We start from the raw sequence: 53439 nt of genomic DNA, 5'->3' as shown, positions 1-53439 counted from the left end.
CGACAGCCCCCATGACGAGCTCGTACGCGACCTGCTGCTTGTCCAGCAACGTGAACTGCTCGCGTTCGCGAATCTCTTGGGAAGCTTAGGTCATGAGCTGCTTGCTAGGAGCGACTGCGCTTCGTAGGAGTCGGTCAGCGGCGTCGGCACCTGGCTTGTCGGACAGCCGCTCGCTCAGGTACCGGAGGAACTCGCCGCGCCGTTGCTTGGTGAACAGTCGGCTGCGCTGGTCCTGGACCTGCTCTGACAGGCCGTCGACGTCCAGGTCCATGGCGTTGTGCAGGTACGCGGCTCCATACACGACATTCGGCTTGCCGTTGAGCACGCCGAGGAAGTCGCACATGTACTCGCAGTACCGGCGTACCTGCTCGGCCGGGTGCAGCGTCTCGCCGCCCGGCATGCCTTCCACGATGACTAGATGCTCGCCCGACTCGGATGGCTCGGCACGGCTCCACTGCTTGAGCTCGACGACGACATAGGAGTCTTCGCCGGTACGTGGATGCACGCCGGCGAGGACCACGTCCACACGCCGGCTGGTCAGGGGGAGCTTGTACTCCACGAGCATCTCGACCCTGTGCAGCCCGGCGTCGGCAAGGTCCCGAGCGAGGACCGGCAAGCTGCGCTGCCAGGACCTGAACTCGGAGGAGGAAGGGCGGCGTCCCGTGGTCGCCCGCACGTGTTCAGCGATCGCTTCCGCCAGAACGGCCTCGTTCGGAGAGGTGAGCAGGTTGTCGACAGACAGCCGCAGAGCCGTCACGGATTGTCCCCCAGGCAGCACGAATGAACTCGTGCGGGTGGGGGCCTATCCGCTCCGACCGGAGTCGTACAACCGCGAAAGCCCGTCGGGCCGCAGCACATGGTCGCGAAAAGGGTAGCGGGGGCGGACCTGGCTGCGGAACCGTACGACAAGGAATCGCCAGAGGCATTCTCTTCGCCAGTGAGGCCGAGGCCGACGTACATCATTCGTCGAGGACCGGAACGCCGAGATCGATCAGCACCTGATTGGTGGCCGGGTCGGTCGCGTACAGAACGGCACCGCGCATGCCACGGGTGGCCAGAACCCGGTAGGTGTTGCGGATCACCATGCTGAAGTTGGGGGCTTGATTCTGGTCGCGGTCCACGTTGTGGTGGCGATCGCTCTGCCAGCCGTTCCGCCACACCAGGTCGGGGCCGATGATGACGCCGGCGTACGCGTATTCGAAGCCTTGGGCGCTGTAGATGCAGCCGATCTGGCCGAAGCCGGCCGGGTCGGTGGCCCATAGCGGAGACGGTGGGATGTTCCCCAGGTAGTCGGTGGCTTGCGAGTTCCATGAGCGGTGCCAGTCACCGATGCGCACATCGTTCGGGAGGGTGCCGTCGGCGTTCGGTTGACTCCACGGCCAACAGAAGCCTGCAGCGATCCGAGCAGTGTGCCCTTCCGCTACCCGGGCCTTGAGGTAGTTCTCCATCGCCAGGGGAGTGCGGGCGACATACAGCGTGAAGTTCTCCAGCGGCTGCCAGTCCGGTCGTTCGCCGGTGCGGCGGAGCATGAGCAGCCGTTCCACCCAGTCGACGTACTCGGGAGATCCGGCGCACCGGAACTGGTGGCGTAGGGCGATCTCGCGGATCCCGTAGCCGAGTTGTTCGGCCCTGTCGCGGATGAGGTCAAGAGAGCCGACCTCGCCCCGGCGTACCACCTGGTGCTCGTCCAGCAGGAACACGGGAACGCGCGCAGCGTGGATCAGTTCGTCGATCTGCAGTGGCGGCTCCCGTAGGTCGCTCTTGCGCCTTCGATCGTGCGACGTCTTCCGGAGCCGGTGCGCCTCGTCGGCGATGATCACGTCGAGGTCATTGGGAGTGGCGTCAGAGAAACTGTTGAAGTATGTGAAGAGTCCTCGCTGTTTGCCAGGCAGGCCGGAGTATTTCCACAGGGTGCGCGTGAACGATCGGCTGCCGGTCGCATGGACGGCATTGACCTTCTGACGGGCCAGCGTGCCGAGTAACTCAACTGCGATCACGCTCTTGCCGGTCCCGGGGCCACCGAGGATGGCCACGATCTCCTTGCGCGCACCCTGCTTGCTCGTGCTCACCAGGTGGCGGACGGAGTCATAGGCTTCACGCTGCTCGTCCAGCAGGGGGAAGACCGTGCGTTCTCGCACGCACTCTGCCACACGCGTCATCAGGCCTTGGCTGGGCTTGACCGGTGCTTCCAGCAACATCTCGGCCTGCTGCGCGGCGTTCTCGCCGGATAGTCGTCGCCGGAGCACATCCTTGAATTCCTCACGGTGAGCCTCCGCGCCGTACATCGCCACCCATTGCTGTACCAGCTTCTCCAAGCCCTGATCTTTCGGCCTTACGGCTTCGACCATGTGGGCGGGGGCGTTGTGCAGGTTGACGACGCCGCATAATTTCACGTCGCCCGTCATGGGCACGTAACCGCGTAACACTTGCAGATAGCCCCATAACTGGTTGGCCGGATGCAGTTGAGGTATTCCGTCACGACTGAGCCGCACCATCTCGCCGTCCGGCTCCAACCAGGACCACTGCTTGTTCTCCACGACCACGACCGACCCTTGAGCCGTCCCGGGGAAGGTGCCGACGAGAACCATGTCCATGCGTACGTCGGTGATGGGTGCCTTGAGCTCCAGCAGCACCTGTACCTCTGCGAGACCGATCTCAGTGAGCAGTCGGACGACGGTGGGGATGCTGTTGCTCCAGGAGCGAACTTCCCGCTCGTCCGGGTCCTGCCAATAGGCGTGTCGGAAGCGCTTTCTGAGGTCGTCGATGAAGCCGTCGCGAGCGATCGCTGACGCCAGTTCGCTGGCACTGCCCTGGTAGAGGCACTGCAACCCCATAGAAGCACTCCTTAGAGACGACGCCGTCGATGGTGGCGACACGGACAGGAACGAGGTGCGTGCCAGCGGTGTGGCAGCCGTGCTGCCGGCAGGTACCTCGGGGTCCGAGTTCCTAGATCACGGTCCTCAGTGCGCCGGCGCGCGACTCCCACCCTTCAGGCGAATCACCTTTGGGTGACTTGTTGGCTTAATGCCCGTTTAGGGGTCTTTCGCTGGTTTGGTTGCTTCGGTCCGCCTGGTCATGTCCGGAGTGCGCCTACCATCCCCCATGGCGCACTTCTAGCGCAATTGTCGGTCCTATGCGCAAAGATCGAGCCAAATGGCCATCGCTACCCATCTCGTGGGCGTTGCGGTGTCCTGCGTAGTACTCGCGACTTCCGGCTCGACTCTCCATGGACAGGAGCAAGCTCCGCATGACTCATGTCGTCATTCAGCCCTCGTATGGCAACAAGCAGGCACAGCAGCACTGGCGCGACACGCTCGATCAGGAGGTCGATTTCCGCGCGGACGCTCGCAGGAGGACTCTCACCAGGGAGCAGTTGGCAGCTCTGGAGAGCATGCATCCAAGTGGGAAGGCCCGCTTCTGGGGAGCGACGGGCAACCACGACAACCGGATGGACACCTTAGCCACAGGCGACATCGTCTTGTTCACCGGAGAGAAGATCGTTCGGGGGATCGGTGAGGTTGGCTCCAGCTTCCGGAACAGCGCCTTCGCTGACACCATGTGGGATCCTCACCCCGACCGGGGTTCGTGGCGGAACGTCTACAGCCTGCTCAGCTTCCAGCCCACTGAGATCCCTTACTCCGAGATTTGGGATCTCCCCGGCTTCAACCCAGGCGACAACTTCATGGGTATGCGCTTCCTTGATGAGGTGAAGGGGGCAGCCATCATCGATGGTCTTGGCATCGAGACCTTGACCTCCCTCACCCAAGCAGCCCGCCAAGAGCTCCAGGTCACGGCAAGCCTCACCACTTCCGGCACTCTGGTCATTGACCCGGAAGCCGTCAACGTGGCACACGTCAGCTACACCCGCTCAGGCGGGACCACGCTGGTCCACCGTGCCGAAGCTCTGCTGGTCCAGCGCTACCGGGCGACGTTGAACGGCGCGGAAGTCAGGCGTATCAGTACCCCTGCCGGCATCACCGATCTTTATGTCGTTGCCGGCGATGACGTTGAGATCATCGAAGCCAAGCGATCTGCTGGTCACACCTTCGTCCGCCAAGCTCTGGGGCAGCTCCTCGACTACGCGCCACACAGCCCGCGTCACGTGACTCGGCTCACGGCGCTGTTCCCAAGCCGTCCGGCCGACGCCGACATCCTGCTGCTGCACAGATACGGAATCGACTGCATCTACCAAGGCGACGGTAATGCGTTCATTCGTCTGTCAGCTCCAGTGTCTCGGCGTGACCACATGATGGTGACCTGGACGAGTGAGTGCCCAGCAGATGCCGGATGGTCGGCTACCTAAGCTGACAGGCGTCTGGACGAGGTAGGTGCGTGACGAGGCATCGCAGGAAGTCCTTGCCGAAGTTTAGAGAAGCGGCGGATGGTGCTGGAAGCGGACCGTCGCGTCGTTGAGAGCGCATGAGCTCGATGTCAACGCCAGCACCTTGGGCAGTTGGGTGAACAGCATCGGTCGTAAAGCAGTAGAAAGAGCCGCAGCCGGTCTGCGGGCCGGACCGGAAAGGGTCCGAAAACTGGAGAGGAACGAGTGAAGGCTTGAGTCACATGTAGAGCGCGCTGTCACAGATCGTATTGGCGCCTCAGCCGTAAGGCATCCTTTTCCGTCACCATGTCCGCGGTGCGCGTGATCTGTAAACGAAGATCATTCAGGATGGTTTCGCCGGCGTGCATGACACGGCCACTGTGCCGCTCAAGTTCGCCGTCGAATGCCTTGGCCACCGGGCCGGTCCAGATGCGGCCGGAGCGAAAATCCGTAGCGCGATTGGAGAGCGCTTGCTGCATGTCGTGGATCAGCGGCTCGATCGAGCGCAGGGTTTCCTGTAAGGCTGGAAGCAAGGGATTAGGGACCATCTCCGACATGGCTCAATCCTTCGTGACAGGAGGAGGGGTGCCGGTGCCCAAGATAAGTTTGGGGGCGATCAGCCTCATCAACGCCACCACGTCCGCCTCGTTGTCGCGGCCTTTGACACCACGGACGAGTTCGATGCCCAGTCGCACCTTGCCACGTACCAGCACCGAACCCACCCGGGTCTCTATATTGGCGTCCTTCACGTAGTAGCCAAACCCTTCGGGAACTATCGAAGGCAGGGGCTTCGAACCATCCCGGAGTTGTTCGTCGATCTGTCCGCGAGAGCCGGCGGTGTCGAGCATGATGCGGAGGAGCGCGTGCCTGTCGCCACTGCTCTCGAAGATGGAGCAGGCGCCGATGGCAGGTCGATCCTTGACCGCGAGGTTCAGGGAACCGGTTACCAGCGGGTCACGAACGCCGGTCATCTGCTCCACAGTGGCCTTGGGAACGTAGTCGCAGATGAAGGGAGGTGTGTACGCCGTCGAGAGTGGAGATCCGTCGACCGGCTTGGAAGGGTTGCCAGCACAGGCGCTCATCCCGATCGCTGCGCCAACGGCTACAATCGTTCGAAAAATTAAGCGCCTCATCATCACCCGTATCTCGATATTCCGGTATTGAAGCCTTCGTCCAGGCGGCTCTGGACTCCTAGGTCCAGCCATGGATTGTTCTGTGTCTGCCGATAGAGCCAGGTCTGATAGGCGTTCAGCCGTTTCCCGGTGCCTTCACTCATCTCAGCAGGTGTCATCAGCTGGCCGTTCTTGTCGAGGAAGTTGTTCGGGGCCTTGAGTGGGTCATCTCCAGGGCGGAGGTCGCTGAGCGAGGCCCACGGATGCGTTTTGGCGGGTGGGTTGGACGAGCCGAACAGATCATGGTTGAGCATGGCCTGGGCGCCGAGCTGATGGAGGAGGGCTCGGGTCTGCTCCACAGTGGTGTTCGCCTCGAACACGGCGGCCTTTTCCGCCGTGCCCTTCACGCTGTCCTCGATCATGCCAGTCCACGCGCCGAGGATCCCTGCCCCAATCGGCCAAGCGGCTTTTTGAGGGAAGGCGAGTCCGGTGTTGACGATCGCCAGGAACGCCTGCACGTTGCGCTGCTGCGTCTCGTCCATATCCTTCGCCAGATCGATTTTGGCGATGTTACCCGCGTCCATGATGAGGCCGAAGCCCGCGCCGGCTTCCTGGGCTGCGTTGCTAAGACTCCCGGTGCCGTGCTCTGCCGCCAGTACGCCGACACTGTGATCAAAGAGCCTGGATGCCCAGGCTGTTTGCGCTGCGGTGACCAGCGCGAGGGCCTTGTTATCGGCTTTGAACGCTTCCTCCATCACGGTCCGCAACTTTTCCTTGTCGAACTGGGCGCCCCACTCCTCCCGGCCGGGCAGGTTGGGATTGTCCTCCATGAACACGCCCGGCTTCTCGATGCCAGGCATCGCTACCACTCGGGCGACGTCGGTGATGTACGCCCCCAGGATGCGCCCCATGGAAAGGGGGGCCACCAGTGATTGTGCTGGTTGGCCGGCCTTGATACGCCCGTATTCGAAATCTATGAGATATGAGGCCAGTTTGGCCGACACATACCCCGACGAAGGGCGGCCCTCCGAACCGCTGTGGTCCCGGAAGATGATCGTGGCCGCTTCCAGCGCCGCGCCAACCGCCTTGCCGCCATCGCCCAGGTCGTGAACGGTCGTGTAGTACTTGAGAGTGTCGCCGCTGTTGAAGAAATCCTGTGCAGCCTGGGGATTCTGGCGTAGTGCCTCCATCACGTCCGCCATCGGGTGTGGGCGTCGTGCGCCGGAATTGACGGCAGATCGTTCAGCAGCATCCAGCTTTCTTGCCACTTCGACCAGGAACCGGCTGTTGTAGGCTCCATGGGTCAAGACGCGGGCGAGTCCGCGGTGTGGGCCCAACTTGAGGTTCGCGGTCAGCCGCTGTCGCCAGTCCGAGCTGAGTTGCGCGCTAGCTGCTCCCAACGCTGTACCGAGAGCGACCAAGAGCCGCTGTGCATCCTTGTCCGCCTCATCGAGTACAGCTGTAGCGGCAACTTCGTTGAACTTCTCCGGTCCCAACACGTTCAGGAGTTTGAGTGCGAACTGCGGATCCTTCGCACGTTTCTCCAGTTGGGCGAGAGCCTGCTCGTTCCCTTCGGAACTCTTCGCGGCCTCTCGAAGGAAGATCGCCGCTGCGTATGCATCAGGGTCATGGGAGACCTTCTTGTGTAACTCCTCGTCCAACCCGATCAGGCCACTCCCCGACGACAGATTCCAAGTGTCATTCATCGCCTTGATCGTGTCGTTGCGTTGCCGCAACTCGAGCTTCTTGCCGCGGATCCAGATCTCCGCCTCTCGCATCGCGCTCAGACCCGAGACATCCAACTCCAGCTTCTCCAGGGCCCGCCGCACGGCAGGCTCGCTGTGCCGCAGTAGATCACCAACCCGGGAGAACAGAACCTCGAACCGGTCCATCACGTCCGGGTCAATCCCGGAGTACTGGCCATCAAACGGCTTGGGCTGCAGCGGAAGGGGTGGCTCGGTCATCACCGGCCTCCGGCATCTTCAGGGGACATGCGCAGGCTATCTCGCATTCGGATCCGTTCGGCGGCTTCCTGCCTGACGGATATGGGAAGGCATTCGCCGATATGTACGCGTGTCGTCCTCTCACCGGTTCAATCGCTAGGTGGGCATTGTTCCGGGCTGTCGGACTGCGTGCTGGACCATGGGTATCTGCAGCTCAGTGGCGAAACGCAGCCATCTGCATGTTGGCCCGTCCTCATACCGCTGCCTCTGTGTGGCGATCGCTTCGCGCGGCATGGCGACCGAGCCATTGGAGTAGAACCGGCATCACGCCTTCTATCTCTACCTCAGGCCTTCGCGCCTCCGCACGCGCTCGTGATCGCAGCCTCCCCATCGTCACTTGACGCTGAGCACGCCTTGGATGCGCTCGCTCAAGCCTCTCTGTCCGCGAAACGCGTTCGGTCAGTTTGAGGTCGCCCTGGGAGGGGCGTCAGCAGGGCCTCATGCCAGGTAGAGACGGTCACGGAATCCGCCACGTTCCTCGCGTTTGGCGGCCGCAACCTTCTCTATTGCAGTCCAATCGTGTCCATGGACTGCTGCTAGTGCACGCAGCACTTCGTAGACGTCGGCGATCTCCTCCGCGACCTTGGCGGAGGGTGCTTCCTTGAGCTCGGTGGCCTCTTCGAACAGTTTCACCAGCAGAGCCTTGCGGTAGCCGGCCTCGTCGAGAGAGGTAATAACCGGTTCCCCGCCGTTCTGGCGAATAATTTCCGGAATATTGTCCCGTACGAGCTTGCCCATGCTCCATGCCTCCACTTGCCTAGAGCTCACTTGAAGCTCCTGAGCCTAGCGAGGCTGAGTGACACCCCCTGTGATCGCGAACTACCCTGAATCGGTCGAGATCACGATCAAGGCTGGCGTGTACGGATGACTGTGGACTTCTTTCGCGAAGAGCCGACGGCGCGCTCCTCGTGGCGGTTGGCGGTGCTCATGGGCGCCAACGTTCGAACCTACAAGTTCGCCCTAGGTGACGCGTTGCTCGGTGCCGCTGCCGAGGGGCGGACAGACATCCTCCTCAAGGACTTGGCCAAGCCGTACGCCTTGAGCCTGGTGGAGCATCTGGCCCAAGCGCCGCAGGCGTCAGCGAGGGTTGTTGCCGGCGGGTCGGATTTCCTGACCGTGGCGCAGGGGGAGGCTGCCGAGAGCGTACGGCTCGGCTCTCCGACCGAGAGGCTGCTTGCCGCCGCTATGAAGTCGATGCCCGCCATGGTGATGCAGAAGTTCCACAACCTGCGTGGTGATGGTGGTGCCGAGGTGCCTCACCGCTTTTACGAAGTGACCGGCACTGCTCGGGAACGGGTGGTCAAGCTGACCGACCATCTCCGCGCGCTCGCGCTGTCCGAGCAGAAGGCAAGTCTGCAGGTGGAACTGGAGGCGCGGTGGAGCATCGTCGAAACATCCTTCGCTGCCGGGATCGGCCGAAGCCTCGTCGAGGAGGGGATTGCGGTTGACCTAGAGGCCCTGGAAATCACTGACAGGCAGCGGCGACGCTCGGTCGCGGGAGTTACCGAGGCCGTCATTGGATTCCAGCATGGTCGGTGCATTATTTGTGCTGAACTACTCATCCCTGGCGTCGATGAGGTCGCTGTGGACCACGTGTTCCCGTACTCATTCAAACGGCTTCTGCCTGGCGCAGACGTCGACTTGGACGCGATCTGGAACCTCGCCCCAGCCCACAAGGACTGCAACGGGCGGAAGAGCAACCGCCCACCCACTGATGGACAGCTCAGTCGTCTGGCCCGAAGGAATGAAGCAATCATGCAATCACCTCATCCGCTGAGGCGGACCCTCCAGCTGATCTTGAAGCGTCACGGTTTCGCGGATGGACGCGTTGGGGAGTGGTGGAGCTTCATCCAGGGGGTGCGCCTTCAGATGGGGTAGACCTCGTGACAGGTCGAGGGCGCCTCTGACGGCACCTGGTGACGCGACCGCGGTGATGTTGAGGCGATCGGTATGGCCGCGCGGAGTCTAGTCCATAGCCCTGGCAGCGGTGAGGATTACGGAAGAGGGGGCGTTCGGTGCCTGACCTCGGCATATGGCATCAAGATCATCCCGTATATCTCCCGTGATCAAGGTCCTACGGCTGCATACGGGTGCTCTCGGTGACCTATCGCGGGTCTGGAAAGCAAAAGACCTGCGGCTGAGAAACCGCAGGTCAGAAGGCAAAACACCTGGTCGAGATGAGTGCCCCCGGCAGGATTCGAACCTGCGGCACCCGCTTTAGGAGAGCGGTGCTCTATCCCCTGAGCTACGGAGGCGGACTCTCGTAAGCCTAGCGAAAGTTGGGCAGTGCGTGGGCCGCCGGGCCGGGGTCAGTTTGGTGAGGTTGGTTATGGGTGCTCTGAGCTGCGGTAAAGGCATGGCAAGCGGTCGGATTCCGGTGCTTCGTGCGTGGCTAGCTTCTGCGTGTGACCAGGAGGCGATCCACGCAAGCTCGTAGGCGGCCCGTTGTGTTGTTCGGGGCGTTGCTGGCGCCGGCGATTCTTGCCGGCGGACTGTTGGCGGGGGAGATGCGGGGGTTCGAGGGGGTTGGTGCGCCGGTGGGGATGGAGGAGCGGAGGGCGGTGCGGTTGGCGTTCGAGCCCGTGTGGATGCCCGCGCCTGCGCATCCTGATCGGCGGTACGAAGGGGTGATTCCGGCGCCTGTGCGGAAGGTCGCCGAGGTGTCTGAGGCGTTGGAGGTGCGATCCTCGGTGCCCGCGCCTGCGCCGGAGCCGGATCCTGTGGTTGAGGAGGAGCCGTACGCGCCTGAGGCTTCGCGGTCCTCGCCTGGGTGTGCGGGGGAGTGGGAGGACACCTGGCTGTGGGACATGTGCCGGGAGCGGGAACAGGAGGCAGCCCAGAATGCCCGCTATGGCTGGTTGTCGGGTTTGTGAAGTTGACGAGGGGCGTTGGCTGAGGAGGGTGTGGTCGCGGGGTCCGGCGGCGCCCCAGGCCGCCGGCGGCCGGCGGCCGGCTAGGCCAGTGAACGTTCTCCCCGTGTTGCTGTTTCTCGGGGCGGTTAGGCGCGGGAGTGGCTTGGGGGTTGGTGTGGTTGCGGTTGGGGTTTCCCGATCAGAGGGCACTGCGCTGCTGGGGCAGGGGGCGTCGGCTCGGCGGGCACGCTGGAGGCCGTTGCGCATGGCCTGGTCACTCATGGTGGCGGGCCTGCGTGCGACTGCGTGGTTGGAGTGAAGGTTCTGAAGCCAAGGGTTGAGGCGAGGTCCGGAATTGCTCGGCGACGTTGCGCAGCGTGTGGAGGACTGTAGGTCAAGTGGCGCAGCTCTTGGGATGACCTCCCGTCGTGCCCAACAGGCCGCGACAGACTCGGAGGTCTGGAGACGCTGTCGGCGGTGATCTCAAGAGGGACTGGTCGCAAGGGTCTGGTGAGCACCGTTCCTGGAGGAGGACGAGCCGCCGAAGCTCAGAGGGTGGAGGAGTCCGCAAGGGGGCGTCGCGGATCCTTGTAAGGGGTCGCGGTCCTCGTGACAAGAGACGCCGAAGGCCTCGGAAAGGTGAGAAAGGGTGCTGTAGCGGACGGCGGAGACGAACCACCGCAAGAGAGCCCAGGTGGAGTCGCGGGGGCAATGCCGTGCCCGGGCGGCTGGAGGTCTGGGTGCGTGCGGGGCGGCGGTGCATGAGGGGCACAACCCTGCATGACAGGCAGGGGTGCGGTTGGTCCGGGGGCAGTGTGCGCGCTTTCGCAGCCGTCTTTCGGGGTTGCGCAGTGACAGCGCCTCACGGGCCGCCTGAACACCGACAGAGAGGCCAAGGCGCACTGTTGGGTGGCGAGCGTGGAGGTAGGGGATGCGATGTCGCTGGTGGGGAGGGGGAGCCGTACATAGTGCGCTTTTTGTCTCATAGCAGCTCTTCGGAGTTCGGTCCGGACACTCAGGGGGCTGTAGTAACGTGCGTGCCTGACCCGGGTAACGAGTGTGCAAACGGAGGAGTCGAACGTGCCATCCCCTCGATCAGCGGGTCTGATCGCGGTCGTCATGGCGATGGCTTCTCTCTTCGTGCCATCAGCGGTTCAGGCGCAGGCGCGGACCCAGATGGAGCGGCGGGATCCGAGCAATCTGGCGGAGCTGCGCAAGGAGGCCGAGAAGTCGGCCAAGGAGCTTGAGGACGCCACCAAGGCGCTGGAGAAGCGGCGTGCCACGATCGCGGCGTCCGAGAAGGAGCTCAAGACCAAGCTGAACGGGCTGCAGGATCTGGAGCGCAGGCTCGCGGTGATCCGACAGCCGGTCTCGCAGCTGGCGGAGCTGCTCTACGAGCAGCCCGTCGGGGCGGACGGCGTGGTGCCGTTCCTGTCGGGGGACGCCGGCGTCGGCACTCTGCGGGCGCTGTCGGACTCGACGGAGATGGTCCGGGTGCGGCAGCAGGCCGTGGAGCAGACCAGCACCCTGTACAAGGAGGCCGAGCGGCTGGCCGCCGAGGCTCAGGAGCTGAGGGCGGGCAACTTGCTGGCCGAGGCCCAGATGGCGGCCGAGATCGACACGCTCAGGCAGCGTTCGGACAAGATCGTCAAGTCGCTCACCGCGGCGCTGGTGAAGCTGGGCATCAAGATCGACAAGGTCGGACGGGCGGCGCTGGGCTGCAACCCCCTCCAGGCCGCCACGGCCAACAACTACCCCAACGGGCTCATCCCCAAGAGCATGCTCTGTCCGTTGCAGCAGAAGGGCTTCAGTCTGCGGGCGGACGCCACCATCGCCTTCGTCAGCCTGAACGAGGCCTACCGGAGGCGGTTCGGCAAGGCGATCTGCGTGACGGACGCCTACCGGAGCCTGGCCGAGCAGCAGTCCGTCTACTACCGGCGGCCGGGGTTCGCGGCCGTGCCGGGGCGGAGCAACCACGGTCTCGGGCTGGCTGTGGACCTGTGCGGCGGCGTGGAGCGGTTCCGGTCCACGGAGTTCGTGTGGATGGAGAAGAACTCCAAGAGGTACGGGTGGTTCCATCCCGCCTGGGCCTACAGCAGCCCGTTCGAGCCGTGGCACTGGGAGTACGACCCGAAGATCGACTCGCAGCTCTAAGCGGGCACGACCTCGGCGCTGCAGAAGGCGCAGCGGGAGGCGGCCTTCGGGATCTCCGACAGGCATTCGGGGCAGTCGCGGGTCTTGGCCTCGACCTGGGCCGCCGCGCGCTCCTTGAAATGCGTGTACGGCTTGACGACCAGGAAGTAGATCACCGCCGCGATCATCAGGAACGAGATCACCGCGTTGACGAACTTGCCGTACATGAAGTGGGACGCGCCGACGGTGACCTTCAGCGAGGAGAAGTCGGGCAGGCCGCCGAAGGCCGAGATCAGTGGGGTCAGCAGGTCGGCGACGAACGACTGCACGATCGAGTTGAAGGCCGCCCCGATGACCACCGCGACCGCCAGGTCGAGGACGTTGCCCTGCATGAGGAACTTCTTGAATCCGTTCATGGCCAAGAATCGTAGTCGAACGATTACTCTCAGCTAACTCTTGAAGGTGATGGAGAGGCGGCCCGATGTCTGGGCGCCCGCCAGCTGGGCCGCCTGGTACGGGGTCGCCGCCAGCACCACCAGCGCGCCGCCGGTACGGGAGTCGTCGGCGGGACGCGGGATGGTGATCACAGGGACGTCGTCGGCGATGAGCTGGGCCGGCTGACCGCCCTCCCCGGCGGCCAGGACGCCGACGGTCGAGCCGGGGGAGATGAGGGCGACGGCGTCGGGGTCGGCGATGCGGACCGGGGCTGCCACCGTGCCCGGCGGCAGCGGCACGGGGTGGAGCAGGCGGGCGTCGGTCAGCGGCTCGCCCCGGCGCATGGGCCCGGCGAGGTAGCGGCCCGCCGCGTACGACCGGATGGCCCCGTCGGGCGGACGGGCGAGCGGCGCCGGACGGAGGTCACCGGGACGCAGCGGGCCGGGGGTTAGGTCGCGGGCGGCGACGAGGATCTCAGGGCCCGCGGCGGGACGGAGAGCGACATAAGCCGACAGGACGCCCACCGCGGCCAGGACCGCCGCGATCAGACGACGCCGCCGGGCCCACGGCCGCAGCCAGGCCGGGTGCCTGCTCACGGCAGCTCGAAGGGCAGCTTGATGCCGTCGAGGGCCGAGCCGCAGGGACACGTGCGGTCGGTGGGCAGGGCCTGGACGGTCTCGGCGATCAGCGTGCGCATGCGGGTGACGTTGCGGGCGAAGAACTCCAGCACCTCGTCGTGGGTCACGCCCTGACCGGCCTCGACCCCGGCGTCGTGGTCGGTCACCAGGGAGAGCGAGGTGTAGCACAGGGCCAGCTCGCGGGCCAGCACCGACTCGGGATAGCCGGTCATGCCCACGATCGACCACCCGTTGGCGGCGAACCACTGGGACTCGGCCCGGCTGGAGAAGCGAGGGCCCTCGATGACCACCAGCGTGCCGCCGTCGACGACGTCGCCCCAGCCGGTGGAGCGGGCCGTGGCCACGGCCGCGGCTCTGCCGGACGGGCAGTAGGGGTCGGCGAAGGAGACGTGGACGGCCCCCGAGACGTCGTAGTACGTCTGCGGCCGGCCCGAGGTGCGGTCGACGATCTGGTCGGGCACGACGATGGCGCCGGGGCCGTACTCGGCCTTGAGTGAACCGACGGCGCTGGGGGCGAGCACCTGCGTCACGCCGAGCGAGCGCAGCGCCCACAGGTTGGCGCGGTAGGGGATGCGGTGGGGAGGGAAGCGGTGGTCCCGGCCGTGCCGGGGGATGAACGCGACCGAGCGCGAGCCGATGCGGCCGACGGTGACGACGTCGCTGGGGGGGCCGTAGGGGGTGGAGAGCTCGATCTCCTCCGCGTCGTCGAGCAGGGAGTAGAAGCCCGAGCCGCCGAGGACGCCGATGTCTGCGCGAGTGACCATGGCGCCGAGAGTAGCCGGACGGCCGAGGGCGGCGAGAACGCCGAACGCCGTTCTGTGGACAACCGCACGGGCGCGAGATCGCCCCCTGAACGCGGAGCGTACGCACACCAGTACGAAGAGTAGGATCGCCGCATGCGGCAAAAAGGGCTGGGCCTCATCATCCTCGCGCTGATGCTCGGCATGCTGCTGGCCTCCCTCGACCAGACCATAGTCTCCACGGCCCTGCCGACGATCGTGAGCGACCTGGGCGGGCTGGAGCAGCTCTCCTGGGTGGTGACGGGCTACATGCTCGCCTCGACCGTCTCCACGCCGTTGTGGGGCAAACTGGGCGACCAGTACGGCCGCAAAAAGCTCTTCATCGCCGCGATCATCATCTTCCTCCTCGGATCGGCCCTGTGCGGGCTGAGCCGGAACATGGGGGAGCTGATCGGGTTCCGGTCGATCCAGGGGCTGGGCGGCGGCGGGCTCATGGTGCTCGCGCAGGCGATCGTGGGCGACGTGGTCTCGGCCCGCGAACGAGGGCGCTACCAGGGCTTCTTCGGCGCCGTCTTCGCCGTCAGCAGCATCGTGGGGCCGCTGCTCGGCGGGCTGTTCGTCGACCATCTGTCCTGGCACTGGGTGTTCTACGTCAACCTTCCCCTGGGCGCGATCGCCCTGGGGGTGATCGCGGCGGCGCTGCCCGGCGACGACACGCGCACCAGCCATCGCATCGACTACGCCGGGGTGGTGCTGCTCGGCGGCGCGACCTCGTGCCTGGTGCTCATCACGACCTGGGGCGGCACGATCTATCCCTGGGCGAGCCCGGTCATCGCCGGCCTGGCGCTGGGGGCCGCGGTGCTGGTCGCGGCGTGGGTGGCCGTCGAGCGGCGGGCCGCCGAGCCGGTGCTGCCGCTGGGGCTGTTCCGGGTGCGGGCGTTCGCGATGTCGTCCGCGGTGGGGTTCGTGGTGGGGTTCGCGATGTTCGGGGCGCTCACGTACCTGCCGCTGTTCCTGCAGGTCGTGCATGGGGTGAGTCCCACCTTGTCCGGGGTGTACCTGCTGCCGATGATGGCCGGGATGCTCACGATGTCGATCGTCAGCGGGCTGGTGATCTCGAAGACCGGCAGATACCGCTTCCTGCCCATCGCGGGCACGGCCGTGGCGACGGCGGGGCTGTTCCTGCTGTCCGGGCTGAGCGAGCGCAGCAGCCTGCTGACGATGGGCGGCTACCTGCTGGTGCTCGGCGTCGGGCTCGGGATGACCATGCAGGTGCTGGTGATCGTCGTGCAGAACGCCGTCGACTTCAAGGACCTCGGCGTGGCCACCTCGGGGGCGACGTTCTTCCGGTCGATCGGCGGCTCCTTCGGGGTCGCCACGCTGGGGGCGGTCTTCACCGGCACTCTCAACGGCGACCTGCGGGAGGTGCTGGCCAGGGCCCGGTTGCCGGCGGGGTTCGACCCGTCCAGGATCCAGCGCGACCCGACCGTCATCCAGCGGCTGCCTCCCGCGCTGGCCGGTCAGTTCCTCCATGTGTACGCCGACGCCATCGCCACCGTCTTCCGGGTGGCCGCGCCGGTGATGTTCGGCGCGTTCGCGCTGAGCTGGTTCATCCCGCAGACGCGGCTCAGGGAGACCACCAAGGCGGCGGACCTGGGCGAGGGGCTGGGCGCCACGTCGGCCGAGCGGTCGTCGCTGGAGGAGGTCGAACGGGGGCTCATGCGGCTCGCCGACGCCGACCTGCGCAGGGGCTACTACGAAAGGCTCGGGGCGCTGGCCGGGCTGGGCGGCCTCGCGCCGCAAGGGGTGTGGGTGCTCGCCAGGCTCAACGGCAAGGGCTGGGTCGGCGCGGGCGAGCTTGCCGAGTGCGCCAAGGTGAGCAGGGCGCACGGACGGCCCCACGTCGACCGGCTGGTGGACGAGGGGCTGGTGGAACGTTCTGAGGACGGCGAGCGGCTGCGGCTCACGCCGAAGGGGGACCGGGCGGCCCTGGGGCTCGTGCGCTGCTCACGCGAGGGGCTGAGCAGGCTCGTGGCCGACTGGGGGCCCGATCCACAACTGACGCGGCTCGTCGATCGCGTCGCGCCGGAACTGCTCGGCGCGTACGCCGACCGGCCTCGATGAGGCCCCCGCCCGTGCGGGCGGGGTGACGCGCCTAGTTGGAAGCCGCGGCGGGCGCCGGCGCCGGGGTGGACGACGACGAGGACGACGCGGACGACGACTCGCTCGACTTGCTCTCGGCCGGCTTCGACGGGGTGGTCGAAGAGGCGGAGGACGTCGAGGACGAGCGGTTGTCGGTGCGGTAGAAGCCCGAACCCTTGAACACGATGCCGACGGCGGAGAACACCTTCCGCAGGTTGCCCTGACAGTTGGGGCACACCGTCAGCGCATCGTCGGTGAACTTCTGCACGACTTCGAGCTGCTCGCCGCAGTCGTTGCAGGCGTACTGGTAGGTCGGCACGCGCTCCTCCTTATACGTTCTGGCACTCGAGCGATGCGACTGCTAATGCTAACCGATTGGGCCAAACACCTATTCCAACCCCCGCTCCCCGTACCAACCGGCCAGCTTGCCGCTGCGGCTCACCGCGCGCAGGCGGCGTTCGACCTGGTCACGGCAGGCGGCCGTGGTGACCACCAGGAGCTGGTCGTCGGCCCGGACGCGGGTGCTGTTGTCCGGTACGAACGATTTGCCGTCGCGGACCACGAGCGTGACGGCCGCTCCGGCGGGCAGGCGCAGCTCGAAGACCTCCACGCCGTGCAGGCGCGACCCGACCGGCACCTTGACCTGGAGCAGGTCCGCCTTGAGCTCCTCCAGCGGCGCGGACTCCACCTCCAGGTCGTGCGCCTCGCCCGGCGCGCTCACCCCGAGCAGCCGGGCCGCGTACGGCAGTGTGGGCCCCTGCAGCAGCGTGAACACGATCACGATCACGAAGACCTGGTTGAAGATCTCCTTCGAGCCCTGCACGCCGGACGCCCACGGGATGGTCGCCAGCACGATGGGGATCGCGCCGCGCAGCCCCGCCCACGACAGGAACGCCTGGTCGCGCCAGCTCACCCGATCCAGCCGCAATGCCCGGGCCACGGTCGAGCTGACCAGCACCGACAGCGGGCGGGCCACCATCACCAGCACGGACCCGGCGATCACGCCCGGCACGATGGCCGACGGCAGCTCCTTGGGGGTGGCCAGGAGCCCGAGCATGACGAACAGCCCGATCTGCGCCAGCCACGCCGCGCCCTCGGCGAACCCTCTGGTCGCGGCGCGGTGGGGCAGGCGCGAATTGCCCAGGATGAGGGCCGTGAGGTAGACGGCCAGGAAGCCGGAGCCGTGCAGCAGCACCGCGCCGCCGTACGAGACGAAGGTGAGGGCGAGCACGGCGATCGGGTAGAGGCCGGAGGCGGGGAGGGCGACGCGGCGCAGCGCGTACGCGCCCGCCGGTCCGACCGCGAGGCCCACGGCCGCGCCGATGACCAGCTCGATGGCCGTCTCCAGCAGGAACGTTCCCACTGACGCCGGCCGCCGGGACGCCCCGCTGAGCAGGACGACGGCGATGACCGTGGGGGCGTCGTTGAATCCGGACTCCGCCTCCAGAACCCCCGCCAACCGGGTCGGGAGCGGCAACCTGCGCAGCACCGAGAAGACGGCGGCCGCGTCCGTCGAGGCCAGCACGGCGCCGAGGACCAGCGCCGCGGTCGGATCCATGCCGAGCAGCCCCTGGACGGCCAGCGCCACGACCACGATGCTCACCGTCACGCCGACGGTGGCCAGGATCAGGGCGAGGGGCACCGATTTGCGGACGTGCGACCAGGTCGTGGTCAGACCGCCCTCGGCCAGGATCACCGCCAGCGCGATCAGGCCGATCTGCTGGACGGCCTGCGGGCTCTCCAGCTTGGCGCCGAACCCCGAGGCCCCCAGAACCAGACCGAGGGCCAGGAAGAGGAGAAGACTGGGCAGACCGCTGCGATGTGTGATGCGTACGGACGCGATGGCCGCGATGACAATTCCGGCGCCGATCAGGAGCCAGACATCAAGCGTCATCCAGCCCCCTCTCGTCCCTTCGGTCACATAAGCCTAGTGAGTCCGCGCGGCGTCATCGCAAAACGGACCCGGTGGTCGTGCGGCTCGGCGGGCACGTCGTCGATCAGCTCGCCGTCGTGCAGCAGGGCCACCGTGGGGACGTTGGGCCCCACCCTGGCCAGCGCGCGGTCGTACGAACCGCCGCCGCGTCCGAGCCGCACCCCCGTGCGGCGGTCGACCGCGAGGGCGGGCACGATCACCAGCGCGGCCGTGCGGACGGCGTCGACGCCCCGGCGCGTGTCGACCGGTTCCATGATGCCGAAGCGGCCAGGGGCGAGCGTGTCCGGGCCGTCGTAGACCGCCCAATCCAGGTCATTGTCCTCTTTCAGCACCGGAAGGATCACCGTCGCGCCGTGTTTCCACAGAGCGAACACGAGACCGTGCGTCTCCGGCTCCGACCCCGCCGACCAGTAGCAGGCCACCAGACCGGCCATCTGGACCCACGGCTGTTCGAGCAGCGTCTCGCGGACCTTGGTGGCGTTTGCCCGCAGTTGTTCGGGGGGTAGAGCGGTACGCGCCGCGAGCAGTCGGCGACGCAGGTTCAGCTTGTCCACAGGTACCTCCACTAGGGTCTACTCATGGCTGACTTCGACCCTGTGACGAAAGCCGTCGTGCCCGCCGCGGGTCTGGGCACCCGGTTCCTCCCGGCGACCAAGGCGACACCCAAAGAGATGTTGCCCATCGTCGACAAGCCCGCGATCCAGTATGTCGTCGAGGAGGCGGCCTCCGCCGGGCTCCTCGACGTCCTCATGGTCACCGGCAAGAACAAGCGATCCATCGAAGACCACTTCGACCGCGCGTTCGAGCTGGAAGAGGCCCTGGAGGCCAAGGGCGACGAGCAACGGTTGTCCCAGGTCCGCGAGCCCGCCTCGCTCGCCACGCTGCACTACGTGCGGCAGGGCGAGCCGAAGGGGCTCGGGCACGCGGTGCTGTGCGCCAAGCAGCACGTCGGCGACCACCCGTTCGCCTGCCTGCTCGGTGACGACCTGATCGACTACCGCGACCAGCTGCTCAAGCGCATGATCGAGGTGCGTGACACATTCGGCGGCAGCGTGGTGGCGCTGATGGAGGTGCCGAGGGAGCAGGTCTCGCTCTACGGCGTGGCCACCATCGCAGGCACCGTCGAGGACGACGTCGTGCGCGTGACCGACCTGGTGGAGAAGCCGCCGGTGGACGAGGCGCCCTCCACGTGGGCGGTCATCGGGCGATACGTGCTCGATCCCGCCATTTTCGAGGTCCTGGAGAACACCCCGCCGGGGCGCGGCAACGAGATCCAGCTCACCGACGCGCTGCGCACGCTGGCCGGCCGCGGCTCCGAGCAGGGCGGGCCGGTGCACGGCGTGCTGTTCCGCGGGCGGCGGTACGACACCGGCGACAAGCTCGACTATCTGCGCACGGTGGTGAAGTTCGCCGCCGATCGCGAGGATCTGGCGCCGGAGTTCGTGCCGTGGCTGCGGGAGTTCCTCGATGAGATCGGTTGACGCGCATCTGGCCGAGATCCTGGCCACTGTGCGTCCGCTGGCGCCTCTGGAGCTTGAGCTGGAGCGGGCGCTAGGCACGACGCTGGCTGAGGACGTCTCCTCGCCGGTGCCGCTGCCGCCGTTCGACAACTCCGCGATGGACGGCTACGCGGTCAGGGCCGAGGACGTCCCCGGCACGCTGCCGGTGATCGACGACGTCGCCGCCGGCTCCGACGAGCTGCGGGCGGTGGGCCCCGGGCATGCCGTCCGCATCATGACCGGGGCGCCGATGCCGGCCGGGGCGGACTCCGTCGTACCGGTGGAGTGGACGGACGGCGGCACGGTCTCCGTCCGGATCAATCGGGATGTCCCGGTCGGTAACGCGATTCGCCGGGCGGGCGAGGACGTCCAGGCGGGCGAGGTGGTGCTCAAGGCCGGCACGGTGATCGGGCCGGCCCAGCTCGGGATCATCGCCGGTGTGGGCCGGCGGCGCGTGTGGGTGCGTCCGCAGCCGCGCGTCGTCGTCATCTCGACCGGCGCCGAGCTGGTCGAGCCGGGGGCGCCGCTGAACCGCGGGCAGATCTGGGACTCCAACAGCTTCACCCTGACGGCCGCGGTCCGCGAGGCGGGCGCCGAGGGGTTCCGCGCGGGGTCCGTCGGTGACGATCCCGCCGTGCTGCTCGACCAGCTCGACACCCATCTGGTGCGCGCCGACGCGATCATCACCAGCGGCGGGGTCTCCATGGGGGCCTACGAGCCCGTCAAGGAGGCGCTGTCGCCGCTCGGCACGGTCCGGTTCGAGAAGGTCGCGATGCAGCCCGGCATGCCGCAGGGCTTCGGCGTCCTGGGCGACGACCGGGTGCCGATCTTCGCCCTGCCGGGCAACCCGGTGTCCTCCTTCGTGTCGTTCATGCTGTTCGTCCGCCCCGCGCTCGACAAGATGCGCGGCCTGCCCACCGAAACGGCCCCGGTGACCGCCTACGTCACCGCGGCGCTGCGCTCGCCGTCGGGCCGGCGCTCGTACCTGCGCGGCGTGCTGTCCTCCGACGGCACGGTCGCGCCGGTCCACGGGCAGGGCTCCCACCAGCTCGCGGCCCTGGCCTCGGCGAACGCGCTGATCGTGGTGCCGGAGGACGTGACCGAGGTGCCCGGCGGGTCCGAGGTGGAGGTGATCCGGATTTGAGCGAGTTCACGCACCTCGACGAGACCGGCGCGGCGCGCATGGTCGACGTCTCGGCCAAGGACGTCTCCGCCCGTACCGCGACGGCGTCCGGGCGGGTGCTGCTGTCGTCCGAGGTGGTGGCGCTGCTGCGGTCGGGCGAGGTGCCCAAGGGCGACGCGCTGGGGGTGGCCAGGATCGCCGGGATCATGGGGGCGAAACGCACGCCCGACCTCGTCCCGCTCTGCCACCCGATCGCGTTGCACGGCGTCAAGGTCGTGCTCGACGTCGAGGACTGGGGCGTGGCGATCACTGCCCGGGTGCGGACGGCCGACCGCACCGGGGTGGAGATGGAGGCGCTGACCGCCGTCACGGTGGCCGCGCTGGCGCTGATCGACATGGTCAAGGCGGTCGATCCGGCCGCCGTGATCACCGATGTCCGGGTAGAGGAGAAGGTGGGCGGCAAGACCGGTCTGTGGACCAGGGAAGCCACGTGATCAGGGCGCTCGTGGTGACCGTGTCGAACCGCGCGTCCGCCGGGATTTATGCCGACAAGTCAGGGCCGTTGCTGGCCGAGCTGCTGGCGGACGCCGGCTGCGAGGTCTCGGGGCCCGTGGTCGTCCCCGACGGCGACGCGGTCGAGGCGGCGCTGCGGGACGGCGTCGCGCAGGGTTACGACGTGATCGTCACCACCGGCGGCACCGGGCTCACACCCCTCGACCTGACGCCGGAGATGACCGCCCGCGTGATCACCCGGGAAATTCCCGGTATAGCGGAGGCCATTCGCCTGGCGAATCGCGACAAGGTGCCCACGTCGGTCCTGTCCCGGGGGCTGGCCGGTCAGGCGGGTGACACGTTGATCGTGAATCTGCCCGGCTCGTCCGGGGGCGTCCGGGATGGGGTCGCGGTGCTCGCGCCCGTCCTGCGGCACGCCGTCGAGCAGATGAAGGGCGGCGACCACCCCCGCTGACCAGGTTTCGGTCTGCCGATCGATGATCCGTGGCGACATCGAGCCCGATGGGGGGATGATGAGAGGCGTGGATCGACTTCGTGGCTGGCCGGCGATTCTGAACGAGGGCCCGGTAGGCCTGCGGCCGCTGCGGCTGAGCGACGTACGCGTCTGGCGCGAGACCAGGTTGCGCAACGCCGACTGGCTGCGTCCCTGGGAACCGAGCAACCCCGAGACCCCGCTGTTCAGGACGGGGCTCGGCCCGTACATCTCCATGGTCGGCACCCTGCGCCGCGAGGCCCGGCAGGGGCTGGCGCTGCCCTGGGTGGTCACCTACGGCGGCCGCTTCGCCGGGCAGCTCACCGTGGGGGCCATCGTGTGGGGATCTGCCCGTTCCGCCCAGGTCGGTTACTGGGTGGACGGCGCGCTGGCCGGGCGGGCCATCATCCCCACCGCCCTGGCCCTGGCCGTCGATCATTGCTTTTTCACCACCGGATTGCATCGGCTAGAGGCGAACATCCGTCCTGAGAACCAGGCCAGCCGTAGGGTGGTGGAGAAGCTCGGGTTCAGGGAAGAAGGCATTCGGCGTCGCCAACTCCACATCGACGGGGCCTGGCGCGACCACATCTGCTACGCGCTGACCGTCGAGGACGTCCCCGGCGGCCTGCTCGTACAGTGGCGGCGCGCCCGTGAGGCGGCCGCTCACGGCGGTTCTCCGATCGAAGAGGTTTGACGATCTCGCGACACACCGCACCGAATGCTCGTCAATCAGTGACACACGGTCTTACGGTGCGTGACGTGAGCACAATGAAGGCGCGACGAGCACAGACGCGCTTTCGTGCTGCCCGGAGGTGGTCGTGAGCAGCGCCTTCCTCTATGTCGCCATTGTGGTGATGTGGCTGTGCGTCCTGATCCCGATGTGGTTGCGCCGGGACAAGACGAACCTCCAGGAGTTGGCCGAACTCGAAGAGCACTACACCGGCGAGCACGCCCTGCCCGACCTGGACAACCTCGACGCCACCCTCGGCGACGAGGACGCGCCGGAGGTCGAGAAGGTCGATGTCCGGCAGTTCCGGTTTCGGCGTAGGGCGATCATCGTAGCGCGCCGCCGGAGGTTGTTGTTCTTCACCGCGCTGCTCGTCCTCGCCTCGGTGGTCACGGCCGGGGTCGAGATGATCCCGTGGTGGGGTGTGGCGCCGTCCGTGGTCGTCATGCTGTCGTACATGGCCTTTCTGCGGATCGCCGTACAGGTGGATCGCGAACGCCGCGAGCGGGCCCTCCAGGCACGCTCTGAGCGGCTGCGACGGGCCCGCGAGCGGCGCCGGGCGGCGGCCGAGGTGGAGGCCGAGGTGATCGACCTGACCGCGCTGCACGCCGACGTCCTGTTCGACCAGTACGCCGAACCACCCAAACGGGCGGTGGGGGACTGAGAGGATGGCGCGAGGACCCTTGGGAGTTTGCTAATCTGGTCGAGTCCTTGGGGATGTAGCGCAGTCCGGTAGCGCACTTCGTTCGCATCGAAGGGGTCAGGGGTTCGAATCCCCTCATCTCCACCAGGGGCCGTTCTTGAAACGGCTGGACTGAGGTTGACGGGATCCCGTCTGATCATCGCGATCAGGCGGGATCTTGTCGTTTCAGGGGTTACCGAATCGGGTTCGTCCTGGTTCGGGGACCGCGGAGTCAGCTTCTGGGAAGGCCCGGGTGGTGTCAGGCCGCTGGTGGTGGGGTGAGATCCGGCCGTTGGGCATGGCGAAACCGACGGTGAGCGGGGCGCTGCGACAGGGTGACGGGTTCTGCGGCTTATGGGGCGGGTAGTGGCCTGCTCTGGCCTGCGGGTGGTGTGCCGTCGAAGGGCTGGGCTGGAGTCGGCGGAGTGTCGGCGAGTGTGACGGGCTGGTCTTGGGGCTAGTAAATGTGGCGCCACTGGTCAGAAAGCGGTCGTTGGCGACGGTGACGAGCAGTGCGACCAGGATGGTTTGGGCGACGCGGCCGTGCGCGGGCCGGTGCTTGGGATCGCCGAGGTCGAGGTCGTGTCCCTTGAGTCGGCCGTTGATGCCTTCGGTGTTGGCGCGGATGGACTCGTAGGTCCCGATCCAGGCAGAACTCAGGTAGACCAGGTCCTGGCGGAACTTGTCGAGGTGGCCGAGATCGTCCTTGCGGACGGTGATGGTGCTGGCTGCAGACTTCGGCAGTTGGGCGGCCTTCAAATCAGGCTGTGGTGGCAGGACGCGTGGTTTGGCTGCGGGGTGAGCGGCTCGCTGCCGGGCGTCGGTCAGGTCGACTGTGGCGGGGCGGCTGGGTCCGCGCTGGGGGAGGCGGTCGAAGCCGGGGCAAGTGACCGATGGGGAGGTGCCTGCTGCTGGGCACTGGAAGCGGACGGCGCCGTTCGCGTTCGCGCTCTGTTTGAGGCGCAGCAAGTACGGCTCTCGCGCGGCGATCAACGCGGCGAGCTCTTCCGACGGCGCGCGGATGGCGGCGTCGTCCAGGCCGCTGGTGGCGTGGGCGAGCCGGTCGGGCATCAGTGGACAGGCTGGGGGGCCGTCGATGAACAGGGTGCCGTGGACGCTGCCCTGCACTCCCCGCTGCCGGACCATGGTCATTCACGGCGGCCAGGTGCTGTCCACCTACACCCACGTCTCGGATCAGTGGTCGACGTACGGCACAAAGATCATCGTGCCGACGGCGCGGGAGGCACACCATGTCCTGGACGACTTTCTGGGCAACGCGACCGACCTACCGACACACGGAGCCATGCTCATCAACTTTGCCTTGTTCGACCTGGTCGGCAAGGCGCTCACTCCGCGGTTGCGGGATCTGACCCGGGTCACCCTGGTCCGTGACGCCACCCCGACCGAGATCGCCAAGCGTTACCCGCCTGCCGGGCCGCTGCCGGGGGCGTGCTGGAATGAGGACCTCATCGCCGGCTGCGGCCCGACCTGCTGCGGATGGCCGGGTCGCTGAAGTACGGGCAGGCCACCGCCTCGCTGATCGTCGGCAAGTGGTCGGCCGCATCCCGGCAGAACGCCTTCGCCGCCGCGCTGAAGGAGTGGGGCATGCTCAGAAGGACCGTCCACCTGGCCGAATATCTGTCGGAGCCGGCCTTCAGGCGGAAGATCGCGGCAGCTGAACAAGGGAGAGCCTGCACGCGCTGTGCCGCGACCTGCTCTACGCCCAGCAGGGCACGATCACCCGGCCGCACCTGGAACAGCAGACCGAGCAGGCGTGGTGCTTGACCCTGCTGACCAACGCGGTGGCCGCCTGGACGACCGAATATTACTCCAGGGCGGTGCTGGAGTTGCGTTCCCAGGGCCGGGATGTGCCGGACGAGATCCTGTCGCACATCTCGCCCGGCCACAGCGACAACATCAACTTCTTCGGCGTCATCAACGTCGACGTTGAGGCGGAACTGGCCGAGCTCGACACCATCGGATGGCGACCGCTGCGGCCCGCGCAACTGCGTGAGCTGGGACTGGCTCCCTGAGCAGCCATCGCGTCGTGCCGTTAAGGGAGGCACGGATGGGGTGAGAAGGGGTGAGTTGGCCCGTGCCCGACGACGGGCCAACGTGCTGCCGACCGGCCGAGTCGGAGTATGCCATCGTCCGGCTGCTGGAGGCCAAGTCCGTCGATGAAACGCTGGAGCTGCTCGACCTGCTGATGGAGACCAGTTGCTGAACAAGGCGCAGGCTGTGGCGAACAAGGAGAAGGTCCGCAAGCATCCGAAGCCGGCGCCCCGCCCTCTACCGTCAGCGTCACGCTGTGGAAATGCGCCATCAACCAGCTCAGACGCAACCGCGCCACGGCCCCCGGTATGACAAGCTTGCTGTCCACTTTGTCATCGGCGCGAAACCCTGGGCGGGTGCCGGCCCAGGGCGCCGGCATGCGTGAGATCACTGGTGCCCTAGGCGTCGAAGTCCGTCGACGGTTTCGACAAGTCGGCGCAGCTCTTCGTCGGTGTTGTAGTAGTGCACCGAGGCGCGGACCAGGTCGGGCAGGCCCCGCGCGCCCATGTCGTACCGAGCGTACTCTCGCAGCGAGACCGACGTGTTGACGTCCAACTCGGCGAGCCTGCGGTGAACGTCGGCCGAGGGCATCCCCGCGACGGTGAAGGTAACGATGCCACACTGCCGTACGCCTTGGTCGTGGACCCGTACGCCGGGCACCTGCCGCAGGTCCTGCCGGAGCCGCCGCGCCAGGTCGCGCACCCGCTCCTCGATGTTGCCCAGCCCCAGGGACAGGGCGTAATCGACAGCGGCGCCCAGGCCGAGCGTGGCGGCGACGTTGCGCTCCCACGTCTCGAACATCCGCGCGGTTTTGTCGATCTCGTAGCTGTCTGGGCCGGTCCAGGCGGCGGAGTGTAGATCCAGTACGGCCGGCCGGATCTGCTCGCGCAGCCGGGGCCGCACGTACAGGAAGCCCGTGCCACGGGGGCCCCGCAGGTATTTGCGGCCCGGGGCGCTGAGGGCGTCGCAGTGCAGCCGCTCGACGTCCAGGTCGAGCTGGCCGGCCGACTGGCAGGCGTCCAGCAGGAACGGCACGCCGGCCGCCTCGGCCAGCCGCCCCACCTCCTCGGCGGGGTTGACGAGACCGCCTTGAGTGGGGACGTGGGTGATCGCGATGAGGCGTACCCGCCCGTCCATCCGGCGCCGCAAGTCCTCCACGTCCATCTGGCCGCTTTCATCGTCGTCGACCACCTCGACGCGTGCCCCGGTGTGCTCGGCCACCTGGAGGAAGGCGATGACATTGCTGGCGTATTCGGCGCGGCAGGTCAGGATGCGGTCGCCGGGGCCGAACGGCAAGGCGTAGAACACCGCCTGCCACGCTCGAGTCGCGTTGTCGGTCAGTGCGATGTCTTCGGCGGCTGCGTTGAGCAGGGCAGCGACGGAGGATCGGACCGCGGCGAGCCGGGGCGCCGCATCAGCGGCCGCCCGGTAGCCGCCGCGCAGTGCCTCGGCGCGCAGGTGGGCGATCACCGTGTCGGTCACGATCGCGGGAGGCAGCGAGGTGCCCGCGTTGTCCAGGTGGGTCACGTAAGTACAGCCGGGCGTGTCGGCCCGAGCCTGTTCAACAGCTTGCATGCAAAACATGTAAACTGAATACAGTAGTGAGGCATTGTATGCAAACGAGGGAGCGAATGAACCACAGCGACACGGCTCCGCTGCGGCGCGACATATCGGAGCAGGTCACCGCACGCATTCTGGACGGTCGCCTGCCCGCCGAGGGGCGCGTCAACGAGGTCCACCTGGCGGCCGAGCTGGGGGTCAGCCGCACGCCGCTGCGGGAGGCGCTCGTGGAGCTCACCGACCGCGGCCTGCTGGTCGCCCAGCCGCGGCGTGGCTTCCGCGTGCCGCCCCTGGACATCGACGAGGCCCGCAAGCTGTATCCGCTGGTAGGCGAGTTGGAGGCCCTCGCCTTGCGGTGGACCGCGCCGCAGGACCTGCTCGGACTCGTTGACCGGCTGGAGGAGCAGCTCGAGGAGATGCAGGCCGTTCTGGAGCAGGGGGAGGAGTTGGCTGCGCTCGACGACCGCTGGCACGACCTGTTGCTCTCGGCCTGCGCCAACGCCCCCCTCATCCGGATCATCGCCCAGACGAAGCCCCTGCTCAAGCGCTACGACGTACTCTATTTCGGCGGCCCCGACCGGGCTCGGCGCAGCATCGACGAACACCGCCGTATCCTCGCCGCGATCCGGGAGGGAGACCTCACCGAGGGGGCGCGATGGCTCGTCCAGAACTGGGTCAACGGAGCCGCCTATCTCGGCCAGGACCCGCACCGGCCCACCCGGTAGATCGCGGCTCGGAAAGGGAGATCATGTCCGGGAAGACACCGGCCTGCCGCACCGACCTGGACGGACATGTGGCCATCGTCACCGGCGGCTCCTCAGGCCTGGGGCACGCATCACATCCCGCACAGGCCGGGCCGCCTCGGCGTTGGCCTGCGACGTCAGCGACGAAGCCGGCGTCCACCGGGCGGCGGGTGAGGTCGCCGAGCGATTCGGCCGCCTAGACATTCTGGTGACCAGTGCGGGATCCAGGCCAGGGGCGACGTCGGCGAGCTCGGCGCGGCCCAGCTCCGGCGCTGCCTTGAGATCAACGTCGTCGGGACCTTCCTGGCCTGCCAGGCGGCCGTCCCGTTCATGCGAGCCGCCGCTCGGCGTCTCGACCAGGACCATCCGCAACGACGTCGAGCGCCTGCGCTCGACCGGCTACCCGGTGCACGCCATGCCCGGGGTGGCCGGCGGCTACCGCCTGGGCGCGGGCGCCGAGCTGCGCCGGCTGGCCCGCCAGAGCGCAGGCGACCCGGCGGCGTGGACGCCCGACCTGGCTTTCCTCGTCGCCGGCCTGTTCGAGCAGTTGGCGTCCGCCTGGGACACCGAGCAGGCCACCGGCCGGCTGGACTTCCTCACCGACACCCTGGCCCGCGCGGCGGTCCGCTGCCGTCCGGGACCTGCTGGAGCTCGGCTCGGGCGCCGTGGCCCTGGTCGACGCGCTGCTGTTCCGGCCGAGATCACCCGGGTGCTGACCGCCGACGGCGTGCTGATCTGGGCCAGCCAGTTGGGCGCCGACAGGCCGCTGTTCCTGGACACGCCCACCGCTATCACCGCATCGGGTAGCGCCTGGAGCGCGGTCCAGGCCGAAGCCGGCTGGGCAACTGGGCCGTGCTGCGCCGAGCCGGGACGCCTCGGCCGAAGACAGCGGCCTCTCCAGGCAGCTGAGGCCCGAGGCCGCGCAGTCAGGCGCCGGGCCCGTCGTTGGCCAGCACCCGGTAGACACTGGCCAACGACGGGTGACGTCCCTTGTTCTTGCCCGTGGAGATGACCAGCTTGGACGCGATCTCCGGCACCGGGACCCCGCGCTCACGCAGGCTGCGCGCATAAGCGACCATGTCGTCGTCGAACACCCTCGGTCGGCCGCCATGGCGGCCGCGCTCGCGGGCTGAAGCCTGGCCCTCGAGAGACTTCTCCCGGATGTACTCGCGTTCGGATTCGGCCATGCCGGTGAGGAACGCGAACAACGCCGCGCCGTGCCCGGACGGGTCGTACATCCCCTGCAACGGGCCCGTCAGCAACTCCAGCTGGATATCAGCCCGGCGCAGCTCTTCGGCGGTGGTCAGCAACTCGGCCGCGCCGCGCCCCAGGCGCTTCATCTCATGCACCGTGAAGATCACCCGCTGGTGCGGGACGGCGGACTTGATCGTGCGGACGTACTCCATGGCCTTGGCGAACTCCGGCCGCACCTTCACGCGCGTGCTGATCTTCTCGGAGGAGAGCGGCTCACATCCTGCCGCCGCCAGGGCGGCTCTCCAGCGGGTGATCTAGCCATTGCTTGGTGATCGTCGGGACGCCGGATCTGTTGGGAGCCCCTAACCAGGCAGGGCTGTGCCGGCCCTCATGGCCGGGCGGCGGAGACCACGGGCATGCGCAGTGTCGCCGCTGTCGCGACCAGCAAGGCCACGAGCAGGACGATCGCCATGAAGACCTGCCCGTGCAGACCGAGGACGAAGACAGTGCGGTCGGCGAACTCCGGATCGTAGGTGGCGGTGCCGGGGAACAGGAGCGCACCGATCATGCCGAGCCACGGGATGGCCAGGACGGCGGCGGCGTGCAGCAGCGTGTTCCGGGCCGGCCGTAGTGCGAGGGCCAGCCCGGTGAGGCCGAGGAGCACGGTCATCACCATGTATTGGGCGTCGTGGAATTTGGCGTGGGGCGGCCAGGCCGGGTTGAAGGCGTGCTGTGCCGCGAGGCCGGGGATGGCCAGGTCGGCGAGTACGGCGCCGACCGTCGTGATCGCTGCGACGGCGATGATCAGGATTCGTGGGAGGGGCATCAGATCGTCCAGGTGTAGGCGGGGGTGAGCGAGCGGGCGAAGAGCACGTTCGGGAGGAGCGGGAGGACCGCGTCCCGCAGGGTGGTCATCGGGGTGGAGGTCCAGTGCGCGGCGGCGCCGGCCTGGCGGGAACGGCGGACGATCAGCTGGGTACGCGGCCTGCGGATGCGGTCGTAGGCCGCCAGCCCTGCGCGTACGCCGAGGGTGTCCACCGCGTGCGCGAGCGTGACTGCGTCCTCGAGCGCCTGGCAGGCGCCCTGCCCCAGGTTGGGGGTCATGGCGTGGGCCGCGTCGCCGAGGACGGCGACGTTCCCGGAGACGTACGTCGGCAGCGCCGGCAGTTCGTGGGTGTCGTGTTGCAGCACCGCCTCCTCGTGCGTGGAGTCGAGGAGCTCGGGAATGGGCCGGTGCCAGCGGGCGAAGCGTTCGCGCAGCTCGTTCAGGCCGACGTGGGAGCCGGCCGGGGCGTTGGCCATCACGTAGCAGTAGATGCGCCCGTCGGGCATCGGCACCTGCCCGAACCGTTCGCCCCTGCCCCACGTTTCCACGCTTCCCTCGACGGGCTGAGGCGGAGCGATGAGACGCCAGGTGGTGTAGCCGACGTAGCGCGGCCCGGGGAGCTCGGGCCAGAGGGAGCGCCGGGTCACGCTGTGCACGCCGTCGGCGCCCACCACGAGATCGGCGGTGCAGGCGCCGCCGTCGTGGCGGACCGTGCCGTCGGGCCGCACGTGCTGGACGTCGATGCCGGGCCGCAGAGCCTCCGGCGGCACGGCTGCTCTCAGCAGGTCGACCAGGGCGGCTCGGTGCACGGTCACCCACGGGCCGAAGCGGCGCTTGAGGCTGCCGACGTCGTTGCGGATCAGCCAGTCACCGCGCCTGCTGCGGATCCCCGCGAGGGGGTCGGCCGAGCCACCCGCGCGCAGGCGGTCGCCCAGGCCGATGGCGTCCAGCGCGCGCAGGCCGTTGGGCTGGATGGTCAGTCCCGCGCCCACCTCGGTGAACTCGGCGGCGCGTTCGAGGACCTCCACCTGCCAGCCGCGCCGATGGAAGGCGACGGCCGTGGCGAGCCCGCCGATGCCGCCTCCTACGATGGTCACTTTCATGTTCAGGTCTCCTTGAGGGTCAGTGCAGGCCGCGCTTGCCCGGGGCCCAGAACGGCTTGGTCTTGATCGAGGCTCGGGGCCAGTTGCGTTCGCGTATCAGGAAGTCGCGCACCAGCTGGCAGGTTCTGGCCTCGCCGGCCACGTAGGCGGCTCCGGCGTTGCCCGGCAGGTCGAGCTCGGCCACGGCGGCGAGCAGCACCGGGGAGGCGACGGCGGGGGCGCCGTGGCGGTGGACGCGGCGCAGCGGCGGCGTCCCGGGCATGGCCAGGTCGTGCTCGGGGGTCTCGCTCTCCAGGACGCCGTACACCTGGGCCGGGGCTCCCAGTGCTCTGATCATCGGCCAGAAGGCGGCGCCGGCGGTCTCCTCGCCGATGAACACGTGGTAGCCGGCGTCGCGGATGAAGAAGTCGGCTTGCGGCCACCAGAAGGTCACGCGGTTCCCGGGCCGCGCGGCCTGTGCCCACTGCAGTCCGATGCCGTCGCCCGCGTACAGGTGGACGCGCAGTTCGATCGCCTTCCTGTCGGGGGCGATGTCCCAGATCGTGTACGTACGCAGCGTCTCGGCCGGACGCAGGATGCCCGACACCGACAGCGGGTCCCGCAGCTGGATTCTGACGTGCTGGCCAGGCGTGTAGGGGAAGGCGACAGGCTGGTCGGTTTCCAGCCGGATCCGGCGCATGGCCGGGTTGACCTGCTCGGCGACGGTGACGGTCGCCTCCATGGCGTACTTGCCGGACAAGCGGTCGCGTATCGGGCGGGCCATGTCAGGAGTCCTTGCGTCGCCGGACGTGAGCGGATCTGGACATCCGCCACCACACGGCCGTGATCAGCACCATCACCGCGAGAAGGATCCACCACATATCGCTCCTTACAAGCTCTAGATTATTTAGAGCCATTAAGGAAACATAGATGCCCTAAGATGTCAACGGAATGACAAGAGAGGTGATGATGTCCGCAGACACCAGCAGGCGGGAACGGCTGCGCCAGGCCACCCTGGAGGAGATTCACGCGGCCGCGCGCAGGCTGCTGGTCGAGCAGGGATCAGCCGCGGTGACCATCAACGCGGTCGCCCGGCAGGTCGGCATGAGCGGTCCGGCTCTCTACCACTACTACGCCGGCCACGACGAGCTGGTCGGCGCGGTGACCGCGGACTTCTTCCGCGAGCTGGCCGCCGTCATGGAGCAGGCCCGCGACGCCCGCGCCGGCGCGCCGTCCGGCGACCGCCTGCTGGCTGTCTGCCGGGCCATGCGCGCCTGGGCCGTCGCCCATCCCGCCGAGTTCGGCTGGATCTTCGCCAGCCCCATCGCCGCACCGAACCGCGGTGCCGGCTCGGTGCGTCACCAGGCCGCCCTGCGTTTCGAGCAGGTCCTGCTCGACCTGACGGTCGAGCTGTGGCGAACACGGCCGTTCCCGGTGCCCGACCTGGCCGACCTGCCCGCCTCCCTGCGCGAGCAGTTGACCGCCTACTCCACCGCCATCGACGGGCTACTGCCGCCCGAGGCCGCACACGTCTTCCTGTCGTGCTGGATCAGGCTGTACGGCCTGCTGTGCATGGAAGTCCTGCACCAACTGGACTTCGCCTACACCGACATGGAGCCCGTCTTCGAAGAGTGCCTGCACGACCTGGCGGTCACCCTCGGCATCGACGACGCGGCGGCATAACTCCGACCGGTCGTCGGGAACGCGCCCAGGAGCCCGTCACCTGGACGTGGTGCGCAGGGTGCTCTCGTCGGCGGGTGCTGGCCGGCTTGGGGCGGGCGTTGCGCAGTGCGGTCTCGACGCCGCGGTTGGTGGTCATGGACGCGGTGACGACGGTCATGGGGAGCAGGAGGCCGGCGGCGGCGTAGAGCGGAGTGTGCAGGTCATACGAGGTGGCCAGCCAGCTGCCGAGGAAGGCGCCGCACGGGGCGGCGCACATGGCGAGCATGCGGGAAGTGAAGGCCACGCGGCCCATCAGATGGGCCGGGACGATGGCCTGCATTTCCTACGGCGACGCTACAAGGGGGAAAAGGGCGGGGGCGTTTCGGCAGGAGTCACCGGACCGGGCGCGGCGCCGGACCGCGGCGTCCCCCGTGAAGCGCGCCGTCTCGGGCCTGTTCGACGGCTTCCGGGTACGCCTCCCGCTTGGCGTGCTCGGCCAGCGCCCGGTAAATCCTGGCGACGGATGGGTTCTGGCCCTTGCGTTTGCCGGTGGGGATGGTCGCGCACATGCCGGTCGGCGGCGTCGGGGGCAATGTCATGGCCGGTGGCCCATGAGGTGAGCGCGGCGAGGTGGGTGTGGTGGGCGGTGAGCGTCCCGGTCAGTGCGGAGAAGACGTTGAAGACGCCCTCGTCCGTGACAGGGAGCGCTCCGCCCAGCTGTTCAGAGAGAGAGTCCATCATCGGGTGCGAGGGGCAGGTCACGGTGACGGAGCGGCGCTCGCGCACGGCGGGCAGCGGATCGCCCCGCCCGCGAGACCGATGACGACTCGCGTGGGCGTCCGCGGTCGGCTCGCCCGGAGGGCGCGGTCAGTCCACGGCCTCGCGCATACGGCCCAGGATGTCCCGCAGGAGGTCCGGTGACGTACCGAAGTTGAGCCTGACGAAGCCCTCGCCGCCGGTACCGAAGGTCCGGCCGTCATTCAGCAGGACACGGGCCTTCTCCAGAAAGAATGTGTGCGGGTCGGTTGGGAGATCGAGGGCGCGGCAATCCAGCCAGGCGAGAAAGCCGGCCTCCGGGACGCGGTATCCGATGCCGCGCGGCAGCCCCTCATGCACCAGCACGGCGTTCCGGTCCAGGACCGGCCGCAGCTGTGACAACCAGGAGTCACCGTCCCGCCAGGCTGCCAAGGTGGCGGCTACGCCGAAGGTGTTGGGCTCGCCGTACAGGTGGGTCGGGCCCGAAAGGGCCGCGCGCACGTCGGCCGCGCCGATGTGCGCGATGGCGCAGCGTACCCCCGGCACGTTGAACGCCTTGGTCGCGGAGGTCAGAGTCACTGTCCGGGCGGCCGGCTCGGACGACAGGGAGGCAAAGGGGATGTGCCGGTGCGGGCTGTGCACGAGGTCGGAATGGATCTCGTCGGATATGACCAGCAGGTCGTGGCGCCGGACCAGTTCGGCGACCGTCTCCAGCTCCTGGCGGCGTAGCACGCGCCCGGTCGGGTTGTGCGGGTTCACCAGCAGCAGCACCCGGCAGCCGCCATCGGCCAGCTCCTGGTCGAGCCGCTCGGCGTCGAAGACCCAGCCTTCGTCCTGAAGGACGTACGGGATGGGGTGCAGGCGCCGCTCCATGCCCGTCACCGTTTCCAGGAAGGGCGGATACGCCGGAGTGTGCAGGGCGACGCCGTCGCCGGGGCGCGTGGCAACGCGCAGGACGGCCTGGAGCCCCTGGTTGATGTCGGTGAACTCCCGGACGTGGCCGGGGTCGAGCACCCAGCCGTGGCGTTCGCGCATGCGCTCGGCGAAGGCGGCCCGCAGGGGGATCTGCTCGGGGCGCCCGTCCCACGAGGGGTATCCCAGGTCCTCCTGCACACACCGCATGAGGGCCTCCTGCACGGCGGGGGCCGGCGGGAAGTCCATCTCCGCGATCCATGCCGGCAGCACACCCGGCTCGGCCCGGCTCCACTTCACTCCGGGGCGACGGGCCAACGATGAAAGGTCAAGGTCGTCGAACATGGCTTCTCCTGTCCCTCAGGGGGCCGATAGAAGATGTGATCGGCCAGCGGGTGGGTGGCGTCGCGGTCGACGTACGTGGCGATCGTCGCGAGGACAGTGAGCGCAAGGCCTGCGACATCGTTCTGAGCGGTGATCGTGCATGGCTGGGTTCGTCGGTGCTTCTCTCTTCACTGGTCGATCAGGGCGATGCCGTGGTCGCCGTATCGGGCACCCTGGGCCCCGGTGTCGGGGACGGCGACGTCGATGGCGGCGAGGTCGGCGGCGGTCAGGCGCAGGTCGAGCGCGGCCAGGTTGTCGCGCAGGTGAGGGCGGCGGGAGCTGCCGGGGATGGGGATGACGTCGCTGCCGCGGGTGAGGAGCCAGGCGAGGGCGATCTGGGCGGGGGTGACGCTCTTGGCAGCGGCGAGGTGGGCGATGGCGTCGACGATGGTCAGGTTGGCCTCGAGGTCGTCGCCGTTGTAGCGGGGAGCGGTGGCACGGAAGTCGCCGGGTTCATAGCGCGTGGTGGCGCGGACGGCCCCGGTGAGCAGGCCGCGGCCAAGAGGGCTGTAGGCGATCAGGATGGCGCCGAGACTGCGGATCGTGGACAGGATGTCGTGTTCGACATGGCGTTCCCACAGCGAGTACTCGGTCTGGACGGCGCTGATCGGATGGATGGCATGGGCGCGGCGGAGGGTGTCGGCCGAGACTTCGGACAGGCCGATGTGGCCCACCTTGCCCTGGGCGACCAGCCCGGCCAGGGCACCGACGGACTCCTCGACGGGGATGGCGGGGTCGACGCGGGCGAGGTAGTACAGGTCGATGTGATCGGTGCGCAGCCGACGCAATGACGCTTCGCAGGCACGCCGCAGATCGCCTGGTGAGCCGGCTGGGACCAGGCCCTCGGCGGTGCGGCGGACTCCGGTCTTGGTGGCCAGCACGACGCGGTCGCGGTGCGGTGCGAGGGTCTGGCCGAGGAGTTCCTCGTTCGCTCCGTCACCGTAGAAGTCGCCGGTGTCGAACATGGTGACGCCCGAATCGAGGGCCTCCAGCAGGGTGGCTGAGGCCTCGTGCGGGTCGGCGGGGCCGTAGGTTCCGGTCATGCTCATGCAGCCGAGGCCGAGTCGGGAGACCGCCGGGCCGTCAGGTCCAAGAGTGACGAGCATTGTTCCTCCGTCACTTTGCCAGAGCCGCGCGGAGGAACGCGAGGATCTCCGCCTGGGCGGCTTCAGCCTGTGGTTCCACGCCGGGCAAGGTGAGGAACGCGTGCTTTGCTCCCGGGTATTCGGTGAGCCGCACGGGGGTCCCCGCCTCGCGCAGTTGCTCGGCGTAGCGGCGGCCGTGGTCGGCGACAGCGTCCCGGGTGGGCACGACCACGAGCGCCGGGGCGAGCCCGCTCAGGTCGCCCGCGTACAGCGGCGAGACCGCGCCGGTGTCGGCTCCTGGCGGGACGGCGAGCCGCTCTATGAGCTGCAGTTGCGGTAGGGCCCGAGCCGGGCTGTATGCATACTCGGCGATCGAGGGGTAGTCGGCCATCGTCTCGGTCACGTCGACCACGGGGTTGACCAGCACCTGCGCCTTCAGCTCCAGGCCGGCCTCCCTGGCCCGGATGGCCGTCAGCGCGCTGATCAGCGCGCCGCAGCTCTCACCGAAGACGGCCGCGCGCGCAGGGGCGACGCCCCACCGCGCGGCGTGCCGCACCACGTGCTGGAGCACGTCCCAGCCGTCGTCGGCGGCGTTTGCGAGCGGGCTGCCGGGGGCGAGCAGGCGGTGCTCGACCGAGACGACGAGGGCGGGCAGTCCCGCGGCGAGGTGGCTGTTGGTCCAGTCGCACTGCGCCGCCGTGCCCACGAAGCCGCCTCCGTGCACATGGACCACGAGTGGCAGGTCGGTTGTGGTGCCGGCTTCGCCGTCTCCCGTCGACACCGGCCGGTACACCCGGACCGGGAGGTCGCGGCCGGGCAGTGCCACCTGCTGCCAGACGATCGCGGCGCCGGGATTCGGTTCCCCGAGGATTGCCCGAGCCGTGCCGGACGCCCGCCAGCGGTTCTCTGCGTCGCGGTAGGCGCGCAGTTCCTCGGTCGTGATTGCCGAGAAGTCCGGCTCCGGCGGCCGTGTCGCAATGGTGGTCTCACTCATGTGTCCTTCTCCCCCTCCCGGCCGGATGCCGGGTGTGCCGTTGTGGCTGGACAGTGCGTTGCCCCCATTATGCACGCGGTGCGTGCATCGCCAAGTGCATAAGTTAGTCTGAGTTCGGACGAGAGGGGCGAGATGACTGGCCGACGGCGATGGTCGACCGAGGAGATCCTGGACACGGCGGCGGAACTGCTGCGCACGGGTGACGCCGAGTCGTTCAGCGTGCGCAAGCTCGCAGCGGTGCTCGGGACTGACTCCTCCAGCCTCTACCGGCATTTCCGCAACAAGACCGAACTGCTGCGCGCGGTTGCCGACCGGGTCCTGCTGGCCGCCATGGACGGCTACCGCCCCGAGGGCGACTGGAAGCAGCGCATCACCGCCCTGGCCCTGCGCCTGCGCGAGGCCTTCGGCGAGCAACTCCAACTCGCCACGGTGTGGGGACGCTATGGGTCCGGCGGAGCCGGATCCCGATTGGTCATGGAGGAACTGCTGCAGGCCCTGCGCACGTCCGGCCTGCCCGACGAGGAGATCCCGGTGCGATACCACCGCATCGTGATCCTCCTCTCCGCGCTGATCGCCTCCGAGGCCGGTATCAGCACCATCACCCCCAAGGAGTACGAACAGGCCATGGAGCAGTTCCGCGTCGCGGTGCTCGGCGCCGACCCCGAACGCTTCCCCGCCCTGGCCCACTTCGCCCGCGGCATCCGCCCCCTCGGAGCAGACCGCCGCGCCGCATTCGAAGAGACCCTCGCCGCCCAACTCGCCCACATCGAGGCCCAGATCCCCTGACGTGCTGGACCCTGCGTGCCATGCGGTCGGGTCGCGCCACCGCCGCAGGCCCGGTGCTGGAGGGCGAGGAGAGCCGGGCGGTCGTTCAGACCGAACCGGCCCGGCCGCCCGCTGACCGGGCAGTGGACACCCCGGGGGCGGAGCGGGGGCCGGGCACCCTGGCCGCCGCCGCGGCGGCGGCCAATTCGAGGTGGGAGTTCATGTCCAGCTCGAACCGGCCGTAGGCGGTTTACGTGGGTCCAAAACAGCGGGGACAGGGCCTGCCGGTCCGCGTCGGTGAGCCGCTTGTGCCACTTCTCCGCGCTCAGGATGTCTGGAGGAGCACGGTGTTGACGTGCACCAATGCCGACTGGAGCAGGTGCAGGGCGGGCGGTGCTCAGCCGCAGGGCGGTGGTGTACTTCACGATCTGTCGTACTGCTGGCGGATCAGGTCCCAGTCGATCGTCTTGGTCGACAGCACCGGCGCCAGCTGCGGCCACTTCTCGTCCTCCCCGGCCGTCGGCCGGTACAGCCTCGCGGACCCGACGTTCTTCAACCGGGGCAGCAGGTTGAAGCCGAGCATGTGAGCGAAGGCGAACGCGACCATGGACGCGCCATGCGTGTCGGGCGTCGCCGAGCACGGTCCCCGATGAACCCAGAAGATCGAAAACGCCGGCAAGCGCACCCCAGATCCGCTACGGAGAGCCACTTGTCACTTCGCGACAGCTTCGGGAGAACAGGGCCGTCTACCGGCGCTACCCGCGGGCACTGCTGGTGTCGCTGGACGAGGAGCTCGGCGACGTGGCGATCCATCAGGACCGCCTGATCCACACCGACGCCTTCCTGGGCATGCTGCGTGCCATCGGGCTGGGTGTCGCCGAGGCGCAGATCGTGCACCGCGATCTGACACTGCGGCTCTTCGGGTTCGTGCTGCTCATGGACCATCGTCAGGACCAGGGGCAGTCGGTCATGGAGCACACCCCCGTCCCGCCGCTCTGGTTGCGGGCACATCCCGACCTGGCCGTTCCGCACCTTCGCGAAGCGGTCGCCGCTGCTCCGCTGATGACGGTGGACGAGGCGTTCGAGCATGTCATGCATGGTGTGATCGTCGTCGTGCGCGACCTGCTGGCTGCTGCCGGGGAGCGTCACATAGACGTCGCAGACCGGGTCGAGGTCTTGCGCAGCGCGGGCTCAGGGGCGTGCGGGAGAAGTGCCGGCATCACGTCCAGGCCGCCCGTCGGGTAGGGGACGTCGAGAACCGCCACACCTCGGCGATCCCCATCTGCCTGGCTGTGTCTGGCAACGCCCGCGCTCGGCCTCGTCTGCTCATCTCAACCGGTGAGCAGACGATCGCGAAATCCGAGACGTCTCCAGACTGCGAGGCGAGGGAGGCGACCCCTTACCATCAAAGCCGGCCGCCCAGCTCACAGCGCTGTACCGGGACGGGTGACCTCCGTCAGGAGGGTGCGATGCGTCGCAGGAAGGCCGAGATCTCGACCGCGACGACGTCCGGCCGCTCCAGGCCGCACAGGTGGCCGAGCTCCTGGAGCAGGACCGCGCGGCTTCCGGGCATGCGCCGCACGTCGTCAAGCTGCTTCGCCTGGTCCACGACGACGTCCTTCCCGGCCAGGAGGTAGCAGGTCGGTACGCGCATCCCGGGCAGCTCGTCGGCCTGGCTGGTCAGCGCGCCGCCGGCCAGCCAGCCGTGCCACATCCGTTCGGTGACGGTCAGCATGCTGCTCGTCAGGCCCGATGTCCTGGACGGGTCCACGGAGATCGCCGCCACCGCGTGCGTGAGAGCCTCGACGTCGCCGTACGCGGCGTCGAAGCCGGCGATCACCTCGTCCTCGGCCGTCGTCCCCGCGGCGTTCCACGGGACGACGCCGATCAGGGCTCGCACCTCGTCCGGGTGGTCGAGCGCGATCCGCACCGCGATCGCGCCGCCGATGGAGTAGCCGACGAGGCTGTAGTCGTCGGCGCCCGCCTCGTTGATCGCCTCGTGCAGGATCGCGGCGAGCGAGGGCAGCCGTCCGTCCGCGGGCGCGCGTACGGACCGGGCGTGTCCGGGCAGGTCGAAGATCAGGACGCGGAACCCGTCGAGGTGCCGTGCGATCCCGGCCATCAGCTCGGCCGAGGCGCCGAATCCCGGCAGCATGACGACTGTTGACGGGCCCTGGCCGTGTTCTTCCCAGTAGATGCCGGAGCTGGTGTGTGGCATGGTGATCTCCTTGGTCGGGTGAAGGTCAGCGGTGTGCGTGGCGGGCGGCGAAGGCCAGGAGGAGCGCGGCGGTCCGCGGCGGGTCCTCCATGATGGGCGAGTGCCCGACGCCGGGCAGCACCTCGACTGTCGCGCCCGGGACGGCGCGGTATTCGGCGGCGGAGGAAGAGCGCCACCTGCGGTCGTCGGCGCCGAAGATCACCAGCAGCGGCTTGCCGAGGGGGGACAGCCGGTCAGGGAGCGCGCGTCGGTTCACGTAGTCGTCGCCGTCCTGCGAGGTCGCGACGAAGGCGTGGTAGGTCATCTCGCGCGCGTCGTCCACGACCGCCTGTGGGACCTCGTAGCCCGGACGGCTGAACGCGTTGCTCGCGGCGTCGCGGATCAGGCTGTCGGTTCGGAGCCGCCACAGCAGCTGCCCGATGACCGGCTTGTCCAGAAGTCCGCCGACGAAGCCGGTCGAGACGGCGGCGTTCAGGCGCGGTGCCGTGTCGATGATCGCGAGCGCGGACACCAGGTCGGGGCGCTGCTCGGCGAGGGCGGTGGCGACCGCGCCGCCGGTGGAGTGGCCGACCACCACGGCGTGCTTGACGCCGAGCCGGTCCATGACCTGGCCGACCCGGCGTCCCTGCTCCGGCATGCCGTAGCCGCCGTCGGCCGGTTTGGCCGACCGGCCGTGTCCGAGCAGGTCGAGCCGGATGACGTGGTAGGACTCGGCCAGCAGCGGGACGAGGGCGTCCCACGAGCGGGTCGAGGCGGCGAGCCCGTGGATCAGCACGAGCGCCGGGGCGCCGGCCGGGCCGTCCTGGCGCACGTAGACGTTCCCGCCGTCGAGCGGCAGGGTCGGGCTCCCGCCGGCGCTCTGGCGGGTCACCACCGCCGCGTTCACGAGCAGCGATCCGGCGATGACGACAAGGACGGCCGCGGCGATCAGGAGGCGCCGCCGGCGCCGTGTCAGCCTCCGGGACGGAAGGCTGCGGCGAGCGGCGCGATGGAGAGTGGTCATGGCCCCACGGTCGCCGCCGGTGCGCGCGGGTGTCTTGAACGAATGTCCTCAGGCGCGGCAGGGCGCGCTGCGGGGCCAGGCGAGGCGAATGCGCTCAGGAGGGCGAGGGCGCGCTGCCGGGCCAGGCGATGTCGTCCACCGCGAGGAACGGCTCGGCGACGACGGTGGCGGGGGTCGTGCCGGTGAACGCCATGACGTCCCGATGCAGATGGGACTGGTCGGCGTAGCCGGTGTCGGCCGCGACCCGGGCCGCGGCCACGCCCGCGACCAGCCGGTGGGCGGCGTGGTCGAAGCGGACCAGCTTCTCGGCCTGCTTGGGCGCCAGGCCGAGCTGCGACCGGAACCGCGACCACAGCCGCTTACGACTCCACCCGACCTCGGCCGCGAGCCCGTCGACCCTGGCCCGGCCCCGGCTTCCGACGATCCGGCGCCAGGCCCAGGCGACCTCCTGGTCCACCGGCGGCCCCGCATCGTGCCGGCGGGCGAGCAGCGCGTCGACCAGAGCGAAGCGATCCTGCCACGACGGGACGCCGCCCAGCCGCTCACGGATCCGTGACGCCTCTCGCCCCCACAGGTCCTCCAGGGACACGACGGCGTCTCCGAAGTCGGCGGGCGAGACGCCCAGCACCGCGCGGGCGATCACCGGCGACAGGCGTACCTGCACGCACTCGACGTTCTCACCCCACACCCGGACCGAGCCGCCGGATCCGAGCCCGGGCCCGGCGACCATGCTGCCGCGCTGCCGCCGCCCGCCGTCACGGTCAAGGACGGGCGAAGCGGCGCCGAACTCCACCAGCAGCGTCATGGCCGGGTGCGGGACCATCCGGAGCACGTCCAGGTCACGGACGCGGAACCCGGCCATGGTGACACCGGCCACCCGGCTCGGCCGCGAAGGGCACGCGACGTCCCACATCGCCTTATCGCGCACGAATGTCCGCATCGTCCCATGCTAGCCAGCCGACGGCGGGAACATTCGTCCAATCCGGCGGCGCGTACCGGCGGCGACAGTGAGTGCATGACGTCAAGGATTCTCATCTCCGGAGCCGGCGTCGCGGGTCCGGTCCTGGCCTACTGGCTCACCAGGCACGGCTTCGAGGTCACCGTCGTGGAACGGGCCACGAGCCTGCGTAAGACGGGCGCGCACGCGGTCGACCTGTTCCGGCCCGCGATGGACATCTCGGAGAAGATGGGCGTGCTCTCGCGCGTCGAGGAGCGGGCCACCGGCACCAGCCGGATGAGCGTCCACCAGGAGGGCGCGCGGCGCCCCGTCCGGGTGGACCTCTCCAAGATCTTCGGCGCCGCCTCCGGCCGGCACGTCGAGATCATGCGCGACGACCTGAGCGAGATCTACCACGATGCCGCCCGCGACGACGTCGAGTACGTCTTCGGCGAGTCGATCACCGCGATCTCGCCCGACGGCGAGGTGCGGTTCGAGAACGCCGCGCCGCGCCGCTTCGACCTCGTCGTCGGCGCGGACGGGCTGCACTCGAACGTGCGCCGCCTCGTGTTCGGGGACACGCCCGGCGCCTTCATCGGGGCCTACTTCGGGGTGCTGACCCTGCCGAACCTCTCCGGTCTCGACGGCGAGCTCGTCATGCACGTCGGCGTCGGCCGGACCGTCGGCGTCTACGGCGCGCGTCACCTCGACGGGGCGCGGGCGTTGTTCCTGTTCCGGAGCGCGTACGAGCTGGACTGCCATCACCACGACGTGCCCCGTCAGAAGAAGCTGCTGCGGGAGGCGTTCGACGGCATGCACCCGGCCGTGGACCGCTGGCTGGGCGAGCTGGACCGCAGCCCGGCGTTCTACTTCGACTCGATCAGTCAGCTCCGCATGGACTCCTGGTCGCGGGGGAGGGTGACGCTCGTGGGCGACGCGGGCTACAGCCCCGGCCCGGCCGTCGGCGGCAGCACCAGCTTGGGCGTGGTCGGCGCGTACGTCCTCGCCGGGGAGCTGGCGCGGGCGGGCGGCGACCACGAGCGCGCCTTCCCCGCCTACGAGCGGGCGATGGCCGAGCACGTGCGCGGCAGCCGCGAGGCCGCGCTCAGCGCGGCGAGGACTCTGATCCCCACCTCACGACTCGGGGTGGCGGGACTGGCGCAGGGAGCTCGTCTGATCTCCGGCCTGCCGTCCGGGATCGGCCGCGCCCTCCTCCGTCTCACCACGAAGAGCGCGCGTCTCCACAACTCCATGACCGTCGAGGACTACCCGTGCCCTCCATCACGGGCCCCGCTCGGGTAACCGCTGTTCGTCGGCGAACCGGGAAATTCGCCCAGCGGGAGGGCGTACGAAAGCGCATATGACGCGGCTACAGTGACGAGCAGACCAGCCGCGTCGCGTCCGAGGGCGGAAGTCCGTGGAGCCGGGACGGAGCAGTACCGGCTGCACACCAGCGAAGACCATCGACGAGTCGGATCCGACGTTCCCCTGCCGACGGTGTAGGAGTCTCCATGGATGGCCAGGCTCACTGGCTTCCCGGATGCGTGCATCGCGACATCCAACTAAAGATCGACACTTGTGGCCATCGTCCGGACAGGTTCATGCCGTCAGCGGAAGGCTGCGGCGTTGCGCTTGGCCCAGTCGGCGAAGGTGGCGGGGGCGCGGCCGAGGATCTTCTGGACATCCGGGCTGACGGTCTGCTCGCGCAGGGTTGGGGTGCCGAGAATGTCGAGGGTGGTGTCGGCCACCGGGGCGGGCATGAAGGTGAGCATCTGGGCGAGGGCCTCTTCCCGGGTCTGGTCGATGAAGGCGACGGGCTCGCCGATGGCGTCCCCGATGGCGGCCGCGCGCTGGCGTGGGGTGGTTGGCGTGGGGCCGGTCAGTTCGTAGATCGCCTTCGTGTGGCCCGGCTGGGTCAGGGCGGCGGCGGCCACGGCGGCGATGTCGTCGGGGTCGATGACCGGCAGGCCGACCTCGCCGAAGGGCGCGGCGATCGTGCGGCTCGCCTTGACGGACGAGGCCCAGGCATAGGCGTTGGAGGCGAAGCCGCCGGGGCGCAGGATGGTCCAGTCGGTGCCGGACTCCATGACGACCTGTTCGAAGGCGGCGAAGGCCTGCCCGTGTGACAAGGAGTCCGGGCGGGTGGCCACTCCCTGGGAAGAGAGCAGGACGATCTTTCCGGCGCCCGCGAACCGGGCGACGACCCGAGCGGGGTCGCCGGCCATCATCAGGTCTCCGCCGACGAGGAGGAAGACCGCGTCCGCCGCGGAAGGCATGTCGGCGGACGACTGGGAGAGGTCGGCGGCGACCGTGCGGACGCCGGGTGACACGTCGCCATTGGTGATGCGGCGGGAGACGGCGGTCACCTCATGGCCCTGTTCCGCGAGGATGCGGACCAGCGTGCGGCCGACATTTCCGGTGGCTCCGGTTACGACGATCACAATGAACACCTCGATCTGACAGTTAGTTGGCTGACTGACTGAGTAGAACCTAGCACGATCGAGGTCCCTGTAGTTAGTCAGATGACTGACTTTCTAGGAGTCCGCCTGTGTCCAGGGGGTCGGCGCCGAGCGGAGGAGGCTCATGAGGGCGTGCGGTCGAAGACGTGCGCCAGCAGGACGCTGAGCGCGCCACAACCTTGCGACGAAAGCCGGGACCTGCGGCTCACTGGCCTGGATGTGGGCGCGATGGTGGACAAGCCGGCCCGGGACAGTCGTGGGGTGGCTCACTCGGGTGGAAGAGGGGCCCTCGCCGGAGCAGCGGCTGCGCTCGCCTGCCGGGCAGTCAGCCGGCGGGCGTGGAGTGACGGGCGCGGTGGCGGCGTACTGCGTCTCTGTTGGCGCACGAGGGGGAGCAGTAGCGCTGACGTGCGGTGCGTGAGGTGTCCGCGAAGATCGTGTCGCAACCGGCGGCGGCACACCGTCCGAGCCGGTCCATGCCCCGGCTGACGAGGTGCATCGCCGTGCCGACCGAGATGAGGGCGAACAGCACCGCGCCGAGCGGCTGCAGGTCGTCGCGATAGTGCAGGTGCCAGCCATGGGCGTGGTCGGTCAGCCGGGGGTAGGCGGCCGACCGGGCCAGCATCTCGTTGACCAGTTTGGCCTTCTCGCGCTCGCCCGTGGCGTCGACGACGTTCGTCCAGGCGGCGATGACGGCGAGGGTCTGGTCGAGATCCGACGGTTCGAGCGGGCGTTCCAGCACCAAACCGGCCGTGCGGCAGCGGTGGGCGAGTTCCTCGGCGCTCGCCGGTGGGCGGTTCGCCAGTTCCGCGGCGAAGTTCACCACGTCCGCGCCGTAAGGGTTGAGGTGCACAAGGTCATTACATCAGCCTGTACGTCATGACGCGAACAGCAACGGAGCAGGATGTTCCGGAACTCGTCCGCCTCCGGGCGCTGCTCTTCGACGACCTCGGCGGCGACTTCTTCCATCCCGCGGACGCCGATGACGACTGGCGCGACGCGCTCGCCCGGGTCTTCAGGCAGAAGCTGGCCGAACCCGACTGCCGGATCCTGGTCGTGGACGGCGACACCGGCCTGGCCGCCTGCGGCATCGGCACGATCGAACAGTGGTTCCCCGGCCCCCACTCCCGCAACGGGAGGATCGGCCACGTCATCGGCATGGTCACCGACCCGTCGTACCGGCGGCGTGGGCACAGCCGGGCGATCATGCTCGGTCTGCTCGACTGGTTCCGCGAGCGGGACGCCGTACGGGTCGATCTCACCGCCTCCCGCGAGGCGGAACCGCTCTACCGGCGACTCGGCTTCGCCGACCACCCCGACCCGCTGTTGTGCTGGAAGCCGTGAGGACGTCGCGATACCGCTGGATCATTCTGGGGGTCGCGACCTTCACGCAGGCCACGGCCGCGTTCTTCGTGCAGGGCATCGGCGCGATGAGCGTCCACCTGCAACGGGACCTGAGGCTGAACACGACCCAGCTGGGCCTGCTGCAGTCGGCGGCTCAGCTGCTTCCGCTGGCCGGGCTGATCGTGGCGGGACGGCTGCTGGACCGCCACGACGAACGCCGGGTCGTCGGGATCGGCGCTCTCGTGGTCGCCGCCGCGCTGGCCGTCGGCAGCGCGGCTCCGGGGTACGTCTCCTTGCTCGTCGTCCTGCTGGTCGTCGGTGCCGGGTACAGCGCCATTCAGCCGGGCGGCAGTAAGTCGGTGGCGTCCTGGTTCGATGCTTCGAAGCGCGGTTTGGCCATGGGCATCCGTCAGGCGGGGCTTCCGCTCGGCGGCGTCCTCGCCGCGTTCGCGCTTCCCGCACTGGCGACGAGCTTCGGCTGGCGGTCGACGCTCGTGGCCGGTGCGCTCGTCGCATTGTCGGGCGCCGTCGTCTTCATGGCCTTCTACCGCCGCCCGCCGGACCGGCGCCCGGTGCCGGCCGCGTCCCGCGTGCGGCTGGAACTGCTGCGCGAACCGTACCTGAAGAAGATCGTCCTGTCCGGCACGAGCATGGTGTCGGTGCACAGCGGCGTGGGCGTTCTCACCGTGTTGTACCTGCACGAGGTGACGTCCATGGACGCCGCCTCGGCGGCCCTCGTCTACGTCGCGGTCCAGTGCGCGGGCGCGCTGGGCCGCGTCTGCCTGGCGGCGTGGAGCGACCGGCACAGGTCCGGCCGCTACGCCTGCGTCCTGACCTGCCTGGCCGCCGTGATCATCGGGATGACGCTGCTGGCCACCCCCGTCGGCCGATCCCCTGTCGCGGCCTGCCTGCTGTTCGTCTGGCTCGGCTTCTTCGGAATCGGCTGGTACGGCCCCTGGGTCGCCTACGCCGCCGAATCGGCGCCGCCGGACCACACCGGATTCACCCTCGGCCTGGCCATGGCCGTCAACCAGGTGGCGGTCGTCCTTGCGCCGCCCGTGCTCGGCCTGCTCACGGACCTGACCGGCAGCTTCGCGCCCGCCTGGGCCCTGCTCGCCGCGCTGACCGCTGTCACCATGGCGACGACCGCCCGGCTGTGACCAGTTCGGACGGTCGCCGGCCGTATCCTCTCGCCGGATCGTCACCAGGGCAGTGGGCCGTCCTCGCTGAAGAATCCGCCGGTCGGGCCGTCCTCGCCGAGGGTGGCCAGGCGCACCACCACGGCCGCGCCCTGCGCCGGGGTGAGGAAGCCGCTGTGGCCGTTGATGTCGGTGTCGACGTAACCGGGGGCGGCGGCGTTGACCAGGATGTTCTCTTTACGCAGCTCGTTCGCGTACTGCAGGGTCAGCGCGTTCAGCGCGGCCTTGGACGGCGAGTAGGCCGCTGACGGCAGCCCCGACAAGGGCCCGTCGACCTCGGCGGTCAGCGTCAGCGAAGCGGCGTGGCTGGAGAGGTTGACGATCCGGGCGGCGGGGGATCGCCGCAGCAGCGGGAGCACCGCGTTGGTCACGTTGATCACTCCGAGGACGTTGGTCTCGAACACCTCGCGGACCAGCTCCACGTCCACGGCGCTGGGGACGCGGTCGAGGGCGTCCTGGGGCGCGGCCTGGCCCGATCCGGTGATACCGGCGTTGTTGACCAGCACGTCCAGACGGCCGAAGCGGTCGTCGATCCAGGAGGCGGCCGCCTGGGCGGTGGAGGGGGCGGTGACGTCCAGTTCGAGCGCGTGCGCGTCCCCTCCCGTGGCGCGGATCGCCGCCGCGGTCTCCTCACCGCGGCGCGCGTCACGGGCGCCGACCAGGACGGTCACCTTCCGTGCGGCCAGCAGTTCGGCGACCGCGCGGCCGATTCCCTTGTTCGCGCCGGTGATCAGGGCCACCTTCGGCTGTGACGTGTGCTCGTTCATGGGTTGGTGTTTCCTTTCGGGCTGGGCGGGTGATGTGTCGCCGCGTTGTCCATGGAGACTCCGCTCCTCGGGATCCTGTGACGCTGTGCCCGTGTGGTGTGCGTCACCGGGCGGGAGGCCGCTGCGAAACGGGCTGCCGAGTGACCCGAATGTCGTCTTGAATGTCTGGGAGCGATCAGACGTGTCCGGGGAGAGTCGTATGGCAGCTGTCGTCCCTGCCCGTGACGGGGAGCGGATGCCCGTGCGTTCGAACGGCCAGGACTGGCAGGTGTCCTGGCACCCGGCCGACGACCCGCCGGAAGGCAGGTCTCACGGAGCCGCCGGCGTCTGCGTCACGGCTGCCGATGAGCTGGTCCTCATCAGCCATGACGGTGAGCACTGGGGTTTCCCCGCCGGGCGGCCCGAAGGAGCGGAGACCATCGAGGAGACCCTGCGCCGGGAGATGCTCGAAGAAGCGTGCGTCACGGTCATCGGCAGCCGCCTGCTCGGGTATGCCCGCAGCGAATGCGTGCGCGGGCGCGAGCTCGGCCTGGTCCTCGTCCGCTCCTACTGGCGTGCGGAGGTCCGGCTCAGGGAGTGGGCGCCGGAGTTCGAGGTGCAGCACCGGCGGGTGGTTCCGGAGTCCGAGGCGAAGAAGCACGTCCGCGATCCCGACCTGGCCGCGACCCGGATCTCCTTCCGCGCTCTGGAAGAGGCAGGGGCAGGTGACGGCCCTCGTCCCTCGTGAGAGCCGTACCGGCCGGGGCCGGTACGGCTCTCAGGCGATGCGCACGACGACCTTGCCGCGTACGCCGCCCGCCTCCAACGTCCGGTGCGCCGCGGCGATGTCGTCGAGGGGGAAGACCGTGTCCACGACCGGGCGGATGGCGCTGCCGTCCACGTACCGGGCGAGGTCGGTGAGGAGCCGGGTGGTGGGGTTGCCGCTGAAGAAGCGCACGCGCCGCCGGCCGTGGACGGCCGAGGCGGCGATGTACGCCACGGACGCCGCGATCCTGCGCGGATCGAAGGCGATCGCCACCATGCGGCCGGACGGTGTCAGCAGGCGGCGGAAGGCGGCGTGCTCGGTGCCGGCAGTGTCCAGGATCACGTCGAACCTGCCCAGATCCGCCGGGGCGACGGTGGCGTAGTCATACGCCTCGTGCGCGCCGAGGTCGCGGACGAGGTCGAGGTTGCGTGCCCCGGCGAGGGCGGTGACGTGGGCGCCGAGCACCCTGCCGAGCTGCACCGCGACAGCGCCCACCCCACCGCTGCCGCCGCGGACGAGCAGCCGGTCGCCCGGCCTGAGCCGGGCCTGGTCGCGCAACGCCGTGATGGCCGTCGTGCCCGCCGGAAGCGCCGCGGCCGCCACCAGGTCGAGGGACGCCGGGGCCGGGGACAGGCGGCGGGGGTGGATCGCCACGTACTCGGCGGCGCTTCCGAACGTGCGGCCCAGCGTGCCCCACACCCGGTCGCCGACCCGGGGGCCGGTCACCCCGGCCCCCAGGGCGACGATCTCGCCGGTGAGGTCGATCCCGACCCGTTTCGGGAAGCCCCGCTGCATCAGCCCGGTCACCAGGCGCAGCCGGCCCGTCCGGCCGTGCACCTCGCCGCCGTTCACGCTGACGGCGTGCACCCGCACCAGCACCTGTCCGGGGGCGGGGGCCGGCTTCGGCACCGTGCCCACGTACAGGACCTCCGGCGGTCCGTACCGGTCGAACAGGGCCGCGCGCATCTCGTTCGTCTCCATGTGGACGACGCTAGCCCGCTAAACGGACGGGGCTCTCCATTTAGGCTAATGTGAGAAAGATGCCCATTCCTCGCTCTCAGTTGGCGCCCGCCAGGGAAATGCGGGCCGACGCGCGGCACAATCGGGCGCGCATCCTGGAGGCCGCGCGGGAGACGTTCGCCAGGCGCGGTCTGGACGTGCCGATGGTGGCGATCGCGCGGCGCGCCGGGGTCGGCGTGGCCACCCTCTACCGGCGTTTCCCGTCACGCGAGTCCCTGATCACCGAGGTGTTCGCGGATGAGCTGGCGGCGTGCGCGTCGGTCGTGGACGAGGCGCTGGCCGACCCGGATCCCTGGCACGGGTTCTGCGGGGCGATCGAGAAGGTGTGCGCGATGCAGGTCGCCGACCGCGGGTTCACCGACGCCTTCCTGACCGCGTTCCCCGACGCGGTCGACTACGAGCGCACACGGGAGCGGGCCGAGCGAGGCTTCGCGGAGGTGGTGCGGCGGGCCAAGGCCGCCGGGCGGCTGCGGGCCGATTTCGCCTCCGCGGACCTGGCGCTGCTGTTGAGGGCCAACTGCGGCATCGTCGCCGGCGCCGGGGAGGGGGTGGCGGCGGCGTCGCGGCGGCTGGTGGCGTATCTGCTGCAGTCCTTCCGCGCCGACCACGCCGAGCCCCTGCCGCCCCCGCCGCCCCTCACGCTCGGTCACATGGCCCCGACGTCGTCCAGTACGGCCCACTCGGCGGCGAGACCGGCGAACGCCCGGAGCGGCCGTTGACGCCGACGCCCGAGGCCATCACCCTGCGGTCCCAGCCGCGGGTGAAGATCCCGCCGGCGTCGCCCAGGTCCAGGCTCGGCGTGCCGCCGCGCGACGGTCACCGTCGTCCCGAGACGGCGTTCGACGCCCAGCTCGTCCAGTGCCGCCTCGATCTCCGGACGCGGGCCGAGGCCGCGCCCGCCGCGCTCCACACGCCCGCGAAACCCGCCTCGGGGTGCAGCAGCTCGACCAGCTCAGCGATGTTCCCCGCGTCGGCGGCCGCCTTGAACGCCCTCAGCAGGCGTTCTGTCTCGGCCCTGGACGCCCTGGGCCGCTCCTTGACCGCGGCGACCAGGACTCCCGCCGGGCCCGCGCCGACCCGAGCACGCTGCAGGACGCGCGGGCGGCCACGGTCACCAGCCAGGCCCGCAGGTCACGCACGCCGGAGCGGGGGCCGGCCGCGGCTTGGTGTCACCTCCGCCGGTACTCCCAGACCTGGTTGACGCGGTTGGCCGCCTTTCGCAGGTCGGTGGGGTGGAAGCAGTCCCATATCTGGAGCGGGGCGTCGGGGCGCGGCCAGTCGGGGTAGGCCCCGTTCTCGACGTCGAGGCACTTGCCGCTGCTGACGTTCACCAGAATCCTGAAGCCCTTGTGCGGGCCCTTGTAGAACGCCTGCGTCACCCACTGCTGGTTGGGGCCTCCGTGGCAGCCCCACAGGACCACGGGTGTGCCGTTGCCCCTACCGTCGTTCGCGACGTCGAGGCATTTCGTGCCGTTCAGGTTGGTCCATTTGATCAGGTCACCGCTGCCGCCGCCGGGCGGGCTTTCGAAGAAGAAGGAGTGGTAGTTTCCGCCGACCCGGGCGCCCAGCCGAACGCGTGAGCCGAGGACACATTCAGGGTTCTCGAAGTTGTAGCGGCAGGTGTTGGGGATGTCGACGAAGAGCTGTCCGCCGGTGATCGGGTTGGTGATCCAGGTGTCGGGGCCTCGGTCGCGACTGCTGTCCGCGTCGGCGAGAGCGGGCGGTTGAACGGCGAATGCCAAGAATGCCGCGGCGATCGCGTTGAGGAATGTTCTGGGATTCGGCATTTCGATTCCCCCCTCACTGCTCTTACTCCGCAGAGGTGGTGCTCAAGCGTATCTCGGTCCGGGTCAAGGCGTATTCAATGAATCGCCAATCAAGTGGGGCTCCAGAGGCAGGCGGCGGCCCTTTTAGCCTGGGCTAAAAGGCATTGTGGGCCGGGTTTCCAGTGGGGCAGGCTCTCCGTCATCGGGGCTAACAGGGCCCGGTGAAAGCGCTGAACATTCGTGTCGCCGTGGTTCCGCACGGCCGGAGAGGACGAGAAATGTTCGGAACGGGACAGCGGACGAGGAAACTGCTCGCCGCGGCGGCCGCCACCTGCGCGGCCCTGACGATCGTGGCCACTCCCGGCCCGGCCGCCGCGTCGGCGTCGGCCTGGTGCCAGTCGAGCTACCTGGTCTACAAGTACTGGAAGTCGGACGGCACCATCGGCCGGTGGAGCAACAACTGCAGTGGTGACCACTCGCTCAATTCCAAGGGTTACAAGCTGGAGCCCGGCGGCTGGTCCGGTTACATCGACTACAGCGATGGCACCTGGGATTACTTCTGCGATTTCCAGGACAAGTGGCTGGGCAAGCGGGTCGTCAATATCACGATGGCCGCCGCGAAGATCGAATACTGCGTCAAGTAGTGATGCGGCAGGCAGGCCGAGCGGTCACCTGGTGGGGCGCAGGCCGTCCAGCAACACGGTGAGGTAGGCGTCGGCGAGGGCCTGTGAAGGGGGTTGGGCGCGGGCGACGGCGAGAGCGGTCCGGCCGAGAAGCGTCGTGACGACGGCGGGTTCGATGTCGGTGCGGATCGCGCCCTCGCGCCGCGCCCCCTCGATCATCTCCTCGACGGCGGCGGCCAGCCCGGCGCGCAGGGCGGTGGTGGCCGGCAGGTCCAGGCCGTCCAGCTGGTCGTTGACGGCGTGGTGGGCGGTCTGGAACGCGATCAGCTCACGGAGGAAGGTCTGCAGGGCCTGGTGGGCCGTGGTCTCGGCGAGCAGGTCGCGGGCGCGCTGGACGACCGGTTCGAGCAGGCGGGAGACGGCGGCGTCCAGCAGGGCGTCCTTGCCGCCGAAGGCACGTACGACGGTCGCGGCCCCCAGCCCCGCCTGCTTGGCGATGGCCTCGACGGTGAGCGTCGCGCCGGGTTCGGCCAGCAGTGTCATGGCGGCGTCGAGGGCGAGTCGGCGGTTGCGCACGGCGTCGGCGCGGCGCTTGGGCTCGGTGGGTGTTGACAACTGAAATGCTCATTCCACATAGTTAACTGGAATGCTTATTTCAGTTACTGTACCCCGAGGAGCCTCAGTGGACGAGCGCATCCTGATCTCCGGAGCCGGCATCGCCGGGCTGGCCCTGGCTCACTGGCTGGCCCGGCTGGGCTTCCGGCCCACCGTCGTCGAGCGCGCCCCGCGCCTGCGCGCCGGCGGCAACGGTGTGGACCTGCGCGGCGACGCCGTCGAGGTGGCCGCGCGGATGGGCATCATGCCGCAGGCGCGCGCGCTGGCCACTGACGTGCACGGCATGAAGTTCGTGGACGCCGGCGGCCGGCCCGTCGCCCGCGTCGACACCCGCGACCCCGGCTCGGTGGAGATCATGCGCGGCGACCTGGTGGCGCTGCTGCGCGAGGCGACCGACGTGGAGATCATGTTCGGCGACGCGATCAGCGGCCTGGACCAGGACGAGCACGGTGTGCGGGTCGCCTTCGAGCACGCGCCCGCCCGCGCCTTCGACCTGGTCGTCGGCGCCGACGGCATGCACTCCCACGTGCGGCGGCTGGCCTTCGGGCCGGAGGAGGAGTTCGTCCGGCACAAGGACCACTACTTCGCCTTCGCCGACGCCGACGCCGCGCTCGGGGAGGACCGCTGGGTCACGATGTTCAACACGCCCGGCCGCATGGCCGGCATCTACCGGTCGGGCAACCACGTGCAGGCCAAGGCGTACTTCATCTTCCGCTCCGCGCCGCTGGACCACGACCACCGGGACGTCGCCGAGCACAAGCGGCTGGTGAGCCGGACGTTCGGGGACGAGACGTCCTGGCGTACCCGGGAGCTGCTCGACTCGGCCCTGGCCGACCCCGACTTCTACTTCGACGCGCTGGGCCAGGTGCACATGGACTCGTGGTCGAAGGGCCGCGTCGTGCTCGTCGGCGACGCCGCCTGGTGCGCCTCGCCGGCTTCCGGGGCGGGCGCGGAGCTGGCCCTGGTGGGGGCGTACCGGCTGGCGGGGGAGCTCGCCGCCGCCGGTGGTGATCACCGTGTCGCCTTCGCGCGGTACGAGGCCGTCCATCGTCCGCTGGTGGCCAGGAAGCAGCGGATCGGCCCGAACGTCCGGCTCATGGTGCCGAGAACCGAGGGCGGCCGATGCGTCCGGGACACCTTGGTCCGCCTCCCGCTGCTGAAGGCCATGGGAGCGGTGGAACGCCGCCTCCGGACCAGGACCGCCCGCCCCTTGCCGGACTACGGCCCGGTCCGGTAGCGCAGGCGGTCGGGGCGGGGTTACTTCGGACCGGTCAGGCGGCGTTCGCCTGCTGTGGTGAGGACGAAGACCTGCCAGTTGTAGTACGCGTAGTACGCGCGCGGGTCGCGGCGCATCTGCCGGGCGTGCAGGAGGACGGCGTCCACGTACGCCCGGGACGGGTTGT

Annotated in this window: 61 protein-coding genes, 2 tRNA genes and 2 pseudogenes (2 of these 65 cut by a window edge); 29 read left to right on the top strand and 36 right to left on the bottom strand. The window is 68.9% G+C overall.

The window, feature by feature from the left end; all coding sequences use genetic code 11:
* From ACIBQ6_RS34405 to ACIBQ6_RS34395, 3 genes are all read right to left on the bottom strand, one after another.
* On the bottom strand, window positions 1–49 hold the 5' end (the start) of the coding sequence (locus tag ACIBQ6_RS34405; protein ID WP_397216991.1) for a DUF2075 domain-containing protein. The gene continues 1112 nt to the left of window position 1, outside the view; the window shows 49 of its 1161 coding nt (coding positions 1–49); it begins with the start codon at window positions 47–49; its stop codon lies beyond the left edge, outside the window.
* A gap of 36 nt (window positions 50–85) precedes the next feature.
* Window positions 86–757 (bottom strand): hypothetical protein, encoded by a 672-nt coding sequence (locus ACIBQ6_RS34400; RefSeq protein ID WP_397216989.1) that lies wholly within the window; start codon window positions 755–757, stop codon window positions 86–88.
* A 202-nt stretch (window positions 758–959) separates the two neighbouring features.
* Window positions 960–2834 (bottom strand): DUF2075 domain-containing protein, encoded by a 1875-nt coding sequence (locus tag ACIBQ6_RS34395; protein WP_397216987.1) that lies wholly within the window; start codon window positions 2832–2834, stop codon window positions 960–962.
* A 413-nt stretch (window positions 2835–3247) separates the two neighbouring features.
* On the opposite strand from ACIBQ6_RS34395, the gene ACIBQ6_RS34390 reads away from it, so the two are divergent.
* Complete coding sequence (locus ACIBQ6_RS34390) at window positions 3248–4303, top strand: hypothetical protein (RefSeq protein WP_397216985.1); 1056 nt, start codon at window positions 3248–3250, stop codon at window positions 4301–4303.
* A 275-nt stretch (window positions 4304–4578) separates the two neighbouring features.
* Here ACIBQ6_RS34390 and ACIBQ6_RS34385 read toward each other — a convergent pair whose 3' ends face one another.
* The 4 genes from ACIBQ6_RS34385 to ACIBQ6_RS34370 form a co-directional block, all read right to left on the bottom strand.
* Window positions 4579–4878 carry a hypothetical protein gene (locus ACIBQ6_RS34385; RefSeq protein ID WP_397216983.1) on the bottom strand — a complete coding sequence of 100 codons (300 nt, stop codon included), beginning with the start codon at window positions 4876–4878 and terminating at the stop codon, window positions 4579–4581.
* Between the two features lie 3 nt (window positions 4879–4881).
* Entirely contained in the window at window positions 4882–5292 is a 411-nt protein-coding gene (locus ACIBQ6_RS34380) for a hypothetical protein (protein ID WP_397216981.1), read from the bottom strand.
* Between the two features lie 164 nt (window positions 5293–5456).
* Complete coding sequence (locus ACIBQ6_RS34375) at window positions 5457–7397, bottom strand: hypothetical protein (protein ID WP_397216979.1); 1941 nt, start codon at window positions 7395–7397, stop codon at window positions 5457–5459.
* Window positions 7398–7874: 477 nt separating this feature from the next.
* On the bottom strand, window positions 7875–8174 hold the full coding sequence (locus ACIBQ6_RS34370) for a hypothetical protein (RefSeq protein WP_397216977.1): 300 nt from the start codon (window positions 8172–8174) through the stop codon (window positions 7875–7877).
* Window positions 8175–8300: 126 nt separating this feature from the next.
* Here ACIBQ6_RS34370 and ACIBQ6_RS34365 point away from each other — a divergent pair, with 126 nt between their 5' ends.
* Window positions 8301–9314, top strand: a complete 1014-nt coding sequence (locus ACIBQ6_RS34365; protein WP_397216976.1) for an HNH endonuclease — start codon at window positions 8301–8303, stop codon at window positions 9312–9314.
* A gap of 304 nt (window positions 9315–9618) precedes the next feature.
* Here the strand turns inward: ACIBQ6_RS34365 and ACIBQ6_RS34360 are convergent.
* Window positions 9619–9691, bottom strand: a tRNA-Arg gene (locus tag ACIBQ6_RS34360).
* A gap of 1737 nt (window positions 9692–11428) precedes the next feature.
* Here ACIBQ6_RS34360 and ACIBQ6_RS34355 point away from each other — a divergent pair.
* Window positions 11429–12442, top strand: coding sequence for a D-alanyl-D-alanine carboxypeptidase family protein (locus ACIBQ6_RS34355; protein WP_358301078.1), 1014 nt, complete (start codon window positions 11429–11431; stop codon window positions 12440–12442).
* Here the strand turns inward: ACIBQ6_RS34355 and mscL are convergent.
* The 3 genes from mscL to ACIBQ6_RS34340 are packed head-to-tail and all read right to left on the bottom strand — an operon-like array spanning window position 12439 to window position 14258.
* Window positions 12439–12837, bottom strand: a complete 399-nt coding sequence (mscL, locus tag ACIBQ6_RS34350) for a large conductance mechanosensitive channel protein MscL (RefSeq protein WP_352326225.1) — start codon at window positions 12835–12837, stop codon at window positions 12439–12441. The genes ACIBQ6_RS34355 and mscL overlap by 4 nt on opposite strands.
* 33 nt (window positions 12838–12870) lie before the next feature.
* Complete coding sequence (locus ACIBQ6_RS34345; RefSeq protein ID WP_397216973.1) at window positions 12871–13452, bottom strand: Flp pilus assembly protein CpaB; 582 nt, start codon at window positions 13450–13452, stop codon at window positions 12871–12873.
* Window positions 13449–14258: an S-methyl-5'-thioadenosine phosphorylase gene (locus ACIBQ6_RS34340; protein ID WP_358301069.1), complete on the bottom strand. Its 810-nt coding sequence runs from the start codon at window positions 14256–14258 to the stop codon at window positions 13449–13451. Before ACIBQ6_RS34340 ends, ACIBQ6_RS34345 begins: the two co-directional genes overlap by 4 nt.
* 132 nt (window positions 14259–14390) lie before the next feature.
* Between ACIBQ6_RS34340 and ACIBQ6_RS34335 the strand changes: the two genes are divergently transcribed.
* Window positions 14391–16358 carry an MFS transporter gene (locus ACIBQ6_RS34335; protein WP_397216971.1) on the top strand — a complete coding sequence of 656 codons (1968 nt, stop codon included), beginning with the start codon at window positions 14391–14393 and terminating at the stop codon, window positions 16356–16358.
* 31 nt (window positions 16359–16389) lie between these two features.
* Here the strand turns inward: ACIBQ6_RS34335 and ACIBQ6_RS34330 are convergent, their stop codons facing one another.
* The 3 genes from ACIBQ6_RS34330 to ACIBQ6_RS34320 all read right to left on the bottom strand — a co-directional run bounded on the left by ACIBQ6_RS34330 (window position 16390) and on the right by ACIBQ6_RS34320 (window position 18863).
* Window positions 16390–16695: an FmdB family zinc ribbon protein gene (locus ACIBQ6_RS34330; protein WP_352366385.1), complete on the bottom strand. Its 306-nt coding sequence runs from the start codon at window positions 16693–16695 to the stop codon at window positions 16390–16392.
* 69 nt (window positions 16696–16764) lie between these two features.
* Window positions 16765–18270 carry a potassium/proton antiporter gene (locus tag ACIBQ6_RS34325; RefSeq protein ID WP_397216969.1) on the bottom strand — a complete coding sequence of 502 codons (1506 nt, stop codon included), beginning with the start codon at window positions 18268–18270 and terminating at the stop codon, window positions 16765–16767.
* 23 nt (window positions 18271–18293) lie between these two features.
* Window positions 18294–18863, bottom strand: coding sequence for a 5-formyltetrahydrofolate cyclo-ligase (locus ACIBQ6_RS34320; RefSeq protein WP_358301060.1), 570 nt, complete (start codon window positions 18861–18863; stop codon window positions 18294–18296).
* A 24-nt stretch (window positions 18864–18887) separates the two neighbouring features.
* On the opposite strand from ACIBQ6_RS34320, the gene galU reads away from it, so the two are divergent.
* From galU to ACIBQ6_RS34285, 7 genes are all read left to right on the top strand, one after another.
* Complete coding sequence (galU, locus tag ACIBQ6_RS34315; protein WP_364341108.1) at window positions 18888–19790, top strand: UTP--glucose-1-phosphate uridylyltransferase GalU; 903 nt, start codon at window positions 18888–18890, stop codon at window positions 19788–19790.
* Window positions 19777–20952 (top strand): gephyrin-like molybdotransferase Glp, encoded by a 1176-nt coding sequence (glp, locus tag ACIBQ6_RS34310; RefSeq protein WP_397216967.1) that lies wholly within the window; start codon window positions 19777–19779, stop codon window positions 20950–20952. The genes galU and glp overlap by 14 nt, the downstream gene beginning before the upstream one ends.
* A complete protein-coding gene (gene moaC, locus ACIBQ6_RS34305; protein ID WP_358301051.1) occupies window positions 20949–21425 on the top strand; it encodes a cyclic pyranopterin monophosphate synthase MoaC in 477 nt (158 codons plus the stop codon). The genes glp and moaC overlap by 4 nt, the downstream gene beginning before the upstream one ends.
* Window positions 21422–21898, top strand: coding sequence for a molybdenum cofactor biosynthesis protein B (locus ACIBQ6_RS34300; protein WP_397216965.1), 477 nt, complete (start codon window positions 21422–21424; stop codon window positions 21896–21898). The genes moaC and ACIBQ6_RS34300 overlap by 4 nt, the downstream gene beginning before the upstream one ends.
* A 58-nt stretch (window positions 21899–21956) precedes the next feature.
* Window positions 21957–22610: a GNAT family protein gene (locus tag ACIBQ6_RS34295; protein ID WP_352366396.1), complete on the top strand. Its 654-nt coding sequence runs from the start codon at window positions 21957–21959 to the stop codon at window positions 22608–22610.
* Between the two features lie 124 nt (window positions 22611–22734).
* Window positions 22735–23307 carry a hypothetical protein gene (locus tag ACIBQ6_RS34290; protein ID WP_358301048.1) on the top strand — a complete coding sequence of 191 codons (573 nt, stop codon included), beginning with the start codon at window positions 22735–22737 and terminating at the stop codon, window positions 23305–23307.
* 49 nt (window positions 23308–23356) lie between these two features.
* Window positions 23357–23433 (top strand) — tRNA-Ala (locus ACIBQ6_RS34285).
* Window positions 23434–23511: 78 nt separating this feature from the next.
* Here ACIBQ6_RS34285 and ACIBQ6_RS34280 read toward each other — a convergent pair.
* Window positions 23512–24396, bottom strand: coding sequence for a hypothetical protein (locus ACIBQ6_RS34280; RefSeq protein WP_397216963.1), 885 nt, complete (start codon window positions 24394–24396; stop codon window positions 23512–23514).
* A 25-nt stretch (window positions 24397–24421) separates the two neighbouring features.
* Between ACIBQ6_RS34280 and ACIBQ6_RS34275 the strand changes: the two genes are divergently transcribed.
* From ACIBQ6_RS34275 to ACIBQ6_RS34260, 4 genes are read left to right on the top strand one after another with little or no spacing between them, the layout of a single operon-like run.
* Window positions 24422–24838 (top strand): Tn3 family transposase, encoded by a 417-nt coding sequence (locus ACIBQ6_RS34275; protein WP_397216961.1) that lies wholly within the window; start codon window positions 24422–24424, stop codon window positions 24836–24838.
* On the top strand, window positions 24823–25110 hold the full coding sequence (locus tag ACIBQ6_RS34270; RefSeq protein ID WP_397216959.1) for a Tn3 family transposase: 288 nt from the start codon (window positions 24823–24825) through the stop codon (window positions 25108–25110). The genes ACIBQ6_RS34275 and ACIBQ6_RS34270 overlap by 16 nt, the downstream gene beginning before the upstream one ends.
* On the top strand, window positions 25017–25358 hold the full coding sequence (locus ACIBQ6_RS34265; RefSeq protein WP_397217338.1) for a Tn3 family transposase: 342 nt from the start codon (window positions 25017–25019) through the stop codon (window positions 25356–25358). The genes ACIBQ6_RS34270 and ACIBQ6_RS34265 overlap by 94 nt, the downstream gene beginning before the upstream one ends.
* Before the next feature lie 50 nt (window positions 25359–25408).
* Window positions 25409–25549 carry a hypothetical protein gene (locus ACIBQ6_RS34260; RefSeq protein WP_397216957.1) on the top strand — a complete coding sequence of 47 codons (141 nt, stop codon included), beginning with the start codon at window positions 25409–25411 and terminating at the stop codon, window positions 25547–25549.
* Between the two features lie 215 nt (window positions 25550–25764).
* Here the strand turns inward: ACIBQ6_RS34260 and ACIBQ6_RS34255 are convergent, their stop codons facing one another.
* Complete coding sequence (locus tag ACIBQ6_RS34255; RefSeq protein ID WP_397216955.1) at window positions 25765–26952, bottom strand: aminotransferase class V-fold PLP-dependent enzyme; 1188 nt, start codon at window positions 26950–26952, stop codon at window positions 25765–25767.
* A gap of 56 nt (window positions 26953–27008) precedes the next feature.
* Here ACIBQ6_RS34255 and ACIBQ6_RS34250 point away from each other — a divergent pair, with 56 nt between their 5' ends.
* The 3 genes and pseudogenes from ACIBQ6_RS34250 to ACIBQ6_RS34240 all read left to right on the top strand — a co-directional run.
* Window positions 27009–27662 (top strand): GntR family transcriptional regulator, encoded by a 654-nt coding sequence (locus tag ACIBQ6_RS34250; protein ID WP_352325753.1) that lies wholly within the window; start codon window positions 27009–27011, stop codon window positions 27660–27662.
* A 142-nt stretch (window positions 27663–27804) separates the two neighbouring features.
* Window positions 27805–27855, top strand: a pseudogene (locus ACIBQ6_RS34245) (hypothetical protein); the annotation flags it as partial.
* A gap of 133 nt (window positions 27856–27988) precedes the next feature.
* Window positions 27989–28143 (top strand): annotated as a pseudogene (locus tag ACIBQ6_RS34240) (HTH domain-containing protein); the annotation flags it as partial.
* Between the two features lie 463 nt (window positions 28144–28606).
* On the opposite strand, the gene ACIBQ6_RS34235 reads toward ACIBQ6_RS34240, so the two are convergent.
* From ACIBQ6_RS34235 to ACIBQ6_RS34220, 4 genes are all read right to left on the bottom strand, one after another.
* A complete protein-coding gene (locus ACIBQ6_RS34235; protein WP_397217336.1) occupies window positions 28607–29167 on the bottom strand; it encodes a recombinase family protein in 561 nt (186 codons plus the stop codon).
* Between the two features lie 95 nt (window positions 29168–29262).
* On the bottom strand, window positions 29263–29700 hold the full coding sequence (locus ACIBQ6_RS34230; protein ID WP_397191332.1) for a DUF6640 family protein: 438 nt from the start codon (window positions 29698–29700) through the stop codon (window positions 29263–29265).
* Entirely contained in the window at window positions 29700–30803 is a 1104-nt protein-coding gene (locus ACIBQ6_RS34225) for an FAD-dependent monooxygenase (protein ID WP_397216954.1), read from the bottom strand. Before ACIBQ6_RS34225 ends, ACIBQ6_RS34230 begins: the two co-directional genes overlap by 1 nt.
* 19 nt (window positions 30804–30822) lie before the next feature.
* A complete protein-coding gene (locus ACIBQ6_RS34220) occupies window positions 30823–31566 on the bottom strand; it encodes a siderophore-interacting protein (RefSeq protein WP_397216953.1) in 744 nt (247 codons plus the stop codon).
* 182 nt (window positions 31567–31748) lie between these two features.
* Here ACIBQ6_RS34220 and ACIBQ6_RS34215 point away from each other — a divergent pair, with 182 nt between their 5' ends.
* Window positions 31749–32465, top strand: a complete 717-nt coding sequence (locus ACIBQ6_RS34215) for a WHG domain-containing protein (RefSeq protein ID WP_352325757.1) — start codon at window positions 31749–31751, stop codon at window positions 32463–32465.
* On the opposite strand, the gene ACIBQ6_RS34210 is transcribed toward ACIBQ6_RS34215, so the two are convergent.
* The 5 genes from ACIBQ6_RS34210 to ACIBQ6_RS34190 all read right to left on the bottom strand — a co-directional run bounded on the left by ACIBQ6_RS34210 (window position 32434) and on the right by ACIBQ6_RS34190 (window position 36575).
* Complete coding sequence (locus tag ACIBQ6_RS34210; RefSeq protein WP_397216951.1) at window positions 32434–32748, bottom strand: hypothetical protein; 315 nt, start codon at window positions 32746–32748, stop codon at window positions 32434–32436. The two genes, ACIBQ6_RS34215 and ACIBQ6_RS34210, sit on opposite strands and share 32 nt — an antisense overlap.
* A gap of 88 nt (window positions 32749–32836) precedes the next feature.
* Window positions 32837–33043, bottom strand: coding sequence for a hypothetical protein (locus tag ACIBQ6_RS34205; RefSeq protein ID WP_397216949.1), 207 nt, complete (start codon window positions 33041–33043; stop codon window positions 32837–32839).
* Window positions 33044–33311: 268 nt separating this feature from the next.
* The gene (locus ACIBQ6_RS34200; RefSeq protein WP_397216947.1) at window positions 33312–34457 is read right to left on the bottom strand and encodes a MalY/PatB family protein; all 1146 of its coding nucleotides are present in this window, start codon (window positions 34455–34457) and stop codon (window positions 33312–33314) included.
* 167 nt (window positions 34458–34624) lie between these two features.
* Entirely contained in the window at window positions 34625–35602 is a 978-nt protein-coding gene (locus tag ACIBQ6_RS34195) for an aldo/keto reductase (RefSeq protein WP_397216945.1), read from the bottom strand.
* Between the two features lie 10 nt (window positions 35603–35612).
* Window positions 35613–36575, bottom strand: a complete 963-nt coding sequence (locus tag ACIBQ6_RS34190; protein WP_397216943.1) for an alpha/beta hydrolase — start codon at window positions 36573–36575, stop codon at window positions 35613–35615.
* A 132-nt stretch (window positions 36576–36707) separates the two neighbouring features.
* Between ACIBQ6_RS34190 and ACIBQ6_RS34185 the strand changes: the two genes are divergently transcribed.
* Together ACIBQ6_RS34185 and ACIBQ6_RS34180 are read left to right on the top strand one after the other, a co-directional pair.
* The gene (locus ACIBQ6_RS34185) at window positions 36708–37361 is read left to right on the top strand and encodes a TetR/AcrR family transcriptional regulator (RefSeq protein ID WP_397216941.1); all 654 of its coding nucleotides are present in this window, start codon (window positions 36708–36710) and stop codon (window positions 37359–37361) included.
* 20 nt (window positions 37362–37381) lie between these two features.
* Complete coding sequence (locus ACIBQ6_RS34180; RefSeq protein ID WP_358287432.1) at window positions 37382–37585, top strand: hypothetical protein; 204 nt, start codon at window positions 37382–37384, stop codon at window positions 37583–37585.
* Window positions 37586–37761: 176 nt separating this feature from the next.
* Here ACIBQ6_RS34180 and ACIBQ6_RS34175 read toward each other — a convergent pair whose 3' ends face one another.
* On the bottom strand, window positions 37762–38025 hold the full coding sequence (locus ACIBQ6_RS34175; protein WP_397216939.1) for a Tn3 family transposase: 264 nt from the start codon (window positions 38023–38025) through the stop codon (window positions 37762–37764).
* 89 nt (window positions 38026–38114) lie between these two features.
* Here ACIBQ6_RS34175 and ACIBQ6_RS34170 point away from each other — a divergent pair, with 89 nt between their 5' ends.
* A complete protein-coding gene (locus tag ACIBQ6_RS34170; protein ID WP_397216937.1) occupies window positions 38115–38585 on the top strand; it encodes a hypothetical protein in 471 nt (156 codons plus the stop codon).
* A gap of 211 nt (window positions 38586–38796) precedes the next feature.
* On the opposite strand, the gene ACIBQ6_RS34165 is transcribed toward ACIBQ6_RS34170, so the two are convergent.
* From ACIBQ6_RS34165 to ACIBQ6_RS34155, 3 genes are all read right to left on the bottom strand, one after another.
* Window positions 38797–39558: an alpha/beta fold hydrolase gene (locus tag ACIBQ6_RS34165; protein WP_397216935.1), complete on the bottom strand. Its 762-nt coding sequence runs from the start codon at window positions 39556–39558 to the stop codon at window positions 38797–38799.
* 25 nt (window positions 39559–39583) lie between these two features.
* The gene (locus tag ACIBQ6_RS34160) at window positions 39584–40561 is read right to left on the bottom strand and encodes an alpha/beta fold hydrolase (protein WP_397216933.1); all 978 of its coding nucleotides are present in this window, start codon (window positions 40559–40561) and stop codon (window positions 39584–39586) included.
* 94 nt (window positions 40562–40655) lie between these two features.
* Complete coding sequence (locus tag ACIBQ6_RS34155) at window positions 40656–41501, bottom strand: helix-turn-helix domain-containing protein (protein WP_397216932.1); 846 nt, start codon at window positions 41499–41501, stop codon at window positions 40656–40658.
* A gap of 75 nt (window positions 41502–41576) precedes the next feature.
* Here ACIBQ6_RS34155 and ACIBQ6_RS34150 point away from each other — a divergent pair, with 75 nt between their 5' ends.
* Window positions 41577–42800: an FAD-dependent monooxygenase gene (locus ACIBQ6_RS34150; protein ID WP_397216930.1), complete on the top strand. Its 1224-nt coding sequence runs from the start codon at window positions 41577–41579 to the stop codon at window positions 42798–42800.
* Between the two features lie 305 nt (window positions 42801–43105).
* Here ACIBQ6_RS34150 and ACIBQ6_RS34145 read toward each other — a convergent pair whose 3' ends face one another.
* Both ACIBQ6_RS34145 and ACIBQ6_RS34140 read right to left on the bottom strand, forming a co-directional pair.
* Complete coding sequence (locus ACIBQ6_RS34145) at window positions 43106–43939, bottom strand: NAD(P)H-binding protein (RefSeq protein ID WP_397216928.1); 834 nt, start codon at window positions 43937–43939, stop codon at window positions 43106–43108.
* A gap of 343 nt (window positions 43940–44282) precedes the next feature.
* A complete protein-coding gene (locus tag ACIBQ6_RS34140) occupies window positions 44283–44810 on the bottom strand; it encodes a CGNR zinc finger domain-containing protein (protein WP_397216926.1) in 528 nt (175 codons plus the stop codon).
* A gap of 26 nt (window positions 44811–44836) precedes the next feature.
* Here ACIBQ6_RS34140 and ACIBQ6_RS34135 point away from each other — a divergent pair, with 26 nt between their 5' ends.
* Window positions 44837–45301, top strand: coding sequence for a GNAT family N-acetyltransferase (locus tag ACIBQ6_RS34135; protein WP_397216924.1), 465 nt, complete (start codon window positions 44837–44839; stop codon window positions 45299–45301).
* The gene (locus ACIBQ6_RS34130; RefSeq protein ID WP_397216922.1) at window positions 45298–46461 is read left to right on the top strand and encodes an MFS transporter; all 1164 of its coding nucleotides are present in this window, start codon (window positions 45298–45300) and stop codon (window positions 46459–46461) included. The genes ACIBQ6_RS34135 and ACIBQ6_RS34130 overlap by 4 nt, the downstream gene beginning before the upstream one ends.
* A gap of 41 nt (window positions 46462–46502) precedes the next feature.
* On the opposite strand, the gene ACIBQ6_RS34125 is transcribed toward ACIBQ6_RS34130, so the two are convergent.
* Window positions 46503–47267, bottom strand: coding sequence for an SDR family oxidoreductase (locus ACIBQ6_RS34125; RefSeq protein ID WP_397216920.1), 765 nt, complete (start codon window positions 47265–47267; stop codon window positions 46503–46505).
* A 199-nt stretch (window positions 47268–47466) separates the two neighbouring features.
* On the opposite strand from ACIBQ6_RS34125, the gene ACIBQ6_RS34120 reads away from it, so the two are divergent.
* The gene (locus ACIBQ6_RS34120) at window positions 47467–47994 is read left to right on the top strand and encodes an NUDIX hydrolase (RefSeq protein ID WP_397216918.1); all 528 of its coding nucleotides are present in this window, start codon (window positions 47467–47469) and stop codon (window positions 47992–47994) included.
* Between the two features lie 30 nt (window positions 47995–48024).
* On the opposite strand, the gene ACIBQ6_RS34115 is transcribed toward ACIBQ6_RS34120, so the two are convergent.
* Window positions 48025–48993, bottom strand: a complete 969-nt coding sequence (locus ACIBQ6_RS34115; protein ID WP_397216916.1) for an NAD(P)-dependent alcohol dehydrogenase — start codon at window positions 48991–48993, stop codon at window positions 48025–48027.
* A 59-nt stretch (window positions 48994–49052) separates the two neighbouring features.
* On the opposite strand from ACIBQ6_RS34115, the gene ACIBQ6_RS34110 reads away from it, so the two are divergent.
* Window positions 49053–49751 carry a TetR/AcrR family transcriptional regulator gene (locus ACIBQ6_RS34110; RefSeq protein WP_397216914.1) on the top strand — a complete coding sequence of 233 codons (699 nt, stop codon included), beginning with the start codon at window positions 49053–49055 and terminating at the stop codon, window positions 49749–49751.
* Window positions 49752–50201: 450 nt separating this feature from the next.
* Here the strand turns inward: ACIBQ6_RS34110 and ACIBQ6_RS34105 are convergent, their stop codons facing one another.
* Complete coding sequence (locus ACIBQ6_RS34105) at window positions 50202–50774, bottom strand: RICIN domain-containing protein (RefSeq protein WP_397216912.1); 573 nt, start codon at window positions 50772–50774, stop codon at window positions 50202–50204.
* 245 nt (window positions 50775–51019) lie between these two features.
* Here ACIBQ6_RS34105 and ACIBQ6_RS34100 point away from each other — a divergent pair, with 245 nt between their 5' ends.
* Entirely contained in the window at window positions 51020–51442 is a 423-nt protein-coding gene (locus ACIBQ6_RS34100) for a hypothetical protein (RefSeq protein WP_397216910.1), read from the top strand.
* 24 nt (window positions 51443–51466) lie between these two features.
* On the opposite strand, the gene ACIBQ6_RS34095 is transcribed toward ACIBQ6_RS34100, so the two are convergent.
* Window positions 51467–52036, bottom strand: coding sequence for a TetR/AcrR family transcriptional regulator (locus tag ACIBQ6_RS34095; RefSeq protein ID WP_397216908.1), 570 nt, complete (start codon window positions 52034–52036; stop codon window positions 51467–51469).
* A 67-nt stretch (window positions 52037–52103) separates the two neighbouring features.
* Here ACIBQ6_RS34095 and ACIBQ6_RS34090 point away from each other — a divergent pair, with 67 nt between their 5' ends.
* A complete protein-coding gene (locus ACIBQ6_RS34090; protein ID WP_397216906.1) occupies window positions 52104–53273 on the top strand; it encodes an FAD-dependent monooxygenase in 1170 nt (389 codons plus the stop codon).
* A 20-nt stretch (window positions 53274–53293) separates the two neighbouring features.
* On the opposite strand, the gene ACIBQ6_RS34085 is transcribed toward ACIBQ6_RS34090, so the two are convergent.
* Window positions 53294–53439, bottom strand: partial view of a lytic murein transglycosylase gene (locus tag ACIBQ6_RS34085; RefSeq protein ID WP_397216904.1) — the 3' end only. The gene runs 889 nt beyond the window's last position; 146 of the gene's 1035 nt are visible here — the last part of the coding sequence; its start codon lies beyond the right edge, outside the window; the stop codon is at window positions 53294–53296.

It is taken from the genome of Nonomuraea sp. NPDC049655 (genome assembly GCF_044465465.1).
Taxonomy (GTDB): domain Bacteria; phylum Actinomycetota; class Actinomycetes; order Streptosporangiales; family Streptosporangiaceae; genus Nonomuraea.
The sequence above is the reverse complement of the archived record's forward strand: the minus strand, read 5'-3'. Positions and strand labels throughout refer to the sequence as shown.

Bases quoted from the DNA above. Each gene is read 5' to 3' on its own strand.
- ACIBQ6_RS34395 (WP_397216987.1), bottom strand. From the start codon at position 2,834: ATGGGGTTGCAGTGCCTCTACCAGGGCAGTGCCAGCGAACTGGCGTCA.
- ACIBQ6_RS34390 (WP_397216985.1), top strand. From the start codon at position 3,248: ATGACTCATGTCGTCATTCAGCCCTCGTATGGCAACAAGCAGGCACAG.
- ACIBQ6_RS34385 (WP_397216983.1), bottom strand. From the start codon at position 4,878: ATGTCGGAGATGGTCCCTAATCCCTTGCTTCCAGCCTTACAGGAAACC.
- ACIBQ6_RS34380 (WP_397216981.1), bottom strand. From the start codon at position 5,292: ATGACCGGCGTTCGTGACCCGCTGGTAACCGGTTCCCTGAACCTCGCG.
- ACIBQ6_RS34375 (WP_397216979.1), bottom strand. From the start codon at position 7,397: ATGACCGAGCCACCCCTTCCGCTGCAGCCCAAGCCGTTTGATGGCCAG.
- ACIBQ6_RS34370 (WP_397216977.1), bottom strand. From the start codon at position 8,174: ATGGGCAAGCTCGTACGGGACAATATTCCGGAAATTATTCGCCAGAAC.
- ACIBQ6_RS34365 (WP_397216976.1), top strand. From the start codon at position 8,301: ATGACTGTGGACTTCTTTCGCGAAGAGCCGACGGCGCGCTCCTCGTGG.
- mscL (WP_352326225.1), bottom strand. From the start codon at position 12,837: ATGAACGGATTCAAGAAGTTCCTCATGCAGGGCAACGTCCTCGACCTG.
- ACIBQ6_RS34340 (WP_358301069.1), bottom strand. From the start codon at position 14,258: ATGGTCACTCGCGCAGACATCGGCGTCCTCGGCGGCTCGGGCTTCTAC.
- ACIBQ6_RS34335 (WP_397216971.1), top strand. From the start codon at position 14,391: ATGCGGCAAAAAGGGCTGGGCCTCATCATCCTCGCGCTGATGCTCGGC.
- ACIBQ6_RS34325 (WP_397216969.1), bottom strand. From the start codon at position 18,270: ATGACGCTTGATGTCTGGCTCCTGATCGGCGCCGGAATTGTCATCGCG.
- galU (WP_364341108.1), top strand. From the start codon at position 18,888: ATGGCTGACTTCGACCCTGTGACGAAAGCCGTCGTGCCCGCCGCGGGT.
- glp (WP_397216967.1), top strand. From the start codon at position 19,777: ATGAGATCGGTTGACGCGCATCTGGCCGAGATCCTGGCCACTGTGCGT.
- ACIBQ6_RS34295 (WP_352366396.1), top strand. From the start codon at position 21,957: ATGAGAGGCGTGGATCGACTTCGTGGCTGGCCGGCGATTCTGAACGAG.
- ACIBQ6_RS34280 (WP_397216963.1), bottom strand. From the start codon at position 24,396: ATGCCCGACCGGCTCGCCCACGCCACCAGCGGCCTGGACGACGCCGCC.
- ACIBQ6_RS34275 (WP_397216961.1), top strand. From the start codon at position 24,422: ATGAACAGGGTGCCGTGGACGCTGCCCTGCACTCCCCGCTGCCGGACC.
- ACIBQ6_RS34270 (WP_397216959.1), top strand. From the start codon at position 24,823: ATGGCCGGGTCGCTGAAGTACGGGCAGGCCACCGCCTCGCTGATCGTC.
- ACIBQ6_RS34255 (WP_397216955.1), bottom strand. From the start codon at position 26,952: ATGCAAGCTGTTGAACAGGCTCGGGCCGACACGCCCGGCTGTACTTAC.
- ACIBQ6_RS34250 (WP_352325753.1), top strand. From the start codon at position 27,009: ATGAACCACAGCGACACGGCTCCGCTGCGGCGCGACATATCGGAGCAG.
- ACIBQ6_RS34230 (WP_397191332.1), bottom strand. From the start codon at position 29,700: ATGCCCCTCCCACGAATCCTGATCATCGCCGTCGCAGCGATCACGACG.
- ACIBQ6_RS34225 (WP_397216954.1), bottom strand. From the start codon at position 30,803: ATGAAAGTGACCATCGTAGGAGGCGGCATCGGCGGGCTCGCCACGGCC.
- ACIBQ6_RS34220 (WP_397216953.1), bottom strand. From the start codon at position 31,566: ATGGCCCGCCCGATACGCGACCGCTTGTCCGGCAAGTACGCCATGGAG.
- ACIBQ6_RS34215 (WP_352325757.1), top strand. From the start codon at position 31,749: ATGATGTCCGCAGACACCAGCAGGCGGGAACGGCTGCGCCAGGCCACC.
- ACIBQ6_RS34205 (WP_397216949.1), bottom strand. From the start codon at position 33,043: ATGACATTGCCCCCGACGCCGCCGACCGGCATGTGCGCGACCATCCCC.
- ACIBQ6_RS34200 (WP_397216947.1), bottom strand. From the start codon at position 34,457: ATGTTCGACGACCTTGACCTTTCATCGTTGGCCCGTCGCCCCGGAGTG.
- ACIBQ6_RS34195 (WP_397216945.1), bottom strand. From the start codon at position 35,602: ATGCTCGTCACTCTTGGACCTGACGGCCCGGCGGTCTCCCGACTCGGC.
- ACIBQ6_RS34190 (WP_397216943.1), bottom strand. From the start codon at position 36,575: ATGAGTGAGACCACCATTGCGACACGGCCGCCGGAGCCGGACTTCTCG.
- ACIBQ6_RS34185 (WP_397216941.1), top strand. From the start codon at position 36,708: ATGACTGGCCGACGGCGATGGTCGACCGAGGAGATCCTGGACACGGCG.
- ACIBQ6_RS34180 (WP_358287432.1), top strand. From the start codon at position 37,382: ATGCGGTCGGGTCGCGCCACCGCCGCAGGCCCGGTGCTGGAGGGCGAG.
- ACIBQ6_RS34165 (WP_397216935.1), bottom strand. From the start codon at position 39,558: ATGCCACACACCAGCTCCGGCATCTACTGGGAAGAACACGGCCAGGGC.
- ACIBQ6_RS34160 (WP_397216933.1), bottom strand. From the start codon at position 40,561: ATGACCACTCTCCATCGCGCCGCTCGCCGCAGCCTTCCGTCCCGGAGG.
- ACIBQ6_RS34155 (WP_397216932.1), bottom strand. From the start codon at position 41,501: ATGCGGACATTCGTGCGCGATAAGGCGATGTGGGACGTCGCGTGCCCT.
- ACIBQ6_RS34150 (WP_397216930.1), top strand. From the start codon at position 41,577: ATGACGTCAAGGATTCTCATCTCCGGAGCCGGCGTCGCGGGTCCGGTC.
- ACIBQ6_RS34135 (WP_397216924.1), top strand. From the start codon at position 44,837: ATGACGCGAACAGCAACGGAGCAGGATGTTCCGGAACTCGTCCGCCTC.
- ACIBQ6_RS34125 (WP_397216920.1), bottom strand. From the start codon at position 47,267: ATGAACGAGCACACGTCACAGCCGAAGGTGGCCCTGATCACCGGCGCG.
- ACIBQ6_RS34120 (WP_397216918.1), top strand. From the start codon at position 47,467: ATGGCAGCTGTCGTCCCTGCCCGTGACGGGGAGCGGATGCCCGTGCGT.
- ACIBQ6_RS34115 (WP_397216916.1), bottom strand. From the start codon at position 48,993: ATGGAGACGAACGAGATGCGCGCGGCCCTGTTCGACCGGTACGGACCG.
- ACIBQ6_RS34110 (WP_397216914.1), top strand. From the start codon at position 49,053: ATGCCCATTCCTCGCTCTCAGTTGGCGCCCGCCAGGGAAATGCGGGCC.